This window comes from Leptotrichia sp. oral taxon 215 str. W9775 (genome assembly GCF_000469505.1).
In the GTDB taxonomy this organism is placed as follows: Bacteria; Fusobacteriota; Fusobacteriia; order Fusobacteriales; family Leptotrichiaceae; genus Leptotrichia_A.
This window is the reverse complement of record NZ_KI272827.1, coordinates 8,584-66,254: the sequence shown is the minus strand read 5'-3', so window position 1 is coordinate 66,254 and position 57,671 is coordinate 8,584. Positions and strand designations below refer to the sequence as shown.

General features: G+C 30.4%; 51 protein-coding genes (1 of these 51 running past the window's edge). 42 read left to right on the top strand and 9 right to left on the bottom strand.

From position 1 onward, the window contains the following. The 28 genes from HMPREF1984_RS02155 to HMPREF1984_RS02020 form a co-directional block, all read left to right on the top strand. On the top strand, positions 1-204 hold the 3' end of the coding sequence (locus tag HMPREF1984_RS02155; RefSeq protein ID WP_021766234.1) for an ABC transporter permease. It extends 777 nt beyond the left edge of the window; the window shows 204 of its 981 coding nt (coding positions 778-981); its start codon lies beyond the left edge, outside the window; the stop codon is at positions 202-204. 1 nt (position 205) lies between these two features. Next, positions 206-1,240 carry an ABC transporter permease gene (locus HMPREF1984_RS02150; protein WP_156894229.1) on the top strand — a complete coding sequence of 345 codons (1,035 nt, stop codon included), beginning with the start codon at positions 206-208 and terminating at the stop codon, positions 1,238-1,240. A 104-nt stretch (positions 1,241-1,344) separates the two neighbouring features. Continuing rightward, positions 1,345-2,373, top strand: a complete 1,029-nt coding sequence (locus HMPREF1984_RS02145; protein ID WP_021766232.1) for an ABC transporter ATP-binding protein — start codon at positions 1,345-1,347, stop codon at positions 2,371-2,373. Then, positions 2,373-3,332, top strand: a complete 960-nt coding sequence (locus tag HMPREF1984_RS02140) for an ABC transporter ATP-binding protein (protein ID WP_021766231.1) — start codon at positions 2,373-2,375, stop codon at positions 3,330-3,332. The genes HMPREF1984_RS02145 and HMPREF1984_RS02140 overlap by 1 nt, the downstream gene beginning before the upstream one ends. Before the next feature lie 141 nt (positions 3,333-3,473). Then, the gene (locus tag HMPREF1984_RS02135) at positions 3,474-5,057 is read left to right on the top strand and encodes a peptide ABC transporter substrate-binding protein (protein ID WP_021766230.1); all 1,584 of its coding nucleotides are present in this window, start codon (positions 3,474-3,476) and stop codon (positions 5,055-5,057) included. A gap of 12 nt (positions 5,058-5,069) precedes the next feature. Further along, complete coding sequence (locus HMPREF1984_RS02130; RefSeq protein WP_021766229.1) at positions 5,070-5,732, top strand: NAD(P)H-dependent oxidoreductase; 663 nt, start codon at positions 5,070-5,072, stop codon at positions 5,730-5,732. A gap of 200 nt (positions 5,733-5,932) precedes the next feature. Beyond that, a complete protein-coding gene (gene mnmG, locus HMPREF1984_RS02125; protein ID WP_021766228.1) occupies positions 5,933-7,822 on the top strand; it encodes a tRNA uridine-5-carboxymethylaminomethyl(34) synthesis enzyme MnmG in 1,890 nt (629 codons plus the stop codon). A gap of 122 nt (positions 7,823-7,944) precedes the next feature. After that, positions 7,945-8,640 (top strand): 16S rRNA (guanine(527)-N(7))-methyltransferase RsmG, encoded by a 696-nt coding sequence (gene rsmG, locus HMPREF1984_RS02120; protein WP_036099481.1) that lies wholly within the window; start codon positions 7,945-7,947, stop codon positions 8,638-8,640. A 79-nt stretch (positions 8,641-8,719) separates the two neighbouring features. After that, entirely contained in the window at positions 8,720-9,694 is a 975-nt protein-coding gene (locus HMPREF1984_RS02115) for a hypothetical protein (protein ID WP_021766226.1), read from the top strand. Positions 9,695-9,768: 74 nt separating this feature from the next. Then, positions 9,769-10,677 carry a ParB/RepB/Spo0J family partition protein gene (locus tag HMPREF1984_RS02110; protein ID WP_036099452.1) on the top strand — a complete coding sequence of 303 codons (909 nt, stop codon included), beginning with the start codon at positions 9,769-9,771 and terminating at the stop codon, positions 10,675-10,677. 98 nt (positions 10,678-10,775) lie between these two features. After that, positions 10,776-15,359 carry a translocation/assembly module TamB domain-containing protein gene (locus HMPREF1984_RS02105; protein ID WP_021766224.1) on the top strand — a complete coding sequence of 1,528 codons (4,584 nt, stop codon included), beginning with the start codon at positions 10,776-10,778 and terminating at the stop codon, positions 15,357-15,359. A 13-nt stretch (positions 15,360-15,372) separates the two neighbouring features. Next, positions 15,373-17,445: an outer membrane protein assembly factor gene (locus tag HMPREF1984_RS02100; RefSeq protein ID WP_036099450.1), complete on the top strand. Its 2,073-nt coding sequence runs from the start codon at positions 15,373-15,375 to the stop codon at positions 17,443-17,445. Between the two features lie 20 nt (positions 17,446-17,465). Next, positions 17,466-18,476, top strand: a complete 1,011-nt coding sequence (lpxD, locus tag HMPREF1984_RS02095) for a UDP-3-O-(3-hydroxymyristoyl)glucosamine N-acyltransferase (protein WP_021766222.1) — start codon at positions 17,466-17,468, stop codon at positions 18,474-18,476. A gap of 82 nt (positions 18,477-18,558) precedes the next feature. Further along, positions 18,559-19,212 carry a hypothetical protein gene (locus HMPREF1984_RS02090; RefSeq protein ID WP_021766221.1) on the top strand — a complete coding sequence of 218 codons (654 nt, stop codon included), beginning with the start codon at positions 18,559-18,561 and terminating at the stop codon, positions 19,210-19,212. 104 nt (positions 19,213-19,316) lie between these two features. Further along, on the top strand, positions 19,317-20,267 hold the full coding sequence (locus HMPREF1984_RS02085; protein ID WP_021766220.1) for an Hsp33 family molecular chaperone HslO: 951 nt from the start codon (positions 19,317-19,319) through the stop codon (positions 20,265-20,267). 74 nt (positions 20,268-20,341) lie between these two features. Beyond that, a complete protein-coding gene (locus HMPREF1984_RS02080; protein ID WP_036099448.1) occupies positions 20,342-21,268 on the top strand; it encodes a D-alanine--D-alanine ligase in 927 nt (308 codons plus the stop codon). Positions 21,269-21,336: 68 nt separating this feature from the next. Beyond that, positions 21,337-21,816 (top strand): S-ribosylhomocysteine lyase, encoded by a 480-nt coding sequence (locus tag HMPREF1984_RS02075; protein ID WP_021766218.1) that lies wholly within the window; start codon positions 21,337-21,339, stop codon positions 21,814-21,816. Positions 21,817-21,869: 53 nt separating this feature from the next. Next, on the top strand, positions 21,870-22,481 hold the full coding sequence (locus HMPREF1984_RS02070; protein ID WP_021766217.1) for a hypothetical protein: 612 nt from the start codon (positions 21,870-21,872) through the stop codon (positions 22,479-22,481). Positions 22,482-22,507: 26 nt separating this feature from the next. Further along, positions 22,508-22,942: a lysozyme inhibitor LprI family protein gene (locus HMPREF1984_RS02065; protein WP_021766216.1), complete on the top strand. Its 435-nt coding sequence runs from the start codon at positions 22,508-22,510 to the stop codon at positions 22,940-22,942. A 36-nt stretch (positions 22,943-22,978) separates the two neighbouring features. Continuing rightward, positions 22,979-23,647 carry a hypothetical protein gene (locus tag HMPREF1984_RS02060; protein WP_021766215.1) on the top strand — a complete coding sequence of 223 codons (669 nt, stop codon included), beginning with the start codon at positions 22,979-22,981 and terminating at the stop codon, positions 23,645-23,647. Between the two features lie 52 nt (positions 23,648-23,699). Further along, entirely contained in the window at positions 23,700-24,461 is a 762-nt protein-coding gene (locus HMPREF1984_RS02055) for a TatD family hydrolase (protein ID WP_021766214.1), read from the top strand. 15 nt (positions 24,462-24,476) lie between these two features. Beyond that, a complete protein-coding gene (gene acpS, locus HMPREF1984_RS02050) occupies positions 24,477-24,845 on the top strand; it encodes a holo-ACP synthase (protein ID WP_036099445.1) in 369 nt (122 codons plus the stop codon). 168 nt (positions 24,846-25,013) lie between these two features. After that, complete coding sequence (locus tag HMPREF1984_RS02045) at positions 25,014-25,358, top strand: barstar family protein (protein WP_021766212.1); 345 nt, start codon at positions 25,014-25,016, stop codon at positions 25,356-25,358. A gap of 270 nt (positions 25,359-25,628) precedes the next feature. Further along, positions 25,629-27,692 carry a transcription antiterminator gene (locus HMPREF1984_RS02040; RefSeq protein ID WP_021766211.1) on the top strand — a complete coding sequence of 688 codons (2,064 nt, stop codon included), beginning with the start codon at positions 25,629-25,631 and terminating at the stop codon, positions 27,690-27,692. A gap of 65 nt (positions 27,693-27,757) precedes the next feature. Next, the gene (locus HMPREF1984_RS02035) at positions 27,758-28,192 is read left to right on the top strand and encodes a PTS sugar transporter subunit IIA (RefSeq protein ID WP_021766210.1); all 435 of its coding nucleotides are present in this window, start codon (positions 27,758-27,760) and stop codon (positions 28,190-28,192) included. A gap of 40 nt (positions 28,193-28,232) precedes the next feature. Then, the gene (locus HMPREF1984_RS02030) at positions 28,233-28,544 is read left to right on the top strand and encodes a PTS fructose transporter subunit IIB (RefSeq protein WP_021766209.1); all 312 of its coding nucleotides are present in this window, start codon (positions 28,233-28,235) and stop codon (positions 28,542-28,544) included. A 62-nt stretch (positions 28,545-28,606) separates the two neighbouring features. Next, positions 28,607-29,791: a PTS fructose transporter subunit IIC gene (locus HMPREF1984_RS02025; RefSeq protein ID WP_232219669.1), complete on the top strand. Its 1,185-nt coding sequence runs from the start codon at positions 28,607-28,609 to the stop codon at positions 29,789-29,791. Beyond that, positions 29,781-32,486: a glycoside hydrolase family 38 C-terminal domain-containing protein gene (locus HMPREF1984_RS02020; protein WP_021766207.1), complete on the top strand. Its 2,706-nt coding sequence runs from the start codon at positions 29,781-29,783 to the stop codon at positions 32,484-32,486. Before HMPREF1984_RS02025 ends, HMPREF1984_RS02020 begins: the two co-directional genes overlap by 11 nt. A 65-nt stretch (positions 32,487-32,551) precedes the next feature. Here HMPREF1984_RS02020 and HMPREF1984_RS10855 read toward each other — a convergent pair whose 3' ends face one another. The 5 genes from HMPREF1984_RS10855 to HMPREF1984_RS01995 form a co-directional block, all read right to left on the bottom strand. Further along, the gene (locus HMPREF1984_RS10855) at positions 32,552-36,142 is read right to left on the bottom strand and encodes a hypothetical protein (RefSeq protein WP_051314431.1); all 3,591 of its coding nucleotides are present in this window, start codon (positions 36,140-36,142) and stop codon (positions 32,552-32,554) included. Between the two features lie 77 nt (positions 36,143-36,219). Further along, entirely contained in the window at positions 36,220-36,972 is a 753-nt protein-coding gene (locus tag HMPREF1984_RS02010; RefSeq protein WP_021766205.1) for a YebC/PmpR family DNA-binding transcriptional regulator, read from the bottom strand. A 28-nt stretch (positions 36,973-37,000) separates the two neighbouring features. Beyond that, entirely contained in the window at positions 37,001-37,642 is a 642-nt protein-coding gene (gene ruvA, locus HMPREF1984_RS02005) for a Holliday junction branch migration protein RuvA (protein ID WP_021766204.1), read from the bottom strand. Between the two features lie 70 nt (positions 37,643-37,712). Then, positions 37,713-38,498, bottom strand: coding sequence for a glutamate racemase (murI, locus tag HMPREF1984_RS02000; RefSeq protein WP_021766203.1), 786 nt, complete (start codon positions 38,496-38,498; stop codon positions 37,713-37,715). Positions 38,499-38,575: 77 nt separating this feature from the next. Continuing rightward, positions 38,576-39,754 (bottom strand): D-alanyl-D-alanine carboxypeptidase family protein, encoded by a 1,179-nt coding sequence (locus HMPREF1984_RS01995; RefSeq protein WP_021766202.1) that lies wholly within the window; start codon positions 39,752-39,754, stop codon positions 38,576-38,578. Between the two features lie 467 nt (positions 39,755-40,221). Here HMPREF1984_RS01995 and HMPREF1984_RS11255 point away from each other — a divergent pair, with 467 nt between their 5' ends. The 3 genes from HMPREF1984_RS11255 (at position 40,222) to HMPREF1984_RS01985 (ending at position 42,721) form a co-directional block, all read left to right on the top strand. Then, positions 40,222-40,398, top strand: coding sequence for a hypothetical protein (locus HMPREF1984_RS11255; protein ID WP_021766200.1), 177 nt, complete (start codon positions 40,222-40,224; stop codon positions 40,396-40,398). A gap of 703 nt (positions 40,399-41,101) precedes the next feature. Next, on the top strand, positions 41,102-41,338 hold the full coding sequence (locus HMPREF1984_RS01990) for a hypothetical protein (RefSeq protein ID WP_021766199.1): 237 nt from the start codon (positions 41,102-41,104) through the stop codon (positions 41,336-41,338). Between the two features lie 240 nt (positions 41,339-41,578). Further along, a complete protein-coding gene (locus HMPREF1984_RS01985; RefSeq protein ID WP_021766198.1) occupies positions 41,579-42,721 on the top strand; it encodes a lipopolysaccharide assembly protein LapB in 1,143 nt (380 codons plus the stop codon). A 133-nt stretch (positions 42,722-42,854) separates the two neighbouring features. Here HMPREF1984_RS01985 and HMPREF1984_RS01980 read toward each other — a convergent pair whose 3' ends face one another. Continuing rightward, positions 42,855-43,865, bottom strand: a complete 1,011-nt coding sequence (locus HMPREF1984_RS01980) for a DUF3829 domain-containing protein (protein WP_021766197.1) — start codon at positions 43,863-43,865, stop codon at positions 42,855-42,857. 379 nt (positions 43,866-44,244) lie between these two features. Between HMPREF1984_RS01980 and HMPREF1984_RS01975 the strand changes: the two genes are divergently transcribed. Further along, a complete protein-coding gene (locus HMPREF1984_RS01975) occupies positions 44,245-45,225 on the top strand; it encodes an SMI1/KNR4 family protein (RefSeq protein ID WP_021766196.1) in 981 nt (326 codons plus the stop codon). A gap of 2 nt (positions 45,226-45,227) precedes the next feature. Then, a complete protein-coding gene (locus HMPREF1984_RS01970) occupies positions 45,228-46,091 on the top strand; it encodes a DMT family transporter (protein ID WP_198011743.1) in 864 nt (287 codons plus the stop codon). A gap of 125 nt (positions 46,092-46,216) precedes the next feature. Here HMPREF1984_RS01970 and HMPREF1984_RS01965 read toward each other — a convergent pair whose 3' ends face one another. Beyond that, a complete protein-coding gene (locus HMPREF1984_RS01965; protein ID WP_021766194.1) occupies positions 46,217-47,353 on the bottom strand; it encodes a PLP-dependent aspartate aminotransferase family protein in 1,137 nt (378 codons plus the stop codon). A 123-nt stretch (positions 47,354-47,476) separates the two neighbouring features. Beyond that, positions 47,477-48,463 (bottom strand): DUF3829 domain-containing protein, encoded by a 987-nt coding sequence (locus HMPREF1984_RS01960; protein WP_198011742.1) that lies wholly within the window; start codon positions 48,461-48,463, stop codon positions 47,477-47,479. Positions 48,464-48,708: 245 nt separating this feature from the next. Here HMPREF1984_RS01960 and mutL point away from each other — a divergent pair, with 245 nt between their 5' ends. The 9 genes from mutL to HMPREF1984_RS01915 all read left to right on the top strand — a co-directional run bounded on the left by mutL (position 48,709) and on the right by HMPREF1984_RS01915 (position 56,437). Next, on the top strand, positions 48,709-50,721 hold the full coding sequence (gene mutL / locus HMPREF1984_RS01955; protein WP_021766192.1) for a DNA mismatch repair endonuclease MutL: 2,013 nt from the start codon (positions 48,709-48,711) through the stop codon (positions 50,719-50,721). Between the two features lie 27 nt (positions 50,722-50,748). Continuing rightward, entirely contained in the window at positions 50,749-51,219 is a 471-nt protein-coding gene (locus tag HMPREF1984_RS01950; RefSeq protein WP_021766191.1) for a 23S rRNA (pseudouridine(1915)-N(3))-methyltransferase RlmH, read from the top strand. A gap of 16 nt (positions 51,220-51,235) precedes the next feature. Further along, on the top strand, positions 51,236-51,646 hold the full coding sequence (locus HMPREF1984_RS01945; protein ID WP_021766190.1) for a hypothetical protein: 411 nt from the start codon (positions 51,236-51,238) through the stop codon (positions 51,644-51,646). A 6-nt stretch (positions 51,647-51,652) separates the two neighbouring features. After that, positions 51,653-52,027 (top strand): DUF1934 family protein, encoded by a 375-nt coding sequence (locus tag HMPREF1984_RS01940; protein ID WP_036099439.1) that lies wholly within the window; start codon positions 51,653-51,655, stop codon positions 52,025-52,027. A gap of 26 nt (positions 52,028-52,053) precedes the next feature. Continuing rightward, on the top strand, positions 52,054-53,535 hold the full coding sequence (gene lysS, locus HMPREF1984_RS01935; protein ID WP_021766188.1) for a lysine--tRNA ligase: 1,482 nt from the start codon (positions 52,054-52,056) through the stop codon (positions 53,533-53,535). A 199-nt stretch (positions 53,536-53,734) separates the two neighbouring features. Then, complete coding sequence (locus HMPREF1984_RS01930; RefSeq protein ID WP_021766187.1) at positions 53,735-54,220, top strand: hypothetical protein; 486 nt, start codon at positions 53,735-53,737, stop codon at positions 54,218-54,220. 313 nt (positions 54,221-54,533) lie between these two features. Beyond that, positions 54,534-55,097 carry a type II CAAX prenyl endopeptidase Rce1 family protein gene (locus HMPREF1984_RS11740; protein WP_021766186.1) on the top strand — a complete coding sequence of 188 codons (564 nt, stop codon included), beginning with the start codon at positions 54,534-54,536 and terminating at the stop codon, positions 55,095-55,097. A gap of 11 nt (positions 55,098-55,108) precedes the next feature. Continuing rightward, a complete protein-coding gene (locus tag HMPREF1984_RS01920; RefSeq protein WP_036099436.1) occupies positions 55,109-55,684 on the top strand; it encodes a CPBP family intramembrane glutamic endopeptidase in 576 nt (191 codons plus the stop codon). A gap of 75 nt (positions 55,685-55,759) precedes the next feature. After that, on the top strand, positions 55,760-56,437 hold the full coding sequence (locus HMPREF1984_RS01915; protein ID WP_156894228.1) for a hypothetical protein: 678 nt from the start codon (positions 55,760-55,762) through the stop codon (positions 56,435-56,437). Positions 56,438-56,851: 414 nt separating this feature from the next. On the opposite strand, the gene HMPREF1984_RS01910 is transcribed toward HMPREF1984_RS01915, so the two are convergent. Continuing rightward, positions 56,852-57,511: a 2'-5' RNA ligase family protein gene (locus HMPREF1984_RS01910; RefSeq protein WP_036099434.1), complete on the bottom strand. Its 660-nt coding sequence runs from the start codon at positions 57,509-57,511 to the stop codon at positions 56,852-56,854. Positions 57,512-57,671 lie beyond the last annotated feature (160 nt).

The window sequence follows — 57,671 nt, the reverse complement described above, 5'->3', positions numbered from 1 at the left end:
GGTTCGTTTGTAATAGAAAAGGCATTTACAATACCGGGCCTCGGGAAATATTATATTGACAGTATAACAAACAGGGATTATACAATGGTTCTGGGAGTTACGGTCTTTTACGCCATATTTCTTATAGGAATGATGATTGTAATGGATCTGGTGTATGCACTTGTTGATCCGAAAATTAAACTGGGGAAAGGAGATGAAGTGTAGAATGGGGAACATATCAGAAAAAGAAACATTACATGAGAAAATAGCAGAAGGAATAAACGGAAATGAAATAAAAGAAAAAATTCAGGGAGAAGATATACAGAATTTTGAATATGTTCCTACAGCAGATGAATTTTCACTGGTAGGACCTGATACAACCCAAAGTGAAGTAATATATAGACCGAGTCTGACTTTTTGGCAGGACGGATGGAGAAGATTCAAGAAAAATAAGCTGGCGCTGTTTTTTCTGGGGCTGTTATGTGTATTTGTATTCCTTGCACTTTTTGGTCAAAGTCTGACAAAATATTCCTTCAGTGATGTAAATACGAATGAAGAATATCTGAATCCGTTAAAAGGATTTTCAAAAGGTCATTATCTTGGGACAGATATACTGGGAAGGGATTTATTTGCAAGACTTTCCCAAGGGATAAGAATATCAATGCAGCTGTCAATAGTAACTGCGGCGGCATGTGTAGTTTTTGGAACTGTTTATGGAGCGGTTTCGGCATATTTTGGCGGAATTGTTGATACGATAATGACAAGAATAGTTGAAATTTTAATGATAATTCCTTCCATGATTTATATTATACTTTTAATGGTAGTAATGGGAAACAGCATAAAAACTATAATTATTGCAATGTCATTGACAAGATGGCTGAACTATTCACTGCTTGTGAGGGGTGAAGTTCTTAAAATAAAGGAAAATGAATTTGTACTTGCTTCGAAATCTTTAGGAGGTAATTTTTTCTGGATTACGATAAAGCATCTGATTCCTAATACATTAAATGTAATTATAATAAGGCTTACGACAGATATACCGAGTATAGTCTTTACAGAAGCATTTTTAAGTTATATAGGACTTGGAGTGCCGCTTCCGCAGGCTTCCTTAGGAAATCTTGTGTCTGACGGACTTGCAGGAATGTCAACATACCCGTATCTGTTTATTATACCGGCGACAGTCCTTTCATTGATAACGCTGGCGTTTAACATAGTAGGGGATGCACTGAATGATGCATTGAATCCTAAACTGAGATCGTAATTATAAAAAGCGGTTGGCATCAGGTGAATGATGAGAATCGTTCCATATACAGGATGAAATAAAATGCAGTTTATGATAAAAGAATAGAATCAGGAGATAAATAAATGAATGAAAAAATATTGGAAGTAAAAAATTTAAGTGTTTCCTTTAATACATATGCCGGTGAAGTGAAGGCGCTGAGGGATATAAGCTTTCATGTAAACAAGGGGGAAACACTTGCAATAGTGGGTGAATCAGGTTCAGGAAAATCAGTTACAGTTCAGACTGTTATGAAGCTGATACCTATGCCGCCTGGGGAAATAAAAGGTGGAGAAATACTGTTTCAGGGAGAAGATCTTATAAAGGTTTCTGATGAAAGAATGAGACAGCTCAGGGGTGGGAAAATAGGAATGATATTTCAGGATCCGATGACTTCCCTTAACCCTACAATAAAGGTAGGAAAACAGATAATGGAAGGAATTCTGATACATAAAAAAGTAACAAAGGAAGAAGCAAAAAAACAGGCTGTTGAAATGCTGAGAAAAGTAGGGATACCAAAACCTGAAGAAAGATTTAACCAGTATCCGCATGAATTTTCAGGAGGAATGAGACAGAGGGCAGTTATTGCCATTGCACTGTCGTGTGAGCCTGAACTGCTAATATGTGATGAGCCTACAACAGCACTTGATGTTACAATACAGGCTCAGATACTTGATTTGATAAATAGTCTGAAAAAAGAACTTAATATAGGTGTAATACTTATAACTCATGATTTGGGAGTAGTTGCAGAAACAGCTGACAGGGTAATAGTCATGTATGCAGGGGAAAAGCTTGAAGAAGCTCCTGTAAGGGAACTGTTTAAACATCCGAAACATCCATATACGTGGGGACTTCTGAAATCATTACCAAGACTTGACATGGCAAGTGGTGAAAAGCTTGAATCAATACCTGGGACACCGCCAGATCTTTTAAAACCACCTGTAGGAGACCCTTTTGCTCCAAGATCGGAATATGCAATGAAAATTGACTATGAAAAAAAACCGCCTATGATAGATTTGGGAAATGGTCATTTTGTAAAGTCATGGCTTTATGTAAAAGGGGCACCGGAAGTGAAAAATCCTTTTGAAAATAATGGGGAAGGGGGAGAAAAGTAATGGCCGGAATAAATGAAAAGGAAACTGGAAAAGAAAAAATTATTGAAATGAAAAATCTGAAGAAGTATTTTCCAATGAAGAAAAAACAGGTTCTGAAGGCTGTAGATAATGTGACAATGGATATTTACAGGGGAGAAGTTTTAAGTCTTGTAGGAGAATCAGGTTCAGGAAAGACAACCCTTGGACGTACTGTAAGCAGACTTTATCCGAAAACGGCAGGAGATATTTTAGTTGGTGGGAAACCTGCAGAAAGTTACAGCATAAAGGAATTTACCAAGAAAATACAGATGATATTTCAGGATCCCCAGGCTTCACTAAATCCAAGAATGACAGTGGGAGATATTGTTGCAGAAGGGATAGATATTCATAAACTGGCAAGTTCAAAAAAGGAAAGAATGGAAAAAGTATATAGCCTTCTTGAAATTGTGGGACTTAACAGGGAGCATGCCAGCAGATTTCCGCATGAATTTTCAGGAGGACAGAGACAGAGGATAGGAATTGCAAGGGCCTTGGGAGTAGATCCTGAAATCCTTGTATGTGATGAACCTATTTCTGCCCTTGATGTTTCCATACAGGCACAGGTTGTAAACCTTCTGAAAGATTTACAGAAACAGCGTAATCTGACACTTCTTTTTATTGCCCATGATTTGTCAATGGTAAAATATATTTCAGACAGGGTGGCAGTAATGTACAGGGGAAAAGTTGTAGAGCTTGGAAAACCTGAAGATGTGTATAACAATCCAGTCCACAGTTATACAAAATCACTGATTTCCGCCGTTCCGGTGGCAGATCCCGATTTTACAAGGCATGAAAAAGTGGAAATGGAGGAAACGTATCTAAGAAGTCCTGTCGGTGATGTATCTGAAATAAACTTTATACCTGAAGAATCCGAACTTACAGAGTATAAGCCCGGGCATTTTGTGGAAACTTCATTTTTGTTGGAGCATAAACTGATATAATGATACAGGATATTATTATTTTTATAAATGGAAATATATAAATATATAATGAATGATATAATATTTATAGAAAAATATTGAATTATAATGTATAATAGAAAATATTATAAAAAATGAAAGTGAAAAAATTAAGGAGGGAACATGAAAAAATTTTTATTATTATTATCAATGATGGTATTCATGGTTGCCTGTGGAGGAGGTTCTAAAGGTGGGGAAGTTACAATAAACCTGAGAACGGAACCTTCATCAATTGATCCGCAGATAACTACGGATGTAGCAGGAGGAACAGTAGATGAACTTGTAATGGAAGGACTTTTAAGAAAGGACAAAAATGGTAAGTCGGTAGCAGGACTTGCTGAAAAATGGGAAACTACACCTGACGGCCTAAAATGGACATTCCATCTTAGAGACGGATTAAAATGGTCAAATGGAGATCCTATTACTGCAAAGGATTTCAGAGCAGGATGGTTAAGAGCGCTTGACCCTGCAACAGGGGCAGGAAATGCAAATCTGTTATTCCCAATAAAAAATGGGGAAGCTTTCAACTCAAAGAAAGTTAGTGCAGATGAAGTTGGAATTAAAGTTGTAGATGATAAAACACTTGAAGTTACGTTGGAAGCACCAACTCCATACTTTGATGATTTAGTAACATTTAAGGCATATATGCCATTAAATGAAAAATTCTACGGAGAAGTTAAGGACAAGTATTTTATGGAAGCTGATAAGACAATATCTTCTGGGCCTTATTTATTAAAAGAGTGGGTTCATAACTCAAAATTCGTTTTTGAAAAAAATCCTGATTACTGGGATGCAAAAAATGTTAAGACAGAAAAAATTGTGTTGAAGCTTATTGATTCAGACGTAGCCGCAAGTAACTTTAAAAATGGTGAAGTTGATGTTACGGCAGTAAACTTTGAACAGTCAAAAGAATTTAAAGGAAAACCTGAACTGGTACAGGCAAATGACGGGGGAATGTGGTATCTTCTGTTTAACACTAACGTAAAACCTTTAAATAATGCAAAAGTAAGAAAAGCGATATCAATGGCTATAAACAAGGAAGAACTTGTTCAAAAAACACTGGATAATTCAGAAAAGAATGTAAAATCATTTGTTCCTTCAGGAATTGGAATAAAAGGACTTGAAAAGGACTTCGCTGAAGAAGTGCCTACTTCATTACCTGGATACAATCCTGAAGAAGCTAAGAAATTACTTGCTGAAGGACTTAAAGAAGAAGGAATGCAGCAGTTCCCATCTATAGAATTAGTTTTTGGGGAAGGGGCAAATACAAAGGTTATATCTGAATTTATTCAGGCAAGCTTAAAAAATAATCTTGGAATAGACTTGAAATTAAGCGTTGTAAAAGGTAAGGAAAGAGTTCAGAAAACTAAACAGAGAAACTACCAGATAACATTACATAACTGGACTGGGGATTTCTTAGATCCTATAACATATCTTGATTTGTTTGATTCTAAAAATGCAAACAACCGTGGAGATTATAAAAATGCAAGATATGATGAACTTGTAAAAATTGCAAAGAGTACAGCTGATCCTAAAGTGAGAGTTCCTGCAATGATAGAAATGGAAAAAATTATTTCTGAAGAAGTACCGGTAGCAGTTCTGTTCCAAAGACAGAAAAGATATCTGGTAAATCCTGAAGTAAAGGATATTACATTCCTTTCAATTGGAGGAGAATATTTCTTAAGAGATATGTACATGGGAAAATAGGAGTGAGATTTTATGAAATCGAAAAATCAGGAAATAATAGATGTATTTAATTACAGATATGCGTGTAAGAAATTTGACAAAAATAGAAAAGTCAGTGATGAAGATTTTAATACAATTATGGAATCTGCAAGGCTTTCACCAAGTTCATTCGGACTTGAGCCATGGAAATTCCTGCTTCTGAAAAATGAAAAAATGAAGGAAGATTTTAAGGAGTTTGCGTGGGGAGCAATAAACAGCATTAATGGAGCCAGTCATATTGTAATAGTTCTTGCACGAAAAGGAGTTACGGCAGACAGTAAACATATGGAACATATGCTTGAGGATGTGAAAAAGGTTCCTGAAGAAATGAAGGCTGTAATAAAAGAAAAATTTGGAGGATTTCAGGAAAAACATTTCAAACTGCTTGAAAGCGAAAGAAGTCTTTTTGACTGGGCATCAAAGCAGACATACATTGTTCTTGGGAATATGATGACAACGGCAGCTTATCTGGGAATAGACAGCTGTGCGATAGAAGGATTTGAAAGGGAAGCGGCTGAGAAATATTTAAGTGACAGAGGAATATTGGATCTTAATGAATATGGACTTTCATACATGGTAAGTTTTGGTTACCGTGATGAAGAACAGCCTGTAAAAACAAGGCAGAATCTTTCTGAAGTATTCGAAATAATTGAATAAATCAGTAATTTAGAATAATTAATATAATAGGGAAGTGCAATTTAAAAATAATGACTGCATTTCCCTATTTTTATTTGAAAAAAAGAGATTAATACTGTATAATATAGAGTACAGAAAATTATGAAAAATATAGAAGAAATATTGAAATAAATTACAAAAATAAATAAATTTTAAATAGGAAATAAGGAGAAAAAATCAGAATGAGAGAATATGACGTTATTGTAATAGGGGCAGGTCATGCAGGAATAGAGGCTTCACTGGCTTGTGCAAGGTTAGGCATGAAAACTGCGGTTTTTACAATAACTCTTGATAATATAGGTGTAATGTCATGCAATCCTTCTGTAGGAGGACCTGCAAAAAGTCATCTAGTAAAGGAAGTTGACGCATTAGGCGGAGAAATGGGAAGAAACATGGACAAAAGTTTTGTCCAGATGAGAATATTAAATACAAAAAAAGGACCTGCAGTAAGATCTTTAAGAGCACAGTCTGACAGGAAAATATATGCAAGGGAAATGAAAAAAACTCTTGAAAATCAGGAAAATCTTGATACAGTTCAGGATATTGTAACTGAACTTGTCGTTGAAAACGGAGAGATAAAAGGAATAAGAACAAAGACAGGACTTGATTTTAGAGCTAAAGCCGTAATTGTAGCAACTGGGACATTCTTAAGAGGGCTTATGTATATTGGAGAAAAAAGAATAAAAGGTGGAAGAATGGGAGAGCTTTCTTCTGAAGAACTTACGGATTCATTGAAGGCATTAGGCTTTAAAATGGACAGGTTCAAAACTGGAACCCCTCCAAGAATAGATATAAGAACACTTGATACTTCAAAGCTTGAAGTACAGCCGGGAGAAGTTGGAGCTGCATTAAAATTTTCAATGAGAACTCCCGATGAGGAAGTACTTGAAAAACCACAGCTTTCATGCTATCTGACTAGAACTAACCTTGAAGCACATAAAATAATACTGGATAATCTGGACAAGGCTCCAATGTACAATGGAAGCATACAGAGTACAGGACCGAGATACTGTCCGTCAATCGAGGACAAGGTTGTGAAATTTCATGAAAAGGATAGTCATCATCTGTTTCTGGAACCTGAAGGTTTTGACACATCAGAGGTTTATATAAGTGGACTGTCTACAAGCTATCCTGCAGAATACCAGCAGAAAATAGTAAATACAATAGCTGGGCTTGAAAATGCCCATATAATGAGATACGGATATGCGGTGGAGTATGATATTGTAAATCCTCAGGAGCTTGACTACACTCTTGAAACAAAAAGAGTTAAGGGTCTCTATCTTGCAGGGCAGATAAACGGAACAAGCGGTTATGAAGAAGCTGCCGCTCAGGGAATTGTAGCCGGAATAAATGCGGCCCTTAAAATTAAAGGAGAAGAACCTTTTATTCTGGATAGGGAAAGTTCTTACATAGGAACAATGATAGACGACCTTATAAATAAGGAACTTTTTGAGCCATATAGAATGTTTACAGCAAGATCAGAATTTAGGCTTATTTTAAGGGAAGATAACGCTGACATCAGATTATCTGAAAAAGCCTATAAAATAGGATTACTTGAAAAGAAATATTATGACAGGATAGAGGAAAAAAAGAAAAATGTCGCAGAAACAATAGAAAATCTTGAAAATATAAAGTTAGGAATAAGCAATAAAAGACTGGCAGAAGTACTTGAAAGATATGATGAATCCCTGAAAAGTGGAACAACATTGAAGGAAATTCTGAGACGTCCGAAGGTTACTTATAATGATATAAAATATATTGCAGAAATTATGGAAAATATTCCTAATCTTAGCTTTGATGAAGATACAGAATACCAGATAGAAGTACAGGTTAAGTATGAAGGGTATATTGCAAAAGCAAAACAGATAATGGACAGACAGAAAAAGCTGGATGATAAGAAAATTCCTAAAGATTTTGACTATGACGGCATGAAGGGGATAACACTTGAAGCAAAGCAGAGATTAAAGGAAAAAGCTCCATATAATGTAGGGCAGGCTTCGAGAATATCCGGAGTTACTCCTGCAGATATATCTGTACTGCTTATGTATCTTGAAGGAGTTTTAAAACAGTAGTATTACTACTGATAGGAAATTTTGTAAAATATAGATAAAAAGGATAAAAAAACCTGTAATACAAATAATTATTGAAAGTATGGGAAATTATGGAAAATAATAATATAGCAATTGATGATGAAATAAGAAACTATTTCAATGAACTTCTTTTGAAATCAGGAATTTCAGTTGACGAGGAAAAAAAGGAAAAAATGCTCGGATTCCTTGAACTTATGCATGAAAAAAACAAAATAATGAACCTTACTGCAATAAGGGATAAAAAAGGAATGACAGAGAAACATTTTATTGACAGTCTGTTGCTGACTGAAGTGATACAAAAGGAAGAACAGAAATTAATAGATGTAGGAACAGGAGCTGGATTTCCCGGACTTGTCCTTGCAATATACTATCCTGAAAAGAAATTTTTACTTGTGGATTCAGTAAGGAAAAAGATTGATTTTATAAACGAAGTCATAGAAAAATTAAATATTAAAAATGTAAAAACCAGTTCTGAAAGGGCTGAAGAGCTTATAAAGAACAAAAGGGAAAGCTTTGATGCCGCCCTTTGCAGAGGAGTGGCAAATTTAAGAATAATACTGGAGTATATGATACCCTTCTTAAAAGTGAATGGAAGATTTTTACCTCAGAAACTGAATCTTAATGAGCTGGAAGAGTCAGGAAATGCTTTAAAGAAACTAAATGCATCAGTAGAAAATATACATAAGTTTAATCTTCCTGAAAGTGGAGATGAAAGAATAGTATTCGAAATAAGAAAATTAAAGAAAACAGATGGAAAATACCCAAGAAAAACAGGGATTCCGTCAAAGAAACCTTTGTAGAAGAGTAATAAAATGAATTAAAAAATGAAGAAATTACAGGAAGTATGCTTTCTGTAAAAAAATATGAAGGGGATAAAAAATGAAGATTTTGAAGACATTGGCAGGAAATTATGATTTGGAACTTATAGATGAACAGCTAAGTTTTTTAGAAACAATGGAAGCTGTGAAGGGTAAAATAAAAGATTACTATGTTAGTGTTTTGGTGGATTTGAGAGACTATATTGTAAAGGTAAATATAGATGAAAAAACAGACAGAAGCAAGATTAACAGCCTACTGGATGAATTAAAAAAAGAGTTTTCAGGAATAAAAAAAGCAGAGGTCAAAAAAAATTATATAGAAGTTATCGTAGATGAAGGAAAATCAAAAAAATTATATGAAGATATTGAAAGCATACTGAATAAAATAATAGATTTTCTGGAAAAGGAAGAAACAGTCAGCTGCTGTGCCTTCTGCGGTGCTTCACCTGAAGAAGCAGACATAAAGGCGACACAGGTTATAAAAAATGAGTCTGAAATAGATTATATATGTGAAAATTGCCATAAGACAAGACTGGAAGAGCTTGAAAAAAATAAGGAAGAAATGACTTCAAAAAAGGAAAATCATATTCTAGGATTTATAGGAAGTCTTTTAGGAGCTTCTGTCGGTGGGATTTTATGGGTTATTATAGGAGCGTTAGGCTATCTTGGCGCAGTTGCTGTAGTAGTAATTCTGTTTGGTGGAATAGCCGGATATACTTTTTTTACAAAGAAAATGGGGGCAATGGGTTCAGCGTTGTTTGTGCTGGCTTCAAGTATTGTAATTGCCACATCGCACTTTATAACTGTTGTTTTTCACTTTAGGGATGGACTTAGGGCTGAAGGAGTTTCTTCAAGTTTTTTTGAAGCGGCGGAACAGCTTTCGACTTATATGAGCCTAAATCCGGATGTCAGGGGAAGTGTGTGGTTTAGCCCTTACTTTCTGATTGCCCTGCTTGTTACAGTAATTGTAGGAATATTATCAGCAAGGGCGGCTTCAAGGGACTCAAAGGCAATTTATTCTGTAAGCAGGAATTAAGTTTGTAAAAGGTTTAAGTGTAATAAATAATGCCGATAAAATTTAAAATATGAAAAATGGAAAAAAGAGGGATTATGAAACTTCTGAATTTAAAAATAGATAAAATTGTTACAAATAGTAATCAGCCGAGAAAATATTTTGATAATGGGAAAATGTCCGAACTGAAGGATTCAATAAAAAATAGTGGATTACTTCAGCCGATTACAGTAAGAAAAATTTCAAACGGGAAATATGAAATTGTAGCAGGAGAAAGACGTTACCGTGCATGCAGAGAACTTGGAATGGAAAGTATACCTGTTATAGAAATGAATGTTGGTGACGCCAGAGGATATGAGCTTTCTGTCCTTGAAAATATTCAGCGTGAAAATCTTAATCCGATAGAAGAAGCAGAATCCTACCTGATGCTTATGGAGGTTTATGGATACACTCAGGAAAAACTTTCGGAAAAGCTGGGCAAGACAAGGTCTTCAGTTTCAAATAAAATGAGGATTTTAAAACTTCCTGCAAGTGTAAAGGAAATGGTAAAAAAAGGTGAGATATCCTATGGCCATGCAAGAACCCTTTTAAGCCTGTCTGATGAAAAGAAAATAGAAGCAGCGGCAAAAGAAATAATAAATAAGGGGTATTCTGTCAGGGAAACAGAAAGAAGAGTAAAATTCCTTATAAATAAAGGGAATTCTTCAGATGCTTTATCTGGTAGTTTAGATAGCAGAGGAAAAGAATCAGAAAACAAATCACAGAATAAAAATCTGACTGACAAGGAAAATAATGATTTTTCTGAAAAAGAATATAATGGATATGAAGAAGGTTACGAAGAAAAAGACGGTGAAAAATTATTTCTGGAAGGTAAATTGAGGGAATTTTTTGAAAGCAGTGTAGAAATAAAGGGGAATTTACATGGAAACGGTAAAATAGAAATAAAATTCCATGATTATGAGGAGCTGGAAAGAATAATAGGATTGCTGGATATTAATTTTGATTAAAAAACAATACAGGAAAAATGCTAAGTATGATATAAGTAATGTATAATATAATAAGATAAAATAAATATGAAAATGAGATAAAAAAGAAGGAGGTAAAAATGAAATATATAAGAAAAACTTTAATTGCATTTATCCCTCTTTTGTTATCTCTATTTATAATCAGGGGATATATTTCCACAAATAATTTTAAGGGAATACTTGGTTACATACTGAAAACTTCAGGTTTAAATGTTGAATTTAAGAAAGTGGAACTTGAAGGATTTGGAAAATTAAGAATAGATGACTTGAAAGTAAAGGATCAGTCGGGAAACATAGTCATAGATGCTAAAAAAGCCACTGCAAAAATAAATCTCATGCTTCCTTCGAGATTATCAAAAATAGAGGTTTCTAATGCAACCGTCAATCTTGACAGATATCCCCAGAATAAGTTTAATGTATTTAATATATTAAAGCCTAACGATAAGAAGCAGGTTACTTATGATAATACAAATAGGCTGGGAAAACTGTATTTCTATAATTCTGTGTTAAATTATACTGATACAAGTTACGAGAAAAAAATAGCCAAAACCCTAAAAAATGTAAATGGATATCTGGAAGTTTCCAAGTCAAGGGGATTTTCACTTGAGGCAAAAGGAAGTGACGGGGATGAAAGCATAAAAGTATTTCTTGATCAAAAGGTAAATACTTTACAGTCTTTTAAATCAATGTTTGACAGGACTAAAAATACGGATCCTAAAAAGAAGGAATTTCATCTGGGGTTTGAATTTAAAAATGTCAATGTGACAGAAAGTCTGGGACAGTATGTTCCACTGGATATGATAAAGGCTAAAAAAGGTGTACTTACAGGAAATCTGGAGTTAACCCAGAAACATAAAGAAAGTGTAATGAAGGTAAAAGGTAAATTAGATGTGAAAAATGGGACAGTTCAATATGATGACTTTGATGGAGATATTGAAAATATTGATGCAGTAATAGATATGAAAAATGATGACATTACAGTTGATGCAAAAACCTCCATAGAAAACCATCCTGTAACATTTAAAATGAATTACAGCATACCAAAACAAAATGTCAATATAAAATTGACAACTGACAATGTTCCATTTAAGGAAATTGCAAGGTATAAGGTTATAAAGGATTTCAATGTCAATGCCAGTGGAAATGTAACTGGGGAACTTGATGCGGCTGTAAATGTACAGTCGAAGGAATTTACACTGGACGGTAAATTTTCTTCACCTCAGATAACACTTGCAAATTACAGGTTCAAAGATTTAAAGACATCGCTGAAAATGTCTAAGGAACAGATTCTGACGCTGGAAAATACAGCATTCCATTTTGATGAAGCAATAAGTGGATTTAAAGTGAAAAATGATGTTCTTGTACCAAAGTTTACTTATAATGTAAAAGAAAAACGAGGTAACGGAAATTACATCATAACAAACAGGGGATCTGATTACAGTGTAGCCCGGATAACAGGAGAAGCATCAATAAATAAAGAAAATATAATAACAGGAAATTTCAACTCAAATGAGATTTCAGGAAACTATGTTATAAATGTACAAGATCAGCAGATGAATATAAATGCAACTGGAAGGGATTATCTGACGGTAAATTATGGAGGAAATTCCTATGATGTAAATCCTAAGGTAAATAATCTTGTCCTAAAATTTAATAATAAAAATATTTTGCAGTCAGGAAACATACATGCAAAATTAAAGAGCAGGGATAATAAATATTTTGATTTGATAAATGCAGATGTAAATGTAAAAAATGGTTCCTACAATGTAAATGCAGATGTAAATGCAAAAGGACAGAATTTAAGAGTTTCAGGAATAACAACTGCAGATATGAAACATTCATATAAAATTAAAACAACTGAAAAGGGAAGAATTGATGTTGCAAAACTTCTGAGAGCCTACGGATTTAATCTGAAAGGTCTAGACAAAGCTAAATTACCTATGACAGTAACAGCAAATATTTCAGGAAATGGTGATAAGCTGTCGGGTAATTATGAGCTTTACAGCCCTTATGGAGAGTACATTGTAGAATATGAACAGCTTCACGCTAAGGGTAAAATCAATGATTTGCTAAGCCTAAATTTAGATATAAATGCTAAAATGTCTGAATTATGGGTAGGATACCAGAGACTGAAAAATGTTTCGGGGAATTTAAACATAAAAAATAACGTTGTTCATATTTCAAATATAAGTAATGATAAGTTACAGGCAAGTGGTTCATTTAATATGAAAAATGGAAATATAAGAATAAATTCTGAATTGAAGGACTATGTAGTATACAATAATATTAAACCTGAAGTAAATCTCTATATTAAGGATGCAGCAATGAATGTAGACGGTCCTCTGGAAAATATGTCCGGAAGCATAGTTCTACAGCCTTCTAAAACGACAATAGATTCAACTTATATAGGAGATACGGAAGGTATAATAGATATAAGTAAAAGTGTACTGAATTTTAGGAAGTTCAGCTTGAGGGAGAATCAAATAGCTGGAACTTATGATATGAAAACAGGTCTTGCAGATTTAAAACTGAGTCTGACAGAACCTGATATTCCAAAACTGTTTAAATTTAATGATTTGACATTTGGAACATTCTCTGAATTATCTCTTAAAGGGGATTTAAATAAGTTTAATCTGTCAGGAAATGTAAATTTCGGTAATATAAGCTATAAAGGCTACAAAGTACCTTCATTAAATGCAGAACTGGAATATTCAGATGGAAATGTAGATAAGCTCTTTAAATATGGAACTTTTAATGTTAAGGATCTTATTGTCAGAGGGGATAACGATGAAGAACTTTTCAGGACAAACACAAAGTTTGATCTGGAAAATATAGATATTGACTATAAACTTGAAAATCAGAAATTTTCTCTGGATTCAGTACAGGATTTGAAGGATAAAGGATATAGCGGGGATATAACTCTTGATTTTTTCTTTAATGGAAAGCCTGAAAATTTTTCAACAGGAATGACAATTAATTCTGATAAAGTAACATTAAGCGGATTCCCTGTGGAACACCTTGATGTGGATGTCAGTGCCAATAATAAGGGAGTAAATATAGGACAGTTTTATCTGGAATATGAAAAAAATCCATTACTTTTAAACGGATATTTTAACTTCTCCCCTATAAATTATAATATATCAGCACTTGCTAAAAACTTTAACCTTGATTTTCTTGGCCTTGATAAGAATATAAAAGAAGCAGGTGGAATAGCAGACATAGATATTGTGTTTTCACCGGAGCAGACAGTAGGGACAGTTCTGCTAAATAACTTTAATTACAAAACAAAGGATGGAATAACTTTAGTCGATAATGTAAATGCCGACATAAGTGTTGACAACAGAAAGCTGAATGTAAACAGGCTTGATGGAGGTTATAACGGAGGAACATTTACAGTTGATGGAAACCTTGATGTTCCTGTAATTCCGGAAGATTTTATGAGAACTAAGAGACTGGAACTTGGAAAATTTGAACTGAATACCTCTCTCAATAGTGTAAAAGTGAGATACGGTGAGGATATAGATGCAGTTCTAACAGGAGATATAGTATTTACAGAAAACCACCTGTTTGGTAATATAACTGCAGAGTCCGGTGAAATAAGGGCAATACCTAGTTTTGGAGGGGAGGAAAAGAAAGCCTTGTCTACAGAAGAAGAGGAAAAAATTCTGAAAAACAAAACTATAGTTGAAGGGATTGTCGAAGAGGTAATAGACAAGATACTTAAACAGTATACAGTAGATATAAACTTGAGGACAAGCAAGGATGTGAAGCTAAATATTCCTAACATGACTCTTGTAAAAAATATTAAAGGAGGTATTTCAGGAGAAAGTAAGGTATTGTACGAAAATGGTGAAGTAGGACTGACAGGAGAATTTATAATAAAACAGGGATCTTTTTTACTGAATAATAACCGTTTTAAAATTAATAATGCAGAAATAAGATTTCCTGAGCAGTCATCAGGAAGTACGCTTCAGATAGACCCATTTATAGTATTTAATGCAAGTACAAAAGTTGGTAAGGAAAGAATCGAAGTATCAGTTACAGGAAAACCAAGCAATCCTGTTATAGAATTTTCTTCTGATTCAGGACTTTCAAAGGAACAGATAGTTTCACTGCTGGCATTTAACACAGCATCAAAAGGAAATAATCAGGATAATAAAACAGCTGATACAAGCCAGGACGGAGCAGTTGTAATAGGCTCTGTAATAAATACTGCATTAAATGAGTTGATTTTTTCGCCAGTAACTGGTAAAATTGGGGAGACATTTGGATTAAGTAACGTATCTGTGTCAACTGATTTTAAGAAATCTGAAAAGACAGGAGAGTACAGCGGGGCTACTACTTTATACATTCAGGACAACCTTTACAAAGACAAATGGTTCTGGAATTTACAGTTAAAATTCCCGTTCCAGACAAAGACGGAAAATGGAAATACATCCAATCCGGTTGGATATAACGCCTGGATAAACTATAACGTGTTAGAAGGATTGGAACTTAAGATTGGTGGAGAAACCATAACTAAGAGGGATGAAAGCACGAATTTCAAACCCAAAAATGATTTAAATTATTATTTTGGAGTTGATTTTTCAACAAAAGCAGATTCTTTCGGAGATTTATGGAAAAAATTATTTCATAGAAAAAAATTAGAGACTTTATCTAAATAATTAGGAGGAGACAATGAGAAACAAAATTTACGCTTTCATTATAACGGTTACATTATTTTTATCAATGAACGGAATAACAAAAGCAGCTGAAAAGGAAAATTTAAAAGTTGGAACTATTCAGTTTTCACAATTGAAAGAAATTCCGGAAGAATTCCTGAGGGAAAAAATTCCTGTAAAAGAAGGGGACGTTTATTCTAATAAAAGTTTAAGCGAAATATATCTTGCATTAAAAAGATTGAATTATATTTCAAATGTCAATGTCTATCCACAGCAGGAAGGGGATACTGTAAATCTTGTGGTGGAAGTTGATGAAACTGCAAACGCGCTTGAAGCTGCCCAAAGAGCGGAGACAGCTCAGGATTTAACTAAAAAAACAGAATTTGTAGTGTCAAAAGTAGATGTAAAGGGACTTGAAAAAATAAGTAAGGAAGAAGCTTTAAAAAATGTTAAGGTAAAAGAAGGGGATCAGTTCGTACCTCAGGAAGCAATAGATGGTGCTCAGAAAATATTCCAGACAGGACTTTTCGCTTCTGTAGAACCTTCAGTAGACAGGGAAGCTAACAATACTGTAGCTATTACTTATATCGTAGAAGAAAACCCAATAGTAAAGGATATTGAAATATCAGGAAATACCCTGTTCACTGAAGCTCAGCTTGAACAGGCATTAGGAATAAAAGAAGGAGAAATATTAAATGGGAACTTACTAAATCCTGATAACAACGGAATTGTAAAACTTTACAATAAAGGTGGATACACAACTGCCAGAATAGAAACAATCAATGTTTCTAAAGAGGGAGATATAAAAATAGGACTTACAGAAGGAATGGTTGATTCTGTTGTATTTAAAAAGGTAAATTCAAAAAGAGAAAATGAAAGAACAACAGAATATAAAGCAAAATTGAGAACAAAACCTTATATATTTGAAAGATCACAGTCTGTAAAACCTGGAGAAATACTTGAAGCTAAAAACGTAGAAGCAACAATAAGAGATTTATATAGAACAGGGATATTTACTTCAATAGAACCTGTTGTAAGCGGTAGTGAAACTGATCCTAACGCAAGATCTGTAGAATTCCTTGTAGAAGAAAGACCTACAACTACAATAAATGGAAGTATCTCATATGGTACATCGGTAGGACTAGTAGGAGGACTGAAACTGGCAGATACAAACTTCCTTGGAAGAGGTCAGGAAGCATCTATTAACCTGGAAGCATCAAATAAAGGGGATAAAACATTTGACATAAGCTGGTTTGATCCATGGATTAGAAATACTGAAAGAATTCAGGCTGGAGGATCTATTTACTGGAGGGAGTCAGTAGATGACAATGCCGGTCCGTTAGATGTTGAAAAAGTAAGAAAAATAGGAACTAGATGGACGATAGGAAAAGGATTGAATGACAAGATATATGTAAGATTGTCTGCAAGATATGATCATTATAAGGAAATTTTAGGATCAAAACAGATAAATGATAAATATAATCTTATTGCGCTTACTCCAAGTTTGATTTATGATTCAAGAGATAATTCTTTTGCACCAACAAAAGGGATTTACTCTACATTAACTTATGAAAAGGGAGATCTTATAAAAGATAAAAGAAAATATGATCAATTTGAAGCAGATTTAAGAGCTTACCATCATACTTTCTTTAAAGATAAAAACGTTATGGCCTACAGAGTTGTATGGGGATCTACAGGAAGTGGAACACCGGATGCGTTAAGATTCAGTATAGGTGGAGCTGAAACATTAAGAGGATATGAATATGGAAAATTTGAAGGATTTAATAAATTCCATGCAACAGTTGAAAATAGAACACAAATAAATAAAACATTACAGTTTGTTACTTTCTTTGATATAGGAAATGCCTGGCAGAAATCTACAGTAGTCGGAGGTAGAAAAATAAACACACCTGACAGACATGGTGCAAGTAAGTTTGCAGATCTTAAAAAAGGTGTAGGAGTAGGAATAAGACTTAACACACCAATTGGACCATTAAGATTTGATTATGGTTGGCCACTTGATCCGGAAGAAAAAGGCGGACAAAAAACAGGAGGAGAATTCTACTTCAGTTTTGGACAGACATTCTAATATTAAAGGAGTTGTTTCAAATGTATAATATAAAAGAAATAGCGAAATTAATAAAAGGTGAGATAAAAGGAAATGATAATCTAAGTTTTCTTAGATTATCACCTTTTTTTCATGCTACAGAAGATGAAATTACTTTCGCAGCTGATGAAAAAATGTTGAAAAATATTGATAAATGTAAAGCGGGGGCGATTATTGTTCCCCTTATGGAAGGACTGCCTGCTGACAGGACTTATATTACTGTAAGCAGTAATCCAAGGGAGTTGATGCCTATTCTTCTGAATTACTTTAAGCCGAAAATTCAGCCATTTCAGAAGCAGAGGGAAGATTCAGCAGTAATAGATGAAACTGCTACTGTTTCTCCTGTAAATACTTACATCGGGCATAATGTAAAAATAGGAAAGAATGTTGTCATTTATCCTAATGTTTCAATATTTGAAGGAACTGTGATAGAAGATAACTGTATTATCTATTCCAATGTTACGGTGAGGGAATTTACTAAAATTGGAAAAGGTTCTATAATTCAGCCGGGAGCAGTTATAGGATCTGATGGATTTGGATTTGTAAAAGTTAATGGAAATAACATAAAAATCGAACAGATTGGAAATGTTATTATTGAAGAGGAAGTTGAAATAGGAGCAAATACCTGCATAGATAGAGGGACAATAGGAGATACAATTATAAAAAAAGGAACAAAGATAGACAACCTCGTACATATAGCCCACAATGATATCATTGGAGAAAACTGTTTTATAGTGGCTCAGACAGGAATTTCCGGAAGTGTTGAAGTGGGAGATAATACAACACTTGCAGGGCAGGTAGGAGTTGCAGGGCATCTTAAAATAGGAAATAACGTAATAATTGCCGCAAGATCAGGAGTTACAAATGATGTGCCTGATGGAAGTAAAATGTCAGGATATCCTTTAAGGGAACATATGGAGGATTTAAGAATAAAAATGTCAATGGGTAAAGTTCCTGAACTGGTTAAAAAATTTAAGAAACTGGAAAAGGAATTGGAAAAACTCAAAGGCTAAAGTTTATTTTAATTCTTTTCTTGACTTGTTATTTCAAATAATGTAAAATGGATTAAATAAATGAAAGAAGAGGGAGTAATAAATGAAGAAATTACTAATAGGAATTTTGTTACTTATATTAACTGTAAGCTGTGGTAGCAAGCCGGAAACAGTTGTATCAAAATTTATAGATAATGTTAAAGAAAAGAAAATTGAAAAAGCATTTAAGGATTATGTTGTAAATCAGGATGCCGAAGGAAATATGCATTTGGAATATAATAATAAGACACAGCAGCTGCTTTTTGAAAAATTATTTGAAAATCTGGAATACAAAATAGTAAAAACTGAAAAGCAGGATGCAAATACATCAGTTGTTACAGTGGAAATAAAAAATATTGATGTAAAAAAAGTGTTTAAAAAAATGTTTGAAAAAATGCTGCAGGATACGTTTTCTAATGGAAGCAGCAATAACACATCATCTGAAGATGAGTTTAAAAGTATTATTGAATCAAAAAATGTTCCAAAATCTACATACACTACAGATTTTGTAGTTGTAAAAACTGAAAATGGAAATAAAATAGAAATAACACCTGAAAATATGGATGTTTTACTTGGAAAACTGATAACAACATTACAAAATCCTGGTAATTTAGATGATAATGAGCAGGAACAGCAGACAGGAGTATCTGAAGACGGTCCAAACGCAGGAGATACGCAAAAGCCAAATGAACCAAAAATAGAAAATAATGGTAAATAAGCTATAAATAAAGAGGTGTATCGCCCAACTCTAAGTCGCATAGGCGATGAAAGTGGGCGGTATTTTTATTTGAAAATATATAAAATAGAAAAGGAAATAGAAGAATGGAAAATAAATCAAAACTAATAAGAGGAACAAGTAAATGTGCAAGATTTTTTGTATGTGATTCTACAGAAATTGTAAAGGAAGCAAAAAGAATACATGGTACTGATCCGGTTGCAACAACATTGTTTGGGAAACTGTTAACAGTGACTGCAATGATGGGAAAGGACTTAAAAGGGGAAAATGACCTTATTACGTTAAAGACGAATGGAGACGGTCCATACGGAAATATGCTTGCTACAGGAAATAAAAAAGGTGAAGTAAAGGGATATGTGGGAGCCATTGAGGAAGAAAAAATAAACGGTCTGATAAATGAAAATGGTGAATTTATAACTAACGAACAGGGTCAGATAAAATTTATAGGAAATGGAACATTACAGGTAATCAGGGATATGGGATTAAAAGAACCTTTTGTGGGTCTTACACATATTGCAGGAGAAGACATAGCAGATACAATGGCTCATTATTTCCTAATTTCAGAGCAGATAAAATCTGTAGTTGCTTTAGGAGTTAAGCTTTCAGAAGATGGAAATGAAGTGGAGAAGGCAGGAGGATATATAATACAGCTGCTCCCGGGAGTTGAAGATAGCTTTATAGACAAGCTTGAAGATAAATTGAGACAGATAAGAAGCATAACGGAACTTCTTTCAGGTGGATTTACTCCGGAAAGAATAATAGAACTTCTGTATGAAGATATTTCCGTGGTTGAAGAAGAGGCTGAAATGTCAGGAGCTCATGTAAAGAAATATGTTGAAGATTATGAAATTCTTGAAGAATCTGAAATTGAATATAAATGTAACTGTACAAGGGAAAAATATTATAAAGGAATTCTAACTTTAGGTAAAGAGGAGATAGAACACATACTTAAAGAAGAAGGTAAAATAGAAGCAGAGTGTCATTTCTGCGGTAAGAGATATGTTTTTACAGAAGAAGATTTTAAGGATATAAAGTAAAAACTGGCGACTAAAAAAGTTTTATAAACAGAAAAATAATTTTAATATCATAATATAATGAGAGGATGTTTAAAATGTCAAAATTATTAAAGGTAGGAGTAATCAGAGGTGGAGTTTCCACTGAAAGAGAAGTTTCAATGAATACAGGAAGTGAAATTATTAAAAATCTTAACAGGGACAAATATGAAGTTTTTGATATTGTTATAAACTCAGAAAGGGAAGTATTTGAAAAACTTGAAAATCTTGACCTGGATTTTGTATATATAGCGTTACATGGAATATTTGGAGAAGATGGAAGGGTACAGGCAATTCTGGAAAGCCTTGGAATAGCTTATGGCGGACCTGGAGTTATGTCAAGTGCACTTTGCATAGATAAGGAACTTACAAAGAAAATTGTGGAAACTTATGGAGTGAGAACAGCAAAGGGTGTGTCCATAAGAATAGGGGAAGGATATAACTTTCAGGAAATAAAGGAAAAGCTTGGAGACAGAATTATAGTAAAGCCTAACTCAGGAGGATCAAGTATAGGAGTAAGTTTTGTGGAAACAGAGGAAGAATTTAAAAAAGCTCTTGAACTGGTTTATACAATGGATAAAACTGCTTTAGCGGAAGAAGTGCTGTCAGGAACTGAAATAAGTGTACCTGTAATAGATGGAAAAGTATTTCCGACAGTTAAAATAGAAGCTGTTGCAGGAGATTATTTTGATTATGAATCTAAATATTCAGAAGGTGGAGCAAGGGAATTTGTATTTGAATTTCCTGAAGAAATACAGAATGAAATAGACAAATTTGCTTATGACAGCTACTATGCAGTAAAATGTGAAGGATTTGCAAGGGTGGATTTTATGGTAGTAGGAGATAAACCTTATTTCATGGAAGTAAATACATTACCAGGAATGACAGCTGCCAGTCTTTTACCAAAAAGTACAGCTTCAAAAGGATACAGCTATGTGGAAACACTGGATTTACTTATAGAAGCTTCAAGAAACATAAAAAGATAGAACAGATTAAAAAATATAGGGAATAGAACTGTACAGAAGCAGGGATATATACGAAGGGAGAATCCGTTATGGAAAGAATAGCAAGTTTTCAAGTTGACCATGTGAGACTTAACAGGGGACTTTATGTATCAAGAATTGATGAAATAAATGGAAATTATCTTACAAGTTTTGACATAAGAATGAAACTTCCAAACAGGGAGCCGGTAATAAATATTGCAGAATTGCATACAATGGAACACCTGGGGGCGACATTTTTAAGAAATCATCCAATTTGGAAAGAACAAATAGTATACTTTGGGCCTATGGGATGCAGAACAGGTTTCTACCTTATACTTAAAGGAAAACTTGAATCAAAGGATATAGTTGATTTAATGAAGGAACTTTATAAATTTATGGCTGAATTTAAAGGGGATATTCCTGGTGCAACAGCTATAGAATGTGGAAATTATCTGGATCAGAACTTGCCAATGGCTAATTATGAAGCTAAGAAGTATCTGGAAGAAACTCTGGAGAATTTGGGAGAGGGAAATTTAAATTATCCGGAATAGTGAAATTTGAAAGGAGAAAAGGTACATTTAATAAATGTATCAGATAATAGAGAATGAAAAAAATACTAATTTTATTTCTTGTAATTTCAGTAATGGTTTTTCCTGTAAAAATTACAAAGGAAAAAGGTGTGAATATTTCCAAAATAGAAATGGAAAACAGGAAAAATGAAGTTATAAACCTTGTAAATCAAGTAATTGACATGGATTATAAAAATAAGTTTGAATTAAATTACGGAGATGATCAAGGTGTAATTTCAACAAATGAAGTTATAAATAAAAAAATAAAGGAAAAATCTTCAATAACAATAAAGAGAATTAATTTTTTATCATTGGATAAGATAGAAGCGTTTTATGATGAAAAAACACCTGACATAGTTTCTCTGATAACTACAAATGATTTTAATGAACTTATAAAGAAAAGGCTGGAACAGGAGACTGGATTAAAAATATATAGTGAAAATGGAGTTTATGCACAGCTTTCTGAATACGATAAAGGCAAAGTGCATGAAATATATTTTTATCTTACTTTAGATGAAATTTTAAAAAGCCTGGATTCCAATAACTTGAAATATAAGCTCAATAGCCAGAAGGTAGTTTTGGAAAAAATTAATAACCAATGGACTACAAAAGGGGTAGAAACTTTAAATAGCACAAATTTAAAATAATCAAACAATATTAGGGAGTGATTTATATGAAAAAAATCATGATTTTGGCCGTGAGTTTAATAGTTTCAATCAGCAGTTTTGCAGGTTATAAAGATGATATGATGATTAGAATGGAAATTAAAGAAAAGAGTGTGGAAAAATCATTTGGAGGAAGCAATGCAGAAATGAAAAATGCAGCAGCAGCTATTTATGAAGGTTGGGATGAGGAATTAAATAAAGTCTATAAACTGTTAATGGCAAAATTATCAAAAAATGAACAGTTGAAACTTAGAGATGAAGAAAGAGCATGGATTAAAAAAAGAGATAAAAAGGCAAAAGCTGAAGCAAACACATTCTGCGATACTGTAAATGGAGAAAGACTTTGCGGAACAGGCTATGGTCTGGCATATACAGAATCTTTAATAGCAACAACAAAAGAAAGAGCTGTCGAATTATCAAAAAGATATGAGAAATTAAAATAAATCTACATATAATAAAGTTTATAAAGAAGGAGTCTTATGAGAAAAATATTAATTTTATTCTTTATTATTTTTTCTTTAAGTCATTCATTTGAGCTAAAAAAAGAAAATTTTAAAATTACTAAAAATAAGAGTTTAAAAATATTAGAAACTGAAATGAAAAGTCAAAGTGATAAAGTTATAGAAGTTTTTCATAAAAAAATTTCAGATAGGATAGAAAGTAAAAATAAGATAATTCGATATTCAGAAAATACTAATTTAGAAACTGGTGAGAAAAATTTGAAAGTTAATCTACCAGATATTTTACTAAATAATAAGTTTTATGAAAAAACAATTTTTGAAATTGAGGGAGTAAACTTTTCTTCAAAAAATAAAGCAGAAGTAATTTATATAGAAAAATCACCAAATATGGTCGAAGTTATGTTTTCTGATGAATTTGAGGAGACATTGATAGATAAAGTTTCTGAAAAATTAGGATACGAACTGGATAAAGAAAAAATTCAAAATTTATCTAATGAAGAAAAAATCAAAGTAAATACAATAATTTTTTCTGAATATCAGAAAGAAATGTTAAAGAGGTTAGATAATAATCAATTTGAATATGAAACTGAAAAGAAGAAAATGATTTTCCAAAAAAATAAGGAAGAGTGGGAATATAAAGATGAAGAAACATTAGAAAGTGATAGTTCTGATAATAATAGTATTTGAGAGAAATATAAATTTTAAATTATAGAATTTAATAGTAAAGGAAGGATTGAAAATGTCCAAAATAATAGATACTCATACACATATTTATGACGAGCAGTTTCAGGAAGATTTTAATGATGTCATGAAAAATATAGAGGAACAGATGGAAGGAATAGTAAGTATTGGCTTTGATATGGAAAGTTCATTGAAAAGTATAGAACTTGCAAATAAGTATGATTTTGTTCATGCAGTGATTGGAATACATCCTGTAGATATTAAAAAATATAACGCTGAAGTCGACAAGGAACTGGAAAAACTGGCACTGAGTGAAAAAAAGGTTGTTGCAATAGGAGAAATAGGACTTGATTATCACTGGATGGAAGATCCGGAAGAAGTGCAGAAGGAAGGTTTCAGAAGACAGATAGAACTTGCTGAAAGGGTAAAATTACCGATAGTGATTCATACAAGGGAAGCATTGCAGGATACACTTGATATTTTAAAGGAATATCCAAATGTAGGAGGTATACTTCACTGCTATCCTGGATCTTTTCAGGCGGCAAAGCCTTTTCTTAACAGATATTATATAGGAGTAGGTGGAACAGTTACTTTCAAAAATAATAAAAAAACTAAGGAACTGGTAAAGGAATTGCCTCTTGATAGGATAGTCCTCGAGACAGACTGCCCTTATTTGACTCCTGTACCTTTTAGAGGAAAGAGAAATCAGCCTGTCTATACAAAATATGTTGCTGAAGAAATAGCGGCAATAAAGGGAATCTCTGTAGAGGAAGTAATAAAAGTTACGACTGAAAATGCCAAGAAAATATATAATCTGTAGATTGAAGGAGAAATGATGGAAATATACGGAATAGGAACTGATATCATTGAAATAAGCAGGATAAGGGAAGCTATTAACAGAACTTCATCATTTAAAAGGAAAGTTTATACTGAAAAGGAAATAGAATATATAGAAAAGAAGAAGGAGCCCTATGCCAGTTATGCCGGAAGATTTGCTGCAAAAGAGGCAGTTTCAAAAGCACTTGGAACAGGTGTGAGGGGCTTTTCTTTAAATGATGTGGAAATACTTAATGATGAGCTGGGGAAGCCCACTGTTACCCTTTACAATAATCTTCTGAATCATGCAGAAGACCTTAAAATACAGATAAGTATTTCACATAGCAGGGAATATGCGGTTTCTACTGTTATTATCTATAAAGAATAAAAAACTGGGGGTAGGATAATAAAATTAATTTTAAAAATAAGTTATTTAGAATAGTTACTTTATTTATTTTAGAATTAATTTTACTGATAAAGCCAAGTTTGCTTATTGTTTAAGGGATCAGAAATTTCTGAAAGAGAGGCAACTAAAAATCTATAAGGAGAAATTTAAATGAAGAATGGCAAAATCAAGGAATATCTGAAAAATAAAATATTTGAAGTTGAAATTGATTTGAAAAATGTAAAAAATAGTAGCAATTTTTTTAAAGAAATGAATGATGTTTTTCATTTTCCTCCTTATTTTAGAAAAAACTCATATGATTCTCTGAATGACTGTATGAGAGATTTAAGCTGGATAGAAGAAGATAAAATTATTATTATTTTTAAAAATTTAAATTTTCTAAAGGAAAGAAATGAAAAGTTATTTTTAGATATATCTGCTTCTTTAGAATTATATAGGAATTTCTGGAATGACAGTATAGATTCAAAAAACAATGTAAAGATTATTATTGAGTAAGTTTTTAAAGAATGATAATAAATATTGAAATAAGAAAAGGTAAGACTGAGATTGTAAAAAAAGATTTTAGCTTATTTTAGAATGGAATCCAACAATATTTAAGATAATAAGTGAATTAGTCATCTCAAATACAAATCATAAAAATCAGAATAATACAAATACATAGATAAAATTATATAATTGTGAAAAAATTTTTTCAATAAAATTTGAAAAAATAAAAATCTTGAAAAATATGGAAATCAGTATATATTATTAGTATAAGGAGACGAAATGGTAAAAAAAAGGTATTTTGAAATTATTAACCTAGTAATAAATTCAAATGATGAAATTACGGTAAAAGATATTTCAAACTTATACAATATAACTGAAAGAAGTATCCGTTATGATATTGATGAGTTAAATGTATTTTTTCAGGAAAAGAATAATAAAGATATCATTGAAATAAACAACAATAGATTAAAAATTTTATATTCAGAAAATGAAATAGAAGATATTGTGGAAAATATTAAAGAAAAGGAATATTTTTTGTCAGAAAATGAAAGGGTAAACATATTATCTTATGAAATATTTCTTTCTAAAAATGAATTTATACTGCAGTATTTCACGGAAAAATATAACTTAAGTAAAACAACCGTAAGATATTCATTAAAAGAATTGAACAAAATTATTAGTGAATATGGACTTGTAATCGATATGAACAACAATAGAGGATATAAGATTATTGGAAGTGAAATAAATATAAGAAAATATATTATTAATATATTGAGGGAGTATATAAAGAACACAAAGGAAAAGAAAATAGAATATGATCCCTTAAAAAAAATAATACAGAAATTTTATAAAAAGAGCAGAATAGAAGAATCTAAAAATACAATTAATAAAATACTGGATTATACGGGAAAGACAATTAGCGATGAGGCATTTGAAACATTACAGCTATTTTTATTTATTTCAGTGATAAGAAATAAAAATGGCCATGAAATAGAAGAAGATGTTGAGAATGAAATATTTCTTTCAAAAACTAAGGAATTTAGTAAAATTAGGGAAATATTGGAAAAGGTTGAAAATATTAAAGAAAAAGATATCCATTATTTTGTTGATTTTTTTCTAGGTTCGTATTCATATAACTTGGAATATTCCTATTTTTTAAACTGGATTCTGATAGAAAGCCTGATAGACCAGTTTATAAAATTGTTAAGTGATAAATTGAAAGTAAATCTTACAGAGGATAAGATTTTAAGGAAAGAATTGCTTAATCATATAAAACCGGCGATTTATCGAATGAAAAATAAATTTAAACTGACAGAAAGTATTTTAAGTGAAGTCAAAAAACAGTATATGGAACTTTTTATAAAGACAAAATCAAGTTTGAAGATAATTTCTGATTTTATAGATTTATCATTTGATGAAGATGAAGCGGCATTTATCACTGTTATGATTCAAAGAGCCATAATGAGAAATAATCCTTCCACGCTATTGAAGAAAGATCCTAATATATTAATTGTATGCGGACTAGGGTATAGCAGTTCAAGATTTCTGTATGAGAATATTAATAACAGGTTTCAGGTAAATATAATTGATATAATACCTTTTAATCAGCTGGAAAATTATAATTATCTGAAAAAAGCCGATATTATTATATCAACATTGGATTTTAAACTGGACGGTATAGATGTGATAACAGTTAATGCTGTTATGAATGAAAAGGATATTCTGAAGTTAAAAAATTATGGATTGCCTGAAAAGAAATCAAAAATAAAATTGTCAGAGTTATTAAGCATTATAAAGAAAGTATCAGATGAAACAGAGTTAAAAAAACAGCTGATGAGAAATTTCGGGGAAAATATTTATGATGATATGGGAGAAAAATCAGAAACTGGTAAAAGTTTCGTAGAATTACTTTCTGAAAAAAGTATCAAGCTGAATGTTGCTGCAAATAATCTTGATGAAGTAATAGAAATTACAGGTCAGACAATGATAGATTCAGGCCTAGTAAAAGAGGAATACACAGATGAACTGAAAAATCAGATTATACAGTATGGAAAATATATTCTGGTTGGTGACAAAACGATTTTACCTCATGGCCAGCTTTTAAAAAATGTTAGGGAAACAGGATTTTCATTAATAACATTAAAAAAGGGAATAGATTTTTTTGGAAGTGAGATAAAAATAGTTATTTGCCTTGCTTCAAGAAATAAAGATGAACATTTGAGGGCGATACTCGAACTGAACAGATATTTAAAAAATCCTGATTTTGAAAATGAACTGTTAAATAAAGAAAATTCCGAAGAATTGACAGATTATTTAAAATTTTTAGAAATGGCTGATATTTGAATTTTATAGAAGTTATTTCTGAAAAATGGAGCTGACTAAATTTATTAAATACAGGAGATAGAAAAATGAAAAATTTTATCAATGAGAATAATATTATTTTAAATCTGGAAACAGAAGATAAAAGAGAAATAATTAATAAAATGACAGAAACAATATCTGAAGAAAAATTACTTAATAAGGAGAAATTTATTGAGGATGTCTTTAAAAGGGAAGAAATGGAAAATACTGTTGTAGGGTTTAAAGTGGCAATTCCTCATGGAAAATCAGAATTTATAAATTCACCACAGATAGTATTTGCAAAATTAAAAGAGGAAATTTTCTGGGGAGATCCTGATGAAAAGGTAAAATACATATTTCTTCTTGGAGTTCCTGCGGCTTCAGCAGGGGAGCATATAAAAATTTTAATGAATCTGTCAAAAAAAATACTTGATGAAAAGTTTAGGGAAAAGTTGGAAATGACAGATGATAAGGGAGAATTGTTAAAAATTATTACTGAGTAAATAAAAAATAAAATAAATTAATATAAGGAGAAGAATTATTATGAAAAAAATTGTAGCAGTTTGTGCATGCCCGATGGGATTGGCACATACATTTATGGCGGCAGATTCTTTAGAAAAGGCGGCAAAGGAACTGGGAGTTGAGATTAAAATAGAAACACAGGGAGCAGATGGAATTCAGAATGAGCTTACCAGAAAAGATATAGAAGAATCAGATGCAATTATTTTAGCATTGGCAATTACTCCACAGGGAATGGAACGTTTTGAAGGGTATGACCCTTATGAAATTACCTTGAAGGAGGCAATTAGGGAAGGAAAAGAGATTTTAGAAGAAATAGTTGAGGAAATAGGGTAATTTAATAGAAAATGGTATAAATAAAGCAGAATAAAATTATAAAAATTATGGAGGTATTTAAAATGGCTCAATTAAAAAGAAAAAGAAAAAACAGTTTTTGGCAGGAATTTTATAAACATCTTATGACAGGTATATCTTATATGATACCGGTACTTATAATGGGAGGACTTATTGGTGCATTTTCTCAGGTAATTCCTTATGTAATATTTAAAATTGATCCAAGTGTATCAATTTTAGATGCTATAAAAACAGGCCAGTACACAGGAATGAGTTTACAGCTATTAAAATTGGCTTCATTAATGGAAAGTTTCGGATTTACATTGTTTGGTTTCGCAATTCCAATGTTTGCGGCATTTGTGGCAAATTCAATAGGTGGTAAGACAGCCCTTGCGGCAGGATTTATTGGTGGTTATGTTGCAAATAAACCTGTGGCTACTATAGGAATGGTAGATGGAGTTTTAGATAAAGTTACTCCTGTTCCTTCAGGATTTTTAGGAGCATTTATTATAGCAATGATAATAGGGTATTTTGTAAAATATTTAAATAAAAATATTAATTTGCCAAAAAACTGGCTTGCATTTAAATCTACTTTTTTAATACCTTTACTTTCTTCACTTTTCTGTATGTTTGTAATGGTATTTGTAATAACTCCTGTTGGAGGATGGATAAATCTTCAAATTAGAGCACTTCTTGAAGCGGCAGGAGCGGCAGGACAGTTTGCTTACGCCCTTGTGCTTTCAGCAACTACAGCTTTTGACTTAGGTGGACCTGTAAACAAGGCTGCAGGATTTGTAGCTTTAGGATTTACTACTGAAAAAGTTCTTCCAATTACAGCAAGAACAATAGCAATTGTTACTCCATCAATAGGACTAGGACTTTCAACTTTAATAGATAAAAAATTAGTTGGAAGAAGAGTTTATAACAGTGAATTTTACGATGCAGGAAAAACATCTATATTCCTTGCTTTCATGGGAATTTCTGAAGGAGCAATACCTTTTGCACTTGAAAATCCTGGATTCACAATTCCTTTATATGTAATTTCTTCAATAATAGGAGCATTTTCAGGAATAGCTCTTGGAGCAGTACAATGGTTCCCTGAATCAGCAGTCTGGGCATGGCCTCTAGTAAAAAATCTTCCTGCATACATGTTAGGAATAGCTGTAGGTTCAGTAATAATTGCTGTATGTAATGTTCTGTACAGAAATAAGCTTATAAAAGATGGTAAGCTGGAAGTGGATGAGTATTAATATGAATAAGAAATATGATTTTCCGATTATTCCCCATACACATTGGGACAGGGAATGGTACTTCACAACTTCCCGTTCTAAAATATACTCCCTGAATCATTTTAAGGAAATATTTGATGTTCTGGAAAATAATAAAAACTTCAGTCATTTTCTTCTGGATGCACAGCTGTCCATTATAGATGATTATCTTGAGTTTCATCCATATGATGAAAATAGAATAAAAAAACTTGTTACAGAAGGTAAGCTGATAATAGGACCATGGTATACACAGACAGATCAGATGGTAATAAGCGGAGAATCCATTATAAGAAATCTGTATTATGGAATAGAAAGGGCAAAAGATTTCGGGGCATATATGAAAACAGGATATATGCCTGACTCTTTTGGTCAGTCAGCTCAGATGCCTCAGCTGCTAAATGGTTTTAACATAAAATACAATACATTTAAAAGAGGTCTGGGAGACAGCCATTATCCTAAAAATGAGTTTTACTGGGAATCTCCTGATGGAAGCAGGGTTTTTAACATGTATCTGGATAGATATGGAAATTTTGTTTATTTTACGTCTGAAGCAGATAGTCTGAATAATTTGATGGCAAAATTGAAGGAAGAAACTGACAGAAGATCTCTAATAGGAACATTAACATTATACAATGGTGAAGATCAGAGACCAATTAGAAAAAATCTTCCTGAAATTGTAGAAAAACTTAATGAGCTTAATCCTGACAGTAATTTTTATATATCAACTATTGATAATGTAATGGAAAAAGCTGAAAATAACGGATTCCACTATGATACTGTAAAAGGTGAAATGACATCGGGACAATTCAGCAGAGTTCATAAATCCATTTATTCTACAAGAGCTGATTTGAAGATAAAGAATAATAAAAATGAAAATCTTATAGTGAATATATCGGAGCCTTTAAGTTCAATAGCATATAAATCAGGTTTTGAATATGAAAATAAAGTTTTTGAAAAGGCATGGAAGCTTATGGCTGAAAATGCCGCTCATGACAGTATCGGTATGTGCAATTCTGATGAAACTAATAACAGTATTGAATATAGAAATGATACTGTAAAATCTCTAATGGATAATCTGAATGATTTAAAGATGAGGGAAATAGGATCAGCTATTCCTGAAAAGGATATTTTTCAGTTTCAAGTATATAATTTTCTTCCATACAGAAGAAGTGGAGTTTTAAAGGCTGAAATTTTTACACCTTTTACTGATATAGAAATTTATGATACAGATGGCACTGTATATGAAAGCAAAGTTTTAAAAAGTGAAAAGCTTGAGGAAAGAATAAAAAATAAAATGAAATCTGAAGTGGGATTCAATACAAATGATAATCCACGTTGGATAAAGGAAAATGCAGAAATATATAAAACTGAATTGCTAATTTACTTGAAAGATATATTGCCTTTAGGATACAGAACGCTGTTTATGAGAAAAAAAGAATCTGCTGATAAAGTTTATGAATGCAGTACTGAAGTGAATGAAATTGAAAATGACTTACTAAATATAAGAATACAGAAAAATGGTTCAATTATCATAAAAGATAAAAAGAATAATTTAGAAAAAGAAGGTTTTCTGATTTTTGAAGATTCCGGAGATGCAGGAGATACTTATGATTATTCAGAACCTTATAGCGATAGGATTTTAACAAGTGAAAATTCTGAAATTGAAATATTGGAAACAGAAAAAAATTCTCTGTTAAATAAAATAAAATATTCTGTAAAAATGAATATTCCTTATAATCTGACATCAAGAGAACAGGAACAGGATAATATCCAGATAGAATTTTTTGTAACTCTATCACTGGAAAAAGACAGTTCTCTTGTAAAAGTAGATATAGAAGTGGAAAATAGAGCAATAGAACATCGTGTACGTGTATTATTTAGAACGGGAATAAAAAGTGTTGAGTCTATTGCTGACCAGCAATTTGGAACGATTAGAAGGCCTGTTTATCTTTCTGAAGTTGAAAACTGGAGGGAAAATGGCTGGAATGAAAAACCTAGAACAATAGAACCAATGCAATCTTTTGTATCTCTTGCTAATGACCATGAAAATATAAGCATTATAACAGATTGTGTAAGGGAATATCAGATTACAGGTGAAAAATTTGATACAATAGCACTCACTTTATTCAGATCAACACCAGAAATGGGAAAAGCAGAGCTTAAAGATAGACCTGGAAGAGCTTCAGGAATGGCTAACTGGGAAACACCTGATGCAAACCTGCTGAAAAATCTGAAGTTTAATTTTGCTATTTCTATTGGAAAGAATGAATATTCAATTTCAAAAATTTCGAATATATCTAAGGAATACTTAACTCCTTTCTATTATTATCAGGCTGCGGAATTTAAAAATGTGGATATTTTCTTTTTAATGAATAAACCTGAAATTCAAGATGTCCCATTTGATTATTCAATATTTTCTTCAGAAAATAGAAACTGTATTCTCAGCACTGTGAAAAAAGCAGAAAAGGAAAATGCATTAATTATTAGAGTATATAATCCTGATGATAAAAAGCCTACTGATTTTGACATTATATATCACGATGATATTAAAAATACATCTTTAGTAAAATTTGATGAAGAAACAGTTATGGATAATGTTGAATTCAGTTTTGATGGAAATAAAATTAAAATTAATAATGTAAAAACTTGTCAGGTTTTAAGTATTAAAATTGAATGAATAAAAATGAAAGAAATTTTCCCCTTTTGACATATGAGCTCTATGTTAAAAGGGGAAATTAAAAATTATATCAGTATGTTATAATGTAAGTTTTCCTCATTTTTATAAAAATTTTTGATTAATTTATTTTCTTTAAAAAATTCTAATATATTTTCATTTATATTGTTAATTGTAAAAATTGCTGATGAATCTTTATCAAATATTTTAAAGTATTGTTCTTCTTCTGCTAAATTTAAATACTTAATATAATTTCTTATAGTATCTAAATTTAAAGTATAAAATATTTTAAGTTTTAAGTTCTTATCTATATTTTCCTTTTTAATTATTTTTTTTCTTAATTCTAGTGGACAAATAGTAAGATTTGTCGTAAGTATTTCTTGATATTCATATTTTTCAACTAATTTTAAAATTTTTTCTTTAATATCTTCATTAAAATCTAGAAAATTTGAAAATAAGTATTTTGCATCTTCATTGTCAAAATTAAAATCAATTATATGAGATATTATTTCAGATGAATAGTTCTTATTTATAGATATAGGCTCTCTCGTAAATTTTAATAATTTTAATTTTAATTCATCTTTTATATCTAATTGCAGTAATTCTTCTAATTCTTTACTTTCAAATAAATAGTTAAATTTATCAAGTGTTTCTAAATATTTATCAAAATTTTTACATATAAATGTATAATTTTGATTTGGATAATGTTTACGAATAAATAATAAATTTTCTTGATTCATTTCTATAATATCATTTTTAATAAGTATACTAACTTTAGCTTCTGAAACATTCTCAAAATTAAAAGTAGATAATATTTTCGATTGAGTAATAATTTTTTCATATATACTATCATTGATTTCATTTGTTTTAATTATTTTTTCAAAAAATAAATTAATTAGAGAAATTTCTTTTATAGTATTTTTTGAGAAATTTAATTTACATTGTTCTGTATTAATAAAATTAATTAGTATTTCATTTATCTCATTATAGTAAGAAAAATATTCAATTATATTTTTTTCATTATATTTAACTATTTTTTTTTCAAATAATAAATCCCAAAATTCGGGATGTTCAATTTTATTTATCTCATTAATTGTTACATCTTGTAATAGTTTTATATATGAGAGTTTATAGGATTCATCTATTATTTTATTATTTAAAACTTTACATATTGCGTCCTCTGTATCTAAAATTTTATTGTAACCATTTTCTATAAGATTTTTCATATAGTCATTTATATTTTTTTGGATGTATTCTAATATAGGAGAGTCTTTTAATTTTAAAATTGAACTATAATTTTTATATCTAATTTCTTCTATTGGAAATTTATGAATTTTCTCTAGAATTAATTCTAGATTTTCAAAATTTATTTCATATAGAGATAGATTGTAGACATTTTTGAATAATTCAAAATTTATACTTTCAAAAATAAATTTTTTAAATTTTATTCCTAATATTTTTAACCCTTTAGCTATATTTGGAATATCTGAAATGTTTAAATTATTAATATTGAGATAATCAGGATTAGCTGAAATCCATTGACTTAATATATTATTTTTATTTATACTTTCAATTGTATTTTCATTACAGAAACAAAAAGTTTTGATAGAGTGATATTTTATATATTTTTCTGAATAAGCTTTTTTATTTTCAATCCAATATTCTAATAAGTCAGGCCAAATTTTATTAAAAACTACTATATATTCTCTATTTAAACTTTTTTCGTTTTCGTAGTACAGGTTAATAAAATTTATATTATGTTGCTCTTTTAGCAGTCTTACGAAAGCTTCAATAAATTTAGATGTTACAGACTTTGTAGGAAATTCTTCTTCAATGGGATTAATATCAACAGGATTTTTTTCAATAAATAATTCAATATTTTCATAAAGTAATTCACTTAACAGTTCATTTAATAAATTAAAATTTAAAATCTCTGATTTTTTAAAATCAGCTTCTTTTAAATATGAAATTATAAGTTTAGGATTTTCTAATTTATAATGATAATCTTTTCTTTTTCTTTCTTTTATACTTCTGATAAATATTTTGTCTTTAATAGTCAGATTATTTTCATAAAAATATGTTATATAATCAGTATAATTTTCATCAATGTATCCTTCTATAATTAAATATTTTATTAACCCAAAATATTCATTTTTTTTGACTTCATCGAAATTAATTTCTTCCCCAATTTCATTTTTGTATAGAAAATTAAATATAGATTCAACATTTTCTTCATTTATAAATTCTTTAACTGTTTTTGTTTCAAAATTCAATAATTCTTTTTCTAAATTCACTTTATTCTGTCTATTTTCTATTGCCTTTTTTCTATTTTGATATTCTTTTTCATCTTTTTCAGAAAGGTAGAAAGAGGAGTTTCTTCTTGGATTGAATATACAATTTAATTCTTCTAGAGATTTAAGAGTTTCTTTCTCAATATTTTCTAATTCTTTTTGTATTCTCATTTTTTCATTTTTTATGAAATTTTCAAAAAATGAAAAAATAAACCCCTTTCGGAATTGTAAATCATGAAAATCTTTAGGAAATATATTTTTATAAGTTATAATTGCAAATACCTTATTATAGTCAAGTTCAATATTTTTAGAATTTAAATTATCTAAATATATTAAAAATTCATTATAAATATTTTTTAAAACTCTCATATCGTCTATGTATAGAGACAGGTTTCTAAGAAAATTATCTTCAAAGTAAACCTTTAAATTATCTAAAAGTTCAATTAATTTATTATAAGAATTTGAACTATCAATAACTGGAATTATTGGAATAATATAATCAAAAAATTTTGTTCTTTCTTTAGAAAAAAAAATATCATCTTTTAAGAGATAAATGAATCGGATGATTTTATTTTCTTTTTTTAATTTTAGATTTAGTAATATATTTATCTCTCTCAACTTTTCAAAAATTTTATTATTTTTGAATCTATCAATATCTTCAAAAATTATTGCATCTACTCCAGAATTTTCTAGAATATACAAGACTTCATCAAGGTATTTGTCAAAATAAGAATCTTTTTCTTCTCTTGATATTTCAATTTCATTTCCTTGAATATTGATTTTATGTAATATATTTTTACTTTTTTGAAAAATCATTATTTTATATATTAATGTATATAGTCCACATAAAATGACAATGACACTTATTAAAATTGAAGAAGGATTAGAAATTATAGAAAGTAAATTATTATTTATATGTAAGTATTCTATATATTTATTCAATTTTTTAAAAAAGAACAGATGAAAAAAAGCTAGTAAAAATAAAATAACTTCAAGAGAAGAACATTGAATTTCTTTTTCATTATATTTTTGTTTAATTTTGAAATTAGTTTCAGGAATATTTTTAAAATCTATTTGGTGTATTAATTGATTCAATATTTTACCTTCAAGCAAAATTTCTTTTTCATCATTTTCAATTTTTGAGCTAAATTCAGAAAAATGTGCTACAGAAATGTGTAAAAATTTTTTATCTCCTTTTTTATTTTTGTAAGAAGATATTACACTACTTTTCCCTGAACCATAAGAACCTGAAACAGCAATATTTCTAATATCTTCATTCTGAAATATAAAATCAAAAGCTTGTTCATAAATTCCTAACTCAACTTTGTCATAGGGAGTTAGTTTTTGAAAATTTATCTCTTTTTCCATCATTTTCTCCTTTTTATTGTATACTTTTTATTCTCTCCATCAAACAGAAAAATTAAACACAAAAAACTTCAATATTTTTATTTTTCCATCTTTTCCAGTATTTCATCACTTATATTAAAGTTTGCATATATTTCCTGTACGTCTTCATTATCTTCAAGGTCATCATACAGTTTCAATATTTTTGCTGCAGTTTCAATATCAGTTATCTCTATTTCATTTTGTGGATACATTGTTATTTCAGCATTTTCACTATTTAAACCTTTTTCATCCAAAGCTTTTTTCACATTTTCAAAGTCATTTGGATCAGTTATTACCACTGAAAAATGTTCCCTGTCAACAATATCTTCTGCACCTGCTTCAAGTGCAGTTTCCATCAGTTTTTCCTCATTAACTTTTTTCTTATCAAATTCAAGAATACCTTTTCTGTCAAACATGAATGCAACAGATCCTGTTTCTCCAAGATTTCCTTCATTTCTTGAAAAATTCATTCTGACTGTGGAAGCTGAACGGTTTTTATTATCTGTAACTACATCTACTAAAAATGCCACTCCTCCAGGCCCGTATCCTTCATATCTTATTTCAATGTATTCTACACCTTCAAGTTCTCCTGTTCCTTTCTTCACGGCCCTTTCAATAGTGTCTTTTGCCATGTTTGCAGCTTTTGCCTTATCTATTGCAAGTCTTAGCCTTGGGTTAAAGTCAACATTTCCACCACCTATTTTTGCGGCAATCATAATTTCCTTACCTAATCTTGTAAAGGCTTTTCCTCTTATTTTATCCTGTCGTCCTTTTCGCTGTTTTATATTTACCCATTTACTGTGTCCTGCCACGAAATTTACCTCCAAAATACATTATATATTATTTTTTATTCTGAATTTTTTGTAAAATAGTTTTAATAGCATCACCAATATTATTTATATCTGCAAGTTCTTCATCCTTTATCCATTTGGAAACGTCAGCATTAACATATCCCAGACTTTCCAGAGCCAGTTTTATATCTTCCTTCATGAGAAGAAGTTTTGTGTTTGAAGTATCTGAAATAATATTTTTTCCATTTGAAATATTTTCATTTTCATTCTGAATTTCAATTATATTAAGCTTTTTAACTTTGTCCTTCAAATCCAGTATTATCTTCTGTGCCTTCTTTTCTCCAAGCCCCGGCACTTTTGTAAATAGCTTTGAATTATTATCAAGTACAATATTTATGACATCTTTTACATTGTAGGTGGATAAAATGGCAAGAGTAAGTTTAGGGCCTACACCGCTTATTTTTATCAATTCCCTAAAAAGTTCCCTTTCATTTTCAGTCTTAAATCCATAAAATGAAATATCATCTTCCTTGACATGGGTATGAATGAAAAGTTTTTCGTCTTCCCCTATTTCCTTAAGTGTTTCAAATGTCTTCAAGGAAATAAATATTTTATACGCCAGTCCATTTATATCAATTGCTACATAATCAATCTTTTTTATTGTCAGTTCCCCAAAAATATATTCAAACATTATTGTAAACTAAGTGTAAATTTACACTTCTCCTTTCGTTCTATTATTTAAAATCATTTTTTTGTAAAGCTTAAAGTTTTATAAGGTTTACATGATCAATATTTTCATTCAGGAACATTATCCCTATTTCCTTGAATTTATCCTGGCCATCAGTTACAAAATATTCAACTTCATGTCCTTTTTCCGCATCATTTTTCAGTAAATTCTTTTTTATAAGAATTTCTTTTAAGTCCTGAGCAGTTTCCTTTGCAGGATCGACAATCTTAATATTAGGATAAATATTGCTAATAGTTTCCTTCAGCAGAGGATAATGCGTGCATCCCAAAATCAGGGAATCAATTTTATCCTTAAAGTCATCAAGGTACATTTGTACCATTTGATTTATAAGCTTTCCTTTAACTATTCCTTCTTCTATTGCAGGAACAAAAAGAGGGCATGATTTTGAATATACTTCTATTTCATGATTTCTTTTTTTTATTTCAGTTTCATATTTTTTTGAATTGATGGTAGCCTTTGTACCAATAACTCCTATTTTATTATTTTTTGTAGTGTAGAGAGCTGTCCTTACACCTGCTTCTATAACTCCTATGATGGGAGTTTTAAATGTTTTATTCAGTTCATCTAAAGCAAGAGAAGTAGCTGTATTACAAGCTACTACAATTGCATCGACTTTCTTTTCTATTAAAAAATCTACGATTTGTTTGGAATATCTAATAATCAAATCTTGTGTTTTTTCTCCATAGGGTACTCTGGCAGTATCCCCGAGATAAATGATTTTTTCATTTGGAAGGACTTTTCTTACTTCCTTTAAAACAGTTAATCCTCCAACCCCTGAATCAAAAATACCAATAGACATTTTTCATCTGCAATATTATATAAAAATATTGCAACTCCTTTCCTGATTTATAAAATCTTAATGTAAAACTAAAGCAGTTATCTCATTATAAGGGAACCTGTAAATTCATTAACTCCATCATCAGCAGAATACTGTCCTACGATTTTTCCTCTATCTTTACTTGAAAGATCACTGTTCAGTTTTACTTTATAATTTATTCTTTTATTTCCTGTTTCCCCTGAAACAAGTATATCTTCAGCAGGATACAGATTATACTTTTCGTTTCCTATTTTTACAGTTTTGACAACTTCATTTTTATCTATTACTTTTGTTTTACCATTTCCCATATCTTTTTTACGTTCGTTTGAAGATTTTTTTGTTAAACCTGTCCATAGATTTTTAAAAAAATTTCCATCTTTTCCTTTTTTGGAAGCTTCCGGTCTTCCGCCAAGGGCAAAATAATTATTTATTTCTTCAGCACCTATGGCATTTCTATTTTTTGCCTTATTGGAACCTAAAATTACTACAATAACCCTGTCATTTCCCCTTTGAGCAGTAAGGATTATATTGGAACCTGCAGCTTTATGATATCCTGTCTTCAGTCCGTCAACTCCTCCGACTTTACCTAAAAGGGCATTTGTAGATTTTAATTGTATTTCTCCACCGTCTATATAATCTGTTGCATTTCTTGAAATATTTAAATATTCCTTGTATTCAATAGCTTTTAGTGCCAGTCCGTATAAATCTTTTGCATTTCCCTGATCCATACATGTTCCTGTGTCACCAGGTGGCAGACCATGAGGAGTACAGAATCTTAGTGAGTTTAATCCAAGCTGTTTCGCTTTACTATTCATAGAATCTACAAAGCTGGGAACATCACCACCTGAAACATATTCAGCAAGTGCATATGCAGCATTGTTTGAAGATCTTATGATGGTAGCCTTTAATAAATCCTCCACTGTATACTGTTTACCTGCAACTAGCTTTATACCGTATGGTATAACAGATGCCGTATCTGAAATAGTGACCTTGTCATTCATTGAAATGGCACCACTTCTTATTTTTTCAAGTGTCAGCATAGATGTCATTACTTTTGTCACTGAAGCCAGTGGCCTGACTGCGTTTACATTGTCTTTCTTAAAAATATTTCCTTTTGAATCTCCTACCAGAAGTGCCTGATAATCATAATAATTTTCACCTTCTGCAAATGTGAAAACCGAAATTATAAAAAAACATAACACTAACAGTGTTTTTTTAATATTTACCTTACCTTTCATTTTTTATTTTCCCTACCTTTAATATATTTATCTATCTCAAGAAATATTAACATATTTGTATTAGTTTTTTATTTGTAAAAATTGACTTGATGTCCTCAAATTGAAAAAAAAGATACAGAAAAGTAGTTTCTAATATTAATTTTGTATACTTATCTTGACCAATAGAAAAAGTGAAAAACTTTTTTCTTCATAAACTCCTTTTAAGAAACGGGTATCTTCAGCCCGTTTCTTTTTTTGTCCGTATTTTAGGATATTCAAGCCTATGAAGTGATTTTCTGATATTCAATAAAATTGGAAATAAATTGAATAAATTTGAATAAAATCATATCTACATGTATCATAAATGTATCAAAAAATAAATATAAAAACACAGGTTTTACCCTGTGCCTAATCTGTTTTACCTTCCTGTTTTCATATTTTCCTTTTATCTGATATAATATATAAAAAAGACAAGGGAGGAATTTCAAATGACTAAAAAAGAAGCAGAAGATATGCTCAAAAGACATAGAAAAGAAGCTTTTTGGGATTTTTTTGATTTTTTAAATGAATTCTTTTTACTTCTTCCAGGAGCAATAGCATCTCTTGCAATCCTCTTTTTTGTATTTATACTACCTTTACTACTTTGGTTAGGTATTTTAAAATAGATTTGCATAAAATACAATATTTTGATATAATAAAATTACCTTAAGGTAAACCCAAAAAGGGTACTTATATTAGAGTTAAATAAAATTTGTGGCAATTGAGACTGGAATAATCCAGTCTTTTTTGCTATAATAATTTTGCAAGTTTCACAAAACTTGTAACTCTAATATAAGGAGGTACTGCTATGCTTAAAGTAATAGTTGTACTGATTTTTATTTTAATCAGTTACAATTTATTTTAATCATCAGACCTCAACCCTTAGGGGTATCAATAGGCTTTTATCGGGCCTATTTTTTTATTACCATTAACCGAAGTCATTTTTTGAATGGGCGAATATATTAAATTATCATTATATGTTACAATACGATAAATTTAACTGATATAATTTGATGAAAAACAGATTTGCATAAAATATGATAATCTGATATAATGAAATTACCTTAAGGTAGACCCTTAAAGGGTAACTTTGATAATAAGATAAATAAAACGTTGGCAAATTAGGCTGGAAATTTCCAGTCTTTTTTGTTATAATGATTCTGCGAGTTTCAACGACTCATAATATCATAATAAGGAAGTATACTATGCGTATACTGTTTTTTGTTTTGGTAGCTTTCCTACTGATTCAAAGGATACTGTACTAATTAGTACCCTCATGCCCTTAGGGGAGTTTTTAAGAGATATAATAATTACAAGAGGTGAGTTATTATGGAAAAAAATAAAATAAAAGAAATAATTTCAAAGGTATTAACTATATTAATAATTTTAATTGTTTCTATTCCTAGTCTACTTATTGCTTTAGTCACAGCATTTCCCTGGATTATTTTTTTGGCAATATTATTTGTCATTTGTTTAGGATTGGGATTTATCGGGAAAATAATTTTTATATCTTCGGTATTTATTAGCGTATGTATGCTTTTAGGAGCATTTTTTAGAAATGATTAAAATATCATGTTATTTAAATTATCGTTTAAGCCATATATTGTATTTCTTTAAAAGTTCCAGAGCTTCGTACTCTCCTTTCTTTTTAAATTTCATTTTGTCTAGAATATACTTACCATAATCTATTTTCCTTTCTTAATTTCATTGTATCAATTAAGAATATCTCCAATTTTCAGTTTCCTTTAAGCTAAATCTGATAAAATATATTCATATAAATTATACTGGAGATTTGGAGGATAAAAAATGCAAAGAAAATTGAAATTAAATAGAATGATTTTAGGAGGAATTCTGTTAGGAAGTTTAAGTATATTTGGTGTGCCATTGATGATAACACATAAGGTTTGTCCGATTGGGGGAGAAGAATTTAAAGATTCATACGTTCCTCAATGTCCGACAAATAAATTTGTAATGTTTAAGAATGAATTTACTGAAGAGGAACTTAAAAAATATGAAAAAATTATTAACAGTGAAGAATATCGTGAAATACCTAGAAATTCAAATAAATATTATTATCTGGCAAGATTTTATGAACTTCTGGGAGGAATTTCCGACAAAGAAATAGGTAAAACTTATTTTACTTCATATCATTATTATTCAGAAAATACAGAGGCAAAGAAGGATGCATTACAGAAGGGGATAAGTTATCTGGAAAAAGCTGTTAAAGAAGACAATGAAATAATGTGGAATCTGGCAGACTTATATTATGAAGCAGAAGAATACAGTAAAATGAATAAATTGCTGGAAAAAACATCAAAAAAGGATTTTGGAAAGACAGCAGAATTTTATTATAATCTTGTGGATCCTGAACTTTCTAGTACAAGATACAATATTTTTAAAAAAGAAATAGAAGATGAAAATGTAAAGAAGATGATTGTAACTAAAGCACTTGAATTTTTACAGAAGGAAATAAAAGAAGACAGAAAAAGGGGAAAGGAAATTGAGAAACAGCAATTGCTACGTCAGGCAGAACTATATCGTGAACTGGATAAAAATAATGAAATAGATATCCTTTTTGCCAAAGCTGATAAAAAGTTCTGGAAATCAATAAGTCTTTTTTACATGGATGAACCTGAAATGTATTTGGGAAATGTTTACAATGAAAAGAAAATTTCTACTGCAAAGGATCTTCAACAGGCTTTAGTGTATGCAGATAGGATTCTTTCTGATATTGAAGAAAATAATTCTGAAAAAATAGAAATACTGTTAATTAAGGCTGAAGCATATAGAAGACTTGGTGAGTTTTCTGAAGCTGAAAATCTTTTAAAGGAAATTGATTCTGAAAAAATAAATGAAATGCAGAAATTTCAGTTTGAAAGTATTAAAAGGCAGGTAAAATCAAAGGATAAAAGGGTTTATCAGTATTTTCCACCACAAGTAATGTATTAAAGAAATTTTTTGAGTAGAGTCAAATAAAAGAAAACAAAATCTGGAAGTATTAAAAAATTAGAAGAATTTACAAAAAAAGGTTTTAGGCAACTTTTCGTTACCTGAAACCTTTTCTTTTTATTATTTCTTTTTATTATTTCTTAGATTTTTTCTCTAAAATTTTATTACGTTCTGCAACAAGTTCATTGTATGATTTAAGTATGTTCTCAGGAGTTCCTTCTTCTGACTGGGCATAGTAGCTGTCAGTTGAAGCAGAATGGGAAGCTTTTTCCTTTTTCTCCATTTTTCTTACAAATTCATCAACAGTTCTCTTAAATGCTGAAGCTTTTGTTATAAATGGATCAAAATCTTCCTTTTCAAATCCTTCTTTTTTCAGCTGCTTATTATTTTTCAATGTTTTTCTGAAAACATCAAGAGATTTATTAACTTTTTCCTGAAGAATTTTAAATTCTTTTGCATTTCCGTCTGTAAAGTTACTTGCATCAAGGTTCTGTCTGCTGATTTCCTTTACAAAATCTTCACTGTTTCTAATAAAGATAAACTGGTTATAGTAAGTAAATTCCTTATTTTTAACAAAATCCTGCATTTTATTTTCTCTTACATCTCTTGCATTAGCCTGGAAAGCCTCTTCATATTCATGTGCAACAGTGTTGTATTTTTCAGTCAGTTTTAATATTCTGCTATGTAGTTCCTGTGCTTTTTTGTAATTATCCTTCTGATAAAGTTTTCCTGCATAATAACCGTTCATCTGTGTAACAACAGGAAGCATTTCTTCCAGAACTGGTATCATTTCACCTGCTTTTTTATCAAGTTCTGTAGGTTTTTTAGATTTTGCAACTTCCTTTATTCTGTCAATAAGAGCTTGATTTAACGGAATGTTGACAGTCATTTCCTGTACAGGTTTTTTGAATGTCTCTTCAGTTCCTGTGTCTTCAAAGTAATATAGAAGTTCTTTGTCAAGTTCCAGTATTCTGTTGTATATTTTAATATTTTTGTTGTAGCTATCTGAATTTTGCTGAATAATTTCCTTAGTTTGTGCAGCTTTTTTTCCCCCGGTAGGTAAAATTTTATCTATTTCACTTTTCTTGCCGCAGAAAACTATTACGACAAGCATCAATGCCATTAATACTCCTATTTTTTTCATATATTTCGTGTCCCTTCATTTATTATTCAATTTCTTTTATTATATCAATTTTTCTAATAAAAATCAATTTTCAGAAGAAATTTTGATTGATATTATATCTTAATTTACCATAAATAACGGCTATTGTCAATAAGAATAATCTAAGATAAAATAAAAAAATAAAAAAGGAAATAATAAAAATATATTGTCCCCAAAATCTAGTATATAGAGTAGGAAGTGCAGTTTTTTAAATAATTAGCTTTCAAAATTTAAAGAAAACAGGTATAATGTTATAGCAAATAAAAAGGATTAACTACTTTTTCTTGCAGAAGCCGGTCCTTATTGATTAGTTAAATTGTACAATTTTTTTGTCAGTACATCCTAAAAAGGAGTATGTCTTATGGAAAAAAATGAACTTATAGAGAAACTAAGTAATTTTATAAGAAAAGAAAAATTTCAAGAAATTAATGAAACTATTAAGAAGTTTAAAAATGAAAAAAATTATGATATGGTCTGTTTTTCTTCACAGGCTTTTATCAATATGGATGAATATAAAGAAGCCTTAGAAATTTTAGATAGTATAAGAAATGACTATTCTGAAAGTGGGGAATTTTGCATTCGTTATGCAATGGCTCTATATAATTCCAACAGAGAAGATGAAGCTCTTGAATGGTTTAAAAAAGCTAAAGAAAAAGGAGTAAAAGAGATTGATGAAACATCAGGGAGATATTATCCTAAAAGTGTTGATGACCGGATAAAAAGAGCTGAAGTTTGGGCACCTAGAAGGATAGAAAAAAATAAATTTCAAAAAGAGTTAAGAGAAAAAAGAGATAAAAAACCTATGCAAAATGTAAGTTTTGATGAAGAAGTACTGAAAGGTTTATGGTATCATGATGAATTTTCTTTAAGAGAATATTTAGGAAAACCTGCAACGGATGAAGATTTTGAAAAAGTTGAAAAGGAATTGGGATATTGTTTGCCGGAATCATACAAGGCATTAATGAGAATTCAAAATGGAGGAGAACTGAGAAAAAATAATTTTGAAGGACCTTTTAAAAGAAATTGGGCCAGTAGAAGTTTTGATGCTATAGGTTTATATGGTGTAGATTCTTCCAGAAGATACTCACTTTGTGGAGAGTTTGGGTCTAAATTTTGGATAGAGAAATGGAAATATCCTAATATAGGAATTGCTATTTGTGGAACTTCAAGTGGAGGACATGATATGATTTTTCTTGATTACTCAGATTGCGGACCGGAAGGAGAACCTTGTGTAGTTCATATAGATCAGGAAGGTGGTTACGAGATAACATATTTAGCAGATAATTTTAAAGATTTTATAGATGGGCTTTTTCCTAGCTTTGATGATGAGGATGATGATTAAAAGTGATGATTAGTAATAAAACTAAGGGAGTATTTTGGATGCTGGTATCCGTATTAGGTTTTACTTTTATGGGTATAGCAATAAAGTATTTACCAAGAATTCCCACTTATGAGAAGGTATTTTTTAGAAATTCAGTGAGCCTTATGCTTTCTGCATTTATTTTGTTTAAACAGAAAGAATCTATAAAAGTTGAAAAAGAAAACATTCCCTTTGTTTTTGGAAGATCATTTTTTGGGTTTGTTGGAATGGTGGCAAACTTTTATGCACTGGAGTATTTAACTATGGCAGAAGCCAATATGCTAAATAAACTTTCACCTGTATTTGTAACAATTTGTGCCTGCATGTTTTTGAAAGAAAGAGTGGATAAAAAACAGGTTATAGGAATAATTTTAATGCTTCTGGCAGTTGTGTTTGTAATAAAACCAAGTTTTTCACCAGAGATTATTCCAAGTTTAGCAGGGCTTTCCTCAGCTGTACTTGCGGGATTCTCTTATACGATAATTAGATATTTGAATGGAAAGGTAAAGTCGGAAATTAATGTACTCTACTTTTCACTTTTATCTGTTGTCTGCACTTTCCCGCTTATGATGATGAATTTTGTAAAGCCAACTTTAAACGAGTTTTTAATCCTTTTAGGAGGAATAGGAATTTCTGCTGCAATAGGTCAATTTGGACTTACTTATGCCTATACTTTTGCACCGGCATCAGAAGTTTCAATTTATAACTATGTTATCATAATAACAAGTATGTTGATGGATTATATTTTATTTAGTACAATTCCAGATTTATTCAGTTTTATAGGTGGATTTATAATTATCAGTACAGCGATTTATTTATATATGCATAATAAGAAGAAAGATAATTAAAATAAATTGTGGTCAAAACAAAAATATGCTTCCAGTATTTTCAATTTTTTAGTAAATACTGAAAGCATATTTTACAGTTTTATTTTTATAGTAAATGTTTTTGAAATTACCTATAAAGTAATTTCCTATTTTTCCAGGGCATTTTTAAAGTCTTCAATTAAATCATCTATATTTTCAAGTCCAACTGCAATTCTGACCATTGAATTAGTTATTCCTCTTGCATTTTTTTCTTCTTCAGGCATTTCAGCGTGAGTTACTGTGCTTGGGTGTGTTACAAGAGTTTCAGGTCCTCCAAGACTTGGAGCCAGTGTTGCTATTTTTATATTTTCAAAAAATGTTTTTACCTTTTTTTCATCCTTTAATATAAATGAGAATACTGCCCCTATACCTGAAGCCTGAGTTTTATGTATCTCTTTTCCTTTATTATCATCTTCAATAGGAGAATATACTTTTTTCACTGCCGGATGATTTCTGAAAAATTCCAGAAGCTTCAAAGTGTTATTTTGAGCTGTATCCACTCTTATCTTTAAAGTTTTCAAACTTCTCATTAAAAGCCAGCTGTCAAAAGGCGGAAGGATAGCTCCTATTGCCTTCTGTGCAAACCATACATCTTCTGCAAGTTTATCATCATTAACAACTACAATTCCCGCAATGATATCATGATGTCCGCTCAAAAATTTTGTAGCACTGTGAACCACTATGTCAATCCCTAATTCAAGAGGTCTCTGTAAATACGGAGTAAGAAACGTGTTATCTGCTATTGTAAGAAGGCCATGTTCCTTTGCTATTTTAACAACTCCTCTGATATCTGTTATATCAAGTAGCGGATTGGAAGGTGTTTCTATAAATATAGCCACTGTTTCAGGTCTTACGGCATTTTTTATTTCATCAAGATTTGTAGCATCGACAAATGTATATTTAAGATTAAATTTCCCAAATATATCAGTTGTGATTCTGTATGTTCCTCCATAAATGTCAGTTCCAAGTATTATGTGATCTCCAGCCTTAAATCTTGTGAATACAGATGTAATAGCCGCCATTCCTGAAGAAAAGGCATATCCATGTTTTCCATTTTCCAGAATAGCCATTAATTTTTCAAGTTCGCTTCTAGTTGGGTTGGAAACTCTCCCATATTCGAAATCCTGAGGTTCTCCAAAACTTTTAGTTTTATATGCGGAAGCCATATTAATGGTATTGTTCCATTCACAATTTCCTTTCTCTGTATCTTTCAGTCCATGTATTGCTTTTGTTTCAAACTTCATATATCGCCCTCATTTCCATAAAATTTATTTTATTGTACCACATTATTGTAATATTTTTTATAAATTTTTCTTTTTATTATCTTACCTTCTAAACTTTTACCTGATATATTAAAAAATCTATTTCTATTTAGCAATTTTATTATATTCCTTTATCAGTTCATTATATTCGTGGAATACATTTTCAGGGGTTCCGGATTCATTTTTCAGGGAAGGATTATTCTGGAGAAGTTTCGGATCTAACTTTTCCTTATTTTCAACCCTGCTTATGAATTTTGCCATAGCTTCCTTAAATCTTTCTGTGTAAAGTAGAAAAGATGTGAAATCACTGCTATGATAGTGTTCCTTTTTTAACATTTCCTGGTTTTCAGCAGAATTTTTAAGTTTATCCATGGAAGCAGTCATTTTTGCTTCAAGTTCCTTAAATTTAGCAAGGTCTGCATCTGTAAGATTTTCAGCAGATATTTTTTCCCTCTGGATTTCATCCAGTATTTCTTCACATGAATCTATAAATGTCATTAAATCGTATTCTATAAGTTTTCCTTCTTTTTTAATTTTTTCAGCGATTTTTCTTTTCTGCTCTTTGGAACGGTTGCTAAAAGCTTCCTTAAATTTTTTTGAAAGAATACGGTATTTTTTAGTTATCTCTAAAAAATTGACATGCATTTCTTCCCGTAAAGTCTTATTTTTGAAATAATTCCCATCTCCATAGTAAGCTGTCATCTGATCAGTCAAGGTCTTCATTTCTGACAGGACTGGAAGCAGCTCCCTCGAAGCGTTATCAAGTTCTTTCATTTCAGGTACTTTTGCAATATTTTCCTTAGCTGCATCGATAATTGACTGGTCAATTGAAGGAATATTTATTTTTTCTTCGGGTCTTTTCATTTTCTTATCAGTTCCCGCCACTTCAAAATAATATCCTGTGTATTCGTCTATCTGTAAAAGGTGGTTGTAGAGCTGGACATAGCCATTGTATTTTTCCGCTTCCAGTTTTTCGTTTTCTCTTGCAATATTTACATCGTTTTTTTCCTTTTCTTCTTTTGCCTTATTTTTTCCACATGAGAATATCAGTATAAAAATAATAAAAAAAATAATATGATTTTTCCTCTTCATAAAATTGTCACACATTAAGTTACAGAAATGTAAAATAATAGGTGTTTCTCCTTTCTATAATTACTTGTTAAGGCCATTATAGTAATTTTAAGAAGTAAAGTCAAATAAAAAAAGAAAATTTGTGCATATGACGGAATTGTTAATTGGAATTATTGCAATATAGATAATAATAAGGTAAAATGTATTGAAAATGTGAAAATGAATCAGAAAAAACAGAACCAAATTTAATTTTGAAAGGAATAGGAATGGGATATATAAAAATATTGGATGAAAGCGTATCCAATATAATTGCGGCAGGGGAAGTAGTGGAAAATCCCGCCTCAATGATTAAGGAAATGATTGAAAATTCTCTTGATGCAAAGGCGACAGTTATTAAGATTGAGGTTTTCAAGGGAGGAACAGAAGTAAAAATAAATGATAATGGTATAGGAATGGACAAGGAGGATACCCTTCTTTCAATTGAAAGACATGCCACTTCAAAAATTTCCACAAAGGATGATGTTTTCAACCTTCAGACTTATGGATTCAGGGGAGAAGCCCTTGCGTCAATAGCGGCAGTCTCAAAATTGACTATTACCACAAGGACGGCTGCAAGTAATACAGGATATAGAATAGGAAGCTATGGAGGAGTCGTAAGGAAATTTGAGGAAATTTCAAGAAATCCGGGAACAGAAATAGAAGTAAGGGATTTATTTTATAATACCCCTGCAAGAAAAAAATTTCTTCGGAAAGAATCGACAGAATATAATAAAATAAGGGATATAGTACTGAAGGAAGCCCTTGCCAATACTGAAGTTGCATTTATACTTGAACTGGATGGTAAAGCCACTATAAATACAAGCGGTAGGGGAATAGACAACACAATACTTGAACTGTTTGGAAAATCTGTCCTGAGAAATCTGAATAAGTTCGAATACGGATATTTGGGAAATGTGGAAATATTGAGAAGCAGCAAGGATTATATATTTACATACATAAATAAAAGATATGTAAAATCTGCAACAATAGAAAGGGCTGTAATAGACGGATATTATACAAAACTGATGAAGGGGAAATATCCTTTTGCAATAATATTTTTTGATATAGACCCTGCAGAAATAGATGTAAATGTACACCCTTCAAAGAAAATAGTTAAATTTTCCAATGATAAGGCGATATACAGACAGCTGAAGGATTCGATAGATGAATTTTTCTATCACAATGACAGGGAAAACTGGCAACCTAACATTGATCTTCTGAAGCAGAATATAAATGTGGAAAATAAGGATGAAAAAATAAGCAATTTATTTTCTGATGAAATAGTGAAAACAGACAGCCAGAAATTTTTCAGTTTTGAAACTCATGACGGAAATTTTGATGTTGTAAATAGTGATGCAAATAAAGAAGAAAATGTCATGGTGGAAACTGAAACAGAAAGAAATTACAGTGCGGAAGAAAGTCAGGATGTGAATCCGGAAGTTGCCAAAAAAGAAGCGGCTTCTAAAGAAATAATGTCTGTAAATGAAGAAAATGTAGATTTTTCAGTATCTTATAACGAAAAAGAAAATGAAAAGCAGGATTCAGTTATACCTGAAGTAAGGGGAGAATATTTCCAAAAGGCAGAAAAAGAAGAAAGATATGCAAATTTTAATATAGAAAAATCAAGTGAAGGATACAAGGTAGGAACATTTGAAAAGCATGAGGGAAGACAGTTTGATTATAATATACTGGGACAAATTTTTGATACGTATATTCTTGTAAGAAAAAATGATGAACTGGAAATTTATGACCAGCATATTATTCATGAAAGAATACTGTATGAGGAACTGAAGGATAAATTTTATAGTAAAAAACTTGATTCCCAGCAGCTTCTTATACCTCAAAAAATTGAAGTGACGGCAGTTGAAAAAAGTATTATTCTGGAAAATCAGGAAACATTCAGTGAATTTGGATTTGACATAGATCAGTTTTCTGATAACGAAATGCTGTTGAGGGCTGTTCCGGCATTTGATTTCAGGGAAGATGTGAAAAATGTTTTTCATAAGCTTCTTGAGGATCTGAAGGATGAAAACGAAATAAAGGATCTGAGGGAAAATATAATAATTTCAATGTCATGTAAAGGAGCTGTGAAGGCAGGTCAGAAACTTGATATGGGAGAAATGCAGAACATGGTAAGGAGGCTTCATGAAGTGGGAAAATATACATGTCCCCATGGAAGACCTATTATTGTAAAGCTCACAAAAAATGATCTGGACAAAATGTTTGGAAGAAAAAAATAAAAAAAATTTTGACAATAGGAAAAAAATATGGTAAAGATTAATATAATATGTATCGGTAAGATAAAAGACAAATATATAAGAGATGGAATTTCAGAGTTTTCCAAAAGGCTTTCAAGGTATGCAAACCTTAATATTATTGAACTGCCTGAAGAAGATGATAATAAGGGAATTGGAACGGCTATAACAAAAGAAACAGAAAGAATAATCGATGCATTAAATAAGAGGAACCGTTCTTACAGCATACTGCTTGACCTGAAGGGAAAATTGAAGTCATCTGAAGAAATGGCTGAAGAGATTGAAAATATATCTTTACAGCATAGTGAAATTAATTTTATAATAGGCGGATCAAATGGAGTTGATGATGAATTAAGAAAACTGGTTGATTTCAGGCTGGCTTTTTCATCTTTTACATTTCCTCATCAGCTGATGAGATTGATTCTGATGGAGCAGATATATAGATGGATTTCTATAAATAAAAATATAAAATATCATAAATAAATGGAGGGAGAGAGTTATGTACTCTGCAGGTGAAGAATTTGAAAAAGTAATCAATGGAGATGAAGAATATTTTACTTGTCTTGCAAATATAACTGTTGACGAGAAGGAATATTTAATTTGTGAAAATGAATCCGGAATAAAGAAAGTTTTCTTTTATGATACAAATGAAGAGGATCTTATTCTTCTTGAAGAGGATGAAGAAGATGAAGTCCTTGAAATATGGGAAGAGGAATATTATGACAGGGATAAGGATTATATGTACTGGAATGAAGAATTCGGTGAATATGATGAAGTGAAGGATGAAGAACAGGATTTTGATAATATTGAAGAAATGGAAGATGAAGAAGATTCAGATGATATCCTTGTAGGATATGATGACGATGAAGAGGACATTGATGAATTTCTTGACGAGTTTCTTGATGAGTAGGTGACAATGGAAATAACTATAAAAAGTAATGATTTTTACGGTGAAAAATATAATAAAAGCTTTGAAATAATAGAAGTTCTGAATTTACCGGATAAAAGGGAATACCATTATGAAGATGAATTTGGTAAATGCAGGATAATAGAAGCGGAAAACACAGTTGAAATATACCGTAGGGGAAGTATAAATTCAAAACAGGTTTTCAAAATGGGGAAAGTAACGTCTTTTACTTATATGACTAAAGAATTTAAAGCAAAATATGAAATTTTCACAAAAAAAATATTATTAAATAATGGAAAAATAATAATGGAGTATGATATAATAGATAGAAATGAAACAGTAAACAGTATAAGTCTAGAGATTATACCTTTTACCAAAAAATAAAATATAGAAGCTGGAAAGGAAAAATAATGAGTAATCAGACAAATGAAAGTAAAATTATAAGTGAAAAACTTAAAAAAGTTGAAGAACTGAAAGAAGCAGGAATAGAACCTTACGGAAGAAAATATGAAAAAATAAATGATATTGAAGAAATTAACAAATATGATGAAACATGTGGTAAAGTATTTAAAACAGCAGGAAGAATAATTGCATACAGAAGAATGGGAAAAAATGGATTTGGACATATTCAGGATTCCACAGGGAAACTGCAGTATTATGTAAAGCAGGATGAAGTTGGGGAAGAACAGTATGAAATCTATAAAAAACTGGGAATAGGAGATTTTATAGGAATAGAAGGTGTACTGTTCAGAACTAAGACAGGAGAGCTGACGTTGAGGGCAAGTTCTTTTGAAGTGCAGTCTAAAAATATAAGACCACTTCCTGAAAAATTCCATGGGCTGACAAATGTTGAAACAAGATATAGACAGAGATATGTTGACCTTGTAATGAACAGGGAAGTTATGGAAACTATGAAGAAAAGATTCCAGATTGTAAGATTTTTCAGAAAATATCTTGAGGAAAAAGGATTTGTAGAAGTTGAAACTCCTATGATGCATCCAATTGCAGGAGGAGCTACTGCAAGACCATTTACTACTCATCACAATGCACTGGATATGGAACTATTTTTAAGGGTTGCTCCTGAGCTTTATTTGAAAAGACTTCTTGTTGGAGGATTTGATAAAGTATTTGAAATTAACAGAAGTTTCAGAAATGAAGGAATTTCAGTAAAACATAACCCTGAATTTACAATGATGGAACTGTATCAGGCTTATGCTGATTATGTGGATATGATGAATATTACAGAAGATCTTATTTCAAAGCTGACATACGAATTACACGGAACTTATGAAATAGAATATGAAGGTAAGAAAATAAATATGGCAAGTCCTTGGAGAAGGGTAAAAATGAAGGATATAGTAAAGGAAGTTGCCGGATTTGATTTTGATGCTGTTACAAGCGATGAAGATGCTGTTAATAAAGCAAAAGAGCTTGGAATACCTTTGGAAAAAGACAAAACTTACACAAAATATGGAATATTGAACCTTGTTTTTGAAGAAAAAGTAGAAGAAACACTTATAAATCCTACTTTTATTATAGAATATCCGAAGGAAATTTCTCCTCTTTCAAAAAATAAAAAGGGAGAAACTGACTGGGTAGACAGATTTGAACTATTTATTTCAGGAAGAGAATTTGCAAATGCTTATTCTGAATTAAATGATCCTAGAGATCAGCAGGAAAGATTTGAAGAGCAGGTAAAAATGAAGGAAGCTGGAGACGATGAAGCTCAGAATATGGACTTAGACTACATAAGAGCTCTGGAATATGGAATGCCGCCTGCAGGAGGGCTGGGAATAGGAATAGACAGATTAGTAATGTTGCAGACTAATTCAGCATCTATAAGAGATGTAATATTATTCCCTACACTTAGAAAAGAAGATATAGAACTGTAGTCAGAAATAGAATAGAATATTGAAAAGGGACGTGTGCCAGAAAACTTGGAGGTAAAACTGAAGGGTTGAAGGCACATGTTTTTTATGTAGTATAAAATTATTTTTTTCAGTTTATTTTCAGTTTAAGATGCTAGAATAAATTATAAGTTAAAAGAAATATATAGAAATAGAGTTTAATTACACAGGGAGGAAACGAATTATGAAAAAATTAATTTTAGTGTCAATGCTGTTACTGGGAATGCTTACATTTGCAGAAAGATTTACAAGTCCAAATAAAAGATTGGAAATATCTTTAAAAGAGAATGCGGAAGGACAGTCGCCGGCAGGATATTTCTGGTATAATGAAGAAGGCGAGGCTGACAGATATTCATTTTTCATAGTTACTGACAATGCAAAGGAAATTTCGCTTGTTCAAAGCTATGAAAGTAAGGAAAAAGCAGGAGGGAAAATATCAGAAACTTATCTTGATGACCCTGCTACAGGAACGGTTCCTACTGTTTTTGGAACATATAAAGTACATCGTGACAATAAAAAAGGAATATATTATGTAAATAACTATGTTGATTTACAAGGGAAAAAACATGCAAAATTGTATTTCGGATTTGATAAGAAACATAATACAATAGTTATACTTGATAAAAATATGAATATTGTGGAAGTTTTACAAAGAGGAGCAGCGGGGTAGTATAATCAATCAGGAATATTTTATCAACAGTTTTGGAATAAGAATTCAATATGCAAAAGAGGTTATCTCAAAATAGTAAAAATAAAATATGACATATGGAAAAAATATAGTTTTCCACATTGTTTTTTAAGTTTTTTGAGATAGCTTCTTTTTTTATTGCATAATAAATTTTAAATGTAGAGAAAACGAAAGAATATACTTAAAGGAAAAAATTTATAGTGCTTATGAAAATAAAACAAATGGAAAATATTAAAAATATAAGGTATAATTAAATTAAAATAAATGAAAAGATTGAAAGGTAAAATTTAAAATTATGAGAAGATATAAAGGAAATATATATTTATTTTTTAATTTATTTAGTATAGAAGTATTGATGTTCATTATCTTCTTTTATAATAGAAAAATAGATATGATATATGTAAATAATGAATTTGTTTCTTATCTGTTTGAGGAAATGTATTTATCTCTAACTATATTTATTACGGAGGAAATGATTTTTAGGGAAGGATTTTTTATTATTTTAAAAAATAAAATGAAATATTATAATGTAGTGCAGGCAATACTGTTTTCGATTTTTCACTTGAATTTTATTTATTTCTATGCAATAAAAAATATTTTCCTGAGTATTCTATACAGTTTTATTACAGGAATGATATATGGAAATATCAGGAAAAATTCTAAAAATGTAGAAGTTTGTATTATGTTAAGAATAGCTTCATTTCTGTCAAAAATAATTTTCTTGAAATTTTTAGTAGAAATTAGAAGGATTTTTTTCATAAGAAATAATGAATTAATAATTATTTTTGGTGTATTTTTCTGTATTTATATATTTACATTGAGAAAAATAGATAGAAATATCTATAATTTTATTAACTAATGGAGGGAAAAGTGTATAAAAATAATAAAGAAATGGTATATTTTAGTATTCATATAATATTTTTTATTTTGGCAGGAATGATTATTTTTGGATTTTTATCTGAAATAATTAATAAATTTTATCCATTAGAACCTTATCCCCCTTTTGTTATGAATTTTGGGAATTTTATTTTTTTAATAATAAAAGCTCCAATAGCAGAGGAAGTAATATTTAGAAAATGGACATTTGATTTTTTGAAAAAGAAAACTAAATATTATAATGTAATACAGGCTTTAATTTTTGCTTTGTGGCATAGATATTTTATGCAAAAAATTTATACTTTTATATTAGGAGTATTTCTTGGAAATGTAAAGGATAAGAAGGGGAATATATGGTTATGCATATATTTACATATGCTGTTCAATATAACAGGAATTTATTTAAAAGATTTTTATCTTGGATTTATAGATAGTATTATTAAAATGTTAAATATGGAAAATAGTTTATTATTTATGACAATAGTCTTTATAATAATGTTTATTTTGCATACTGCAGGCTTTATCTGGAGCTTAAAAAAGATTGGAAAAGGATTTTATAAATTATTTTAATTTATAATACACTAAATAATATACGACAGGAAGGGGAAAATGGAAGAGTTCAAAAAAATAAATAGGAGGATAAGTGTGAATACAAAAAAGATTATTTTATTTTTATTATTATCAGTCATCTCATTTACAAATCAAATGACGGATAATGGTTTTAAAGTTTTAGAAGGATATCCAAAAAACTATGAAAGAGACCATATGGATGGTTATGGAGGGAAGGACTATATCATAAACAATAAGAATCCTTATAAGTTGCTTATGTATTTCAAAGTGTATGGAGGTGGGAATCAATATTTGAATCAATCTCTTCAAAATTCTGATGACAGGAATGATGTACTGAAGTTTTTTAATATTGATAGCCTAGATATTCATTATTCTTCAGACTTCATTGAATTAAAGAATGGGGAGAAGTTTTTGTATGGTAGAATTATTCTTGATTTTAATGATCTAGATGTAAAATTAGAATTATATTACATAGACAGTAACAATGAATCAAAGAAAAAAGTTTTTATAAAAGAAAGAAATTTTAATATCTTTAATCTTTTAGATAAAATAAATAGTGATACTACAGAAGGATATTATGGCATACCTCCGTATGGAGAAAAAGTAACAATAATAACAAAAGATAAAATTATTTATAAAAGGACATTATTTTTACTAGGTGCAGAAAAAGAGATGTATGAAAATTTTTTGGAACTGTTTAAGGACGAAATACCTGAAGAATTTTTTGAAAAAAGAAATAGATACAAAGACTAAATTTAAACTATAATTGCTATAAAAAATTTGATAAAATGTCGCAATTAATATTGCAATTTAAGGTTTATAAAAAAGCAAATGAAAAAGAAGGTTATTTTAATTCTTATACGGAGCATTTTATAAAATATTTTGATAAAAAAGTACAATTTGAAAAAATTAACTGCTATGTACTGCACCTCCAATCTTGTGTCCAAGATTTTGGGGTCAGTACATTATGAATTATTTAGAATTTCACAATGCAAAACAGGAATGAATTTAGAAAAAGTCAACAACCTGATTTTTCAGGTGAATTTTGACTTTTTCTTTATGAATGACTGTTTTATATAAGTGAAATTCTAGCAAATGAATAAATATAGTTTTCATATATTGCATTTGTATTTTTCTATTTTGAGACAGTTTTTTATTTTGAAAATATTAGTTTTTAAATTTAACAGTATAAATTATATCTTTTGCCTGACCTAAATCATCAACTTGTGCAATTCCGATTCCAATAACTTTTGACTTGAAAGGTTTAAAATCATATTTTCCAGTAAATTCATCTATTTTAGCCGGATCTTCTGGAGTAAGTAATGTTATATGCGGATCAAAGTTCATAAACACATTTGGAGAACCATACAAATTAAATGATTTTACCTTTTCAGGAATAGATTTTGCCCAGTCAGGAACTTTAGCATCAGTTGCACGATATTTGTTAAGGCTTACAGTCATTTCATCTGCCAGTCCCTGTATTATTGCATTGTTTTCAGCATCAAGCATAAACCAGTTTCCACCAGTTTTTCTTAATCTGTAGAAATTTACCTCGAAAGGCTTAGTATTTTTTGCAATTTTATTGACAGTTTCCTTTATTGTTTTCAATGCTTCAGGCTTGTATTCTGTAAGATAAAGAGTCATGTGTATTGCATACCCTTTTGAATAAAGGCTGTCGATGCCAACTTCCTTAAGTCCCTTTGAAATGCTTTCAACATTTTGTTTTGCACTGTTATCCATAATTACAAATACATTGTAGTTTACATTGGAAAAAATGTTAAAACAGAATATTAAAAAAACTGAGAAAAAGATTTTTTTTAATTTCATTGTTAAACCTCCTAAAATTTTTGTCATTAACATTATACCTCATAATGACTGAAAAACAATATTTATAAAATATGAAAAGATAAAAAAAGGGATGTCTCAAAATAGCAAAAATTAAGTAGGATATATAAAAAACTATATTTTTTTCATTTACTAAAATTTT

Excerpts from the sequence above, each read along its gene's own strand:
- HMPREF1984_RS02150 (WP_156894229.1), top strand. The coding sequence starts at position 206 with ATGGGGAACATATCAGAAAAAGAAACATTACATGAGAAAATAGCAGAA.
- HMPREF1984_RS02145 (WP_021766232.1), top strand. The coding sequence starts at position 1,345 with ATGAATGAAAAAATATTGGAAGTAAAAAATTTAAGTGTTTCCTTTAAT.
- HMPREF1984_RS02140 (WP_021766231.1), top strand. The coding sequence starts at position 2,373 with ATGGCCGGAATAAATGAAAAGGAAACTGGAAAAGAAAAAATTATTGAA.
- HMPREF1984_RS02135 (WP_021766230.1), top strand. The coding sequence starts at position 3,474 with ATGAAAAAATTTTTATTATTATTATCAATGATGGTATTCATGGTTGCC.
- HMPREF1984_RS02130 (WP_021766229.1), top strand. The coding sequence starts at position 5,070 with ATGAAATCGAAAAATCAGGAAATAATAGATGTATTTAATTACAGATAT.
- mnmG (WP_021766228.1), top strand. The coding sequence starts at position 5,933 with ATGAGAGAATATGACGTTATTGTAATAGGGGCAGGTCATGCAGGAATA.
- HMPREF1984_RS02115 (WP_021766226.1), top strand. The coding sequence starts at position 8,720 with ATGAAGATTTTGAAGACATTGGCAGGAAATTATGATTTGGAACTTATA.
- HMPREF1984_RS02110 (WP_036099452.1), top strand. The coding sequence starts at position 9,769 with ATGAAACTTCTGAATTTAAAAATAGATAAAATTGTTACAAATAGTAAT.
- HMPREF1984_RS02105 (WP_021766224.1), top strand. The coding sequence starts at position 10,776 with ATGAAATATATAAGAAAAACTTTAATTGCATTTATCCCTCTTTTGTTA.
- HMPREF1984_RS02100 (WP_036099450.1), top strand. The coding sequence starts at position 15,373 with ATGAGAAACAAAATTTACGCTTTCATTATAACGGTTACATTATTTTTA.
- lpxD (WP_021766222.1), top strand. The coding sequence starts at position 17,466 with ATGTATAATATAAAAGAAATAGCGAAATTAATAAAAGGTGAGATAAAA.
- HMPREF1984_RS02090 (WP_021766221.1), top strand. The coding sequence starts at position 18,559 with ATGAAGAAATTACTAATAGGAATTTTGTTACTTATATTAACTGTAAGC.
- HMPREF1984_RS02085 (WP_021766220.1), top strand. The coding sequence starts at position 19,317 with ATGGAAAATAAATCAAAACTAATAAGAGGAACAAGTAAATGTGCAAGA.
- HMPREF1984_RS02080 (WP_036099448.1), top strand. The coding sequence starts at position 20,342 with ATGTCAAAATTATTAAAGGTAGGAGTAATCAGAGGTGGAGTTTCCACT.
- HMPREF1984_RS02075 (WP_021766218.1), top strand. The coding sequence starts at position 21,337 with ATGGAAAGAATAGCAAGTTTTCAAGTTGACCATGTGAGACTTAACAGG.
- HMPREF1984_RS02070 (WP_021766217.1), top strand. The coding sequence starts at position 21,870 with ATGAAAAAAATACTAATTTTATTTCTTGTAATTTCAGTAATGGTTTTT.
- HMPREF1984_RS02065 (WP_021766216.1), top strand. The coding sequence starts at position 22,508 with ATGAAAAAAATCATGATTTTGGCCGTGAGTTTAATAGTTTCAATCAGC.
- HMPREF1984_RS02060 (WP_021766215.1), top strand. The coding sequence starts at position 22,979 with ATGAGAAAAATATTAATTTTATTCTTTATTATTTTTTCTTTAAGTCAT.
- HMPREF1984_RS02055 (WP_021766214.1), top strand. The coding sequence starts at position 23,700 with ATGTCCAAAATAATAGATACTCATACACATATTTATGACGAGCAGTTT.
- acpS (WP_036099445.1), top strand. The coding sequence starts at position 24,477 with ATGGAAATATACGGAATAGGAACTGATATCATTGAAATAAGCAGGATA.
- HMPREF1984_RS02045 (WP_021766212.1), top strand. The coding sequence starts at position 25,014 with ATGAAGAATGGCAAAATCAAGGAATATCTGAAAAATAAAATATTTGAA.
- HMPREF1984_RS02040 (WP_021766211.1), top strand. The coding sequence starts at position 25,629 with ATGGTAAAAAAAAGGTATTTTGAAATTATTAACCTAGTAATAAATTCA.
- HMPREF1984_RS02035 (WP_021766210.1), top strand. The coding sequence starts at position 27,758 with ATGAAAAATTTTATCAATGAGAATAATATTATTTTAAATCTGGAAACA.
- HMPREF1984_RS02030 (WP_021766209.1), top strand. The coding sequence starts at position 28,233 with ATGAAAAAAATTGTAGCAGTTTGTGCATGCCCGATGGGATTGGCACAT.
- HMPREF1984_RS02025 (WP_232219669.1), top strand. The coding sequence starts at position 28,607 with ATGGCTCAATTAAAAAGAAAAAGAAAAAACAGTTTTTGGCAGGAATTT.
- HMPREF1984_RS02020 (WP_021766207.1), top strand. The coding sequence starts at position 29,781 with ATGAGTATTAATATGAATAAGAAATATGATTTTCCGATTATTCCCCAT.
- HMPREF1984_RS10855 (WP_051314431.1), bottom strand. The coding sequence starts at position 36,142 with ATGGAAAAAGAGATAAATTTTCAAAAACTAACTCCCTATGACAAAGTT.
- ruvA (WP_021766204.1), bottom strand. The coding sequence starts at position 37,642 with ATGTTTGAATATATTTTTGGGGAACTGACAATAAAAAAGATTGATTAT.
- murI (WP_021766203.1), bottom strand. The coding sequence starts at position 38,498 with ATGTCTATTGGTATTTTTGATTCAGGGGTTGGAGGATTAACTGTTTTA.
- HMPREF1984_RS01995 (WP_021766202.1), bottom strand. The coding sequence starts at position 39,754 with ATGAAAGGTAAGGTAAATATTAAAAAAACACTGTTAGTGTTATGTTTT.
- HMPREF1984_RS11255 (WP_021766200.1), top strand. The coding sequence starts at position 40,222 with ATGACTAAAAAAGAAGCAGAAGATATGCTCAAAAGACATAGAAAAGAA.
- HMPREF1984_RS01990 (WP_021766199.1), top strand. The coding sequence starts at position 41,102 with ATGGAAAAAAATAAAATAAAAGAAATAATTTCAAAGGTATTAACTATA.
- HMPREF1984_RS01985 (WP_021766198.1), top strand. The coding sequence starts at position 41,579 with ATGCAAAGAAAATTGAAATTAAATAGAATGATTTTAGGAGGAATTCTG.
- HMPREF1984_RS01980 (WP_021766197.1), bottom strand. The coding sequence starts at position 43,865 with ATGAAAAAAATAGGAGTATTAATGGCATTGATGCTTGTCGTAATAGTT.
- HMPREF1984_RS01975 (WP_021766196.1), top strand. The coding sequence starts at position 44,245 with ATGGAAAAAAATGAACTTATAGAGAAACTAAGTAATTTTATAAGAAAA.
- HMPREF1984_RS01965 (WP_021766194.1), bottom strand. The coding sequence starts at position 47,353 with ATGAAGTTTGAAACAAAAGCAATACATGGACTGAAAGATACAGAGAAA.
- HMPREF1984_RS01960 (WP_198011742.1), bottom strand. The coding sequence starts at position 48,463 with ATGAAGAGGAAAAATCATATTATTTTTTTTATTATTTTTATACTGATA.
- mutL (WP_021766192.1), top strand. The coding sequence starts at position 48,709 with ATGGGATATATAAAAATATTGGATGAAAGCGTATCCAATATAATTGCG.
- HMPREF1984_RS01950 (WP_021766191.1), top strand. The coding sequence starts at position 50,749 with ATGGTAAAGATTAATATAATATGTATCGGTAAGATAAAAGACAAATAT.
- HMPREF1984_RS01945 (WP_021766190.1), top strand. The coding sequence starts at position 51,236 with ATGTACTCTGCAGGTGAAGAATTTGAAAAAGTAATCAATGGAGATGAA.
- HMPREF1984_RS01940 (WP_036099439.1), top strand. The coding sequence starts at position 51,653 with ATGGAAATAACTATAAAAAGTAATGATTTTTACGGTGAAAAATATAAT.
- lysS (WP_021766188.1), top strand. The coding sequence starts at position 52,054 with ATGAGTAATCAGACAAATGAAAGTAAAATTATAAGTGAAAAACTTAAA.
- HMPREF1984_RS01930 (WP_021766187.1), top strand. The coding sequence starts at position 53,735 with ATGAAAAAATTAATTTTAGTGTCAATGCTGTTACTGGGAATGCTTACA.
- HMPREF1984_RS11740 (WP_021766186.1), top strand. The coding sequence starts at position 54,534 with ATGAGAAGATATAAAGGAAATATATATTTATTTTTTAATTTATTTAGT.
- HMPREF1984_RS01910 (WP_036099434.1), bottom strand. The coding sequence starts at position 57,511 with ATGAAATTAAAAAAAATCTTTTTCTCAGTTTTTTTAATATTCTGTTTT.